General features: G+C 69.8%; 34 protein-coding genes. 18 read left to right on the forward strand and 16 right to left on the reverse strand.

Annotated elements, in window-relative coordinates:
• Positions 1 to 957, forward strand: a 957-nt coding sequence (gene pip / locus ADL03_RS36840; RefSeq protein WP_369809059.1) for a prolyl aminopeptidase, incomplete at its 5' end; no start/stop codon positions are given.
• Positions 954 to 1,880 (forward strand): prolyl aminopeptidase, encoded by a 927-nt coding sequence (gene pip, locus ADL03_RS36845; protein WP_053738255.1) that lies wholly within the window; start codon positions 954 to 956, stop codon positions 1,878 to 1,880. The genes pip (ADL03_RS36840) and pip (ADL03_RS36845), both read left to right, overlap by 4 nt.
• On the opposite strand, the gene ADL03_RS36850 is transcribed toward pip (ADL03_RS36845), so the two are convergent.
• Genes ADL03_RS36850 through ADL03_RS36860 form a run of 3 tightly spaced genes read right to left on the reverse strand, consistent with a single transcriptional unit; the run spans position 1,877 to position 7,609 of the window.
• Positions 1,877 to 3,430 (reverse strand): tannase/feruloyl esterase family alpha/beta hydrolase, encoded by a 1,554-nt coding sequence (locus tag ADL03_RS36850; protein ID WP_053738256.1) that lies wholly within the window; start codon positions 3,428 to 3,430, stop codon positions 1,877 to 1,879. The two genes, pip (ADL03_RS36845) and ADL03_RS36850, sit on opposite strands and share 4 nt — an antisense overlap.
• 49 nt (positions 3,431 to 3,479) lie before the next feature.
• Entirely contained in the window at positions 3,480 to 5,453 is a 1,974-nt protein-coding gene (locus tag ADL03_RS36855; RefSeq protein WP_053738257.1) for a hypothetical protein, read from the reverse strand.
• A gap of 26 nt (positions 5,454 to 5,479) precedes the next feature.
• Positions 5,480 to 7,609, reverse strand: coding sequence for a diguanylate cyclase (locus ADL03_RS36860; protein WP_197288970.1), 2,130 nt, complete (start codon positions 7,607 to 7,609; stop codon positions 5,480 to 5,482).
• A 938-nt stretch (positions 7,610 to 8,547) separates the two neighbouring features.
• Between ADL03_RS36860 and ADL03_RS36865 the strand changes: the two genes are divergently transcribed.
• Entirely contained in the window at positions 8,548 to 11,208 is a 2,661-nt protein-coding gene (locus tag ADL03_RS36865) for a BTAD domain-containing putative transcriptional regulator (protein ID WP_053738259.1), read from the forward strand.
• A 40-nt stretch (positions 11,209 to 11,248) separates the two neighbouring features.
• Here the strand turns inward: ADL03_RS36865 and ADL03_RS36870 are convergent, their stop codons facing one another.
• A complete protein-coding gene (locus ADL03_RS36870; protein WP_197288971.1) occupies positions 11,249 to 12,121 on the reverse strand; it encodes a M23 family metallopeptidase in 873 nt (290 codons plus the stop codon).
• Positions 12,122 to 12,212: 91 nt separating this feature from the next.
• On the reverse strand, positions 12,213 to 12,632 hold the full coding sequence (locus ADL03_RS36875) for a DUF2690 domain-containing protein (RefSeq protein ID WP_197288972.1): 420 nt from the start codon (positions 12,630 to 12,632) through the stop codon (positions 12,213 to 12,215).
• Positions 12,633 to 12,751: 119 nt separating this feature from the next.
• On the opposite strand from ADL03_RS36875, the gene ADL03_RS36880 reads away from it, so the two are divergent.
• The 3 genes from ADL03_RS36880 to cobF are packed head-to-tail and all read left to right on the forward strand — an operon-like array spanning position 12,752 to position 14,858.
• Positions 12,752 to 13,408 (forward strand): DUF2306 domain-containing protein, encoded by a 657-nt coding sequence (locus ADL03_RS36880; protein WP_053738262.1) that lies wholly within the window; start codon positions 12,752 to 12,754, stop codon positions 13,406 to 13,408.
• A gap of 39 nt (positions 13,409 to 13,447) precedes the next feature.
• Positions 13,448 to 14,083 (forward strand): peptidylprolyl isomerase, encoded by a 636-nt coding sequence (locus ADL03_RS36885; RefSeq protein WP_053738263.1) that lies wholly within the window; start codon positions 13,448 to 13,450, stop codon positions 14,081 to 14,083.
• Positions 14,084 to 14,114: 31 nt separating this feature from the next.
• Positions 14,115 to 14,858: a precorrin-6A synthase (deacetylating) gene (gene cobF / locus ADL03_RS36890; protein WP_053738264.1), complete on the forward strand. Its 744-nt coding sequence runs from the start codon at positions 14,115 to 14,117 to the stop codon at positions 14,856 to 14,858.
• On the opposite strand, the gene ADL03_RS46140 is transcribed toward cobF, so the two are convergent.
• Both ADL03_RS46140 and ADL03_RS36895 read right to left on the reverse strand, forming a co-directional pair.
• Entirely contained in the window at positions 14,837 to 15,019 is a 183-nt protein-coding gene (locus tag ADL03_RS46140; protein WP_157529622.1) for a DUF397 domain-containing protein, read from the reverse strand. The two genes, cobF and ADL03_RS46140, sit on opposite strands and share 22 nt — an antisense overlap.
• A 123-nt stretch (positions 15,020 to 15,142) precedes the next feature.
• Entirely contained in the window at positions 15,143 to 16,000 is an 858-nt protein-coding gene (locus ADL03_RS36895; protein ID WP_053738265.1) for a helix-turn-helix transcriptional regulator, read from the reverse strand.
• A gap of 467 nt (positions 16,001 to 16,467) precedes the next feature.
• Between ADL03_RS36895 and ADL03_RS36900 the strand changes: the two genes are divergently transcribed.
• Positions 16,468 to 17,868, forward strand: coding sequence for a hypothetical protein (locus ADL03_RS36900; RefSeq protein WP_157529623.1), 1,401 nt, complete (start codon positions 16,468 to 16,470; stop codon positions 17,866 to 17,868).
• Between the two features lies 1 nt (position 17,869).
• Here ADL03_RS36900 and ADL03_RS36905 read toward each other — a convergent pair whose 3' ends face one another.
• Positions 17,870 to 19,975, reverse strand: a complete 2,106-nt coding sequence (locus tag ADL03_RS36905; protein ID WP_157529624.1) for a hypothetical protein — start codon at positions 19,973 to 19,975, stop codon at positions 17,870 to 17,872.
• 264 nt (positions 19,976 to 20,239) lie between these two features.
• Positions 20,240 to 20,767, reverse strand: coding sequence for a TetR/AcrR family transcriptional regulator (locus ADL03_RS36910; RefSeq protein WP_053738268.1), 528 nt, complete (start codon positions 20,765 to 20,767; stop codon positions 20,240 to 20,242).
• Between the two features lie 91 nt (positions 20,768 to 20,858).
• Between ADL03_RS36910 and ADL03_RS36915 the strand changes: the two genes are divergently transcribed.
• The 3 genes from ADL03_RS36915 to ADL03_RS36925 all read left to right on the forward strand — a co-directional run bounded on the left by ADL03_RS36915 (position 20,859) and on the right by ADL03_RS36925 (position 24,544).
• The gene (locus tag ADL03_RS36915) at positions 20,859 to 21,674 is read left to right on the forward strand and encodes an oxidoreductase (protein WP_053738269.1); all 816 of its coding nucleotides are present in this window, start codon (positions 20,859 to 20,861) and stop codon (positions 21,672 to 21,674) included.
• A 42-nt stretch (positions 21,675 to 21,716) separates the two neighbouring features.
• Positions 21,717 to 22,607, forward strand: a complete 891-nt coding sequence (locus ADL03_RS36920; protein ID WP_053738270.1) for a helix-turn-helix transcriptional regulator — start codon at positions 21,717 to 21,719, stop codon at positions 22,605 to 22,607.
• A gap of 176 nt (positions 22,608 to 22,783) precedes the next feature.
• Complete coding sequence (locus tag ADL03_RS36925; protein WP_082373787.1) at positions 22,784 to 24,544, forward strand: alpha/beta hydrolase; 1,761 nt, start codon at positions 22,784 to 22,786, stop codon at positions 24,542 to 24,544.
• A gap of 118 nt (positions 24,545 to 24,662) precedes the next feature.
• Here ADL03_RS36925 and ADL03_RS36930 read toward each other — a convergent pair whose 3' ends face one another.
• Positions 24,663 to 25,358, reverse strand: coding sequence for a PP2C family serine/threonine-protein phosphatase (locus ADL03_RS36930; protein WP_053738272.1), 696 nt, complete (start codon positions 25,356 to 25,358; stop codon positions 24,663 to 24,665).
• A 52-nt stretch (positions 25,359 to 25,410) separates the two neighbouring features.
• Between ADL03_RS36930 and ADL03_RS36935 the strand changes: the two genes are divergently transcribed.
• A complete protein-coding gene (locus ADL03_RS36935; protein WP_197288975.1) occupies positions 25,411 to 26,823 on the forward strand; it encodes a class I SAM-dependent DNA methyltransferase in 1,413 nt (470 codons plus the stop codon).
• 165 nt (positions 26,824 to 26,988) lie between these two features.
• Complete coding sequence (locus ADL03_RS36940; protein WP_053738274.1) at positions 26,989 to 27,852, forward strand: serine/threonine-protein kinase; 864 nt, start codon at positions 26,989 to 26,991, stop codon at positions 27,850 to 27,852.
• A gap of 602 nt (positions 27,853 to 28,454) precedes the next feature.
• On the opposite strand, the gene ADL03_RS36945 is transcribed toward ADL03_RS36940, so the two are convergent.
• The gene (locus tag ADL03_RS36945) at positions 28,455 to 29,552 is read right to left on the reverse strand and encodes a DNA-3-methyladenine glycosylase 2 (protein WP_053738275.1); all 1,098 of its coding nucleotides are present in this window, start codon (positions 29,550 to 29,552) and stop codon (positions 28,455 to 28,457) included.
• A gap of 139 nt (positions 29,553 to 29,691) precedes the next feature.
• On the reverse strand, positions 29,692 to 30,405 hold the full coding sequence (locus ADL03_RS36950; RefSeq protein ID WP_197288976.1) for a response regulator transcription factor: 714 nt from the start codon (positions 30,403 to 30,405) through the stop codon (positions 29,692 to 29,694).
• A 210-nt stretch (positions 30,406 to 30,615) separates the two neighbouring features.
• Between ADL03_RS36950 and ADL03_RS36955 the strand changes: the two genes are divergently transcribed.
• Both ADL03_RS36955 and ADL03_RS36960 read left to right on the forward strand, forming a co-directional pair.
• The gene (locus ADL03_RS36955; RefSeq protein ID WP_053738276.1) at positions 30,616 to 33,021 is read left to right on the forward strand and encodes a LuxR C-terminal-related transcriptional regulator; all 2,406 of its coding nucleotides are present in this window, start codon (positions 30,616 to 30,618) and stop codon (positions 33,019 to 33,021) included.
• A gap of 178 nt (positions 33,022 to 33,199) precedes the next feature.
• A complete protein-coding gene (locus ADL03_RS36960; RefSeq protein WP_053738277.1) occupies positions 33,200 to 34,825 on the forward strand; it encodes a glycosyl hydrolase family 18 protein in 1,626 nt (541 codons plus the stop codon).
• 77 nt (positions 34,826 to 34,902) lie between these two features.
• Here ADL03_RS36960 and ADL03_RS36965 read toward each other — a convergent pair whose 3' ends face one another.
• The 3 genes from ADL03_RS36965 to ADL03_RS36975 all read right to left on the reverse strand — a co-directional run bounded on the left by ADL03_RS36965 (position 34,903) and on the right by ADL03_RS36975 (position 38,525).
• On the reverse strand, positions 34,903 to 36,000 hold the full coding sequence (locus tag ADL03_RS36965; RefSeq protein ID WP_053738278.1) for a serine hydrolase: 1,098 nt from the start codon (positions 35,998 to 36,000) through the stop codon (positions 34,903 to 34,905).
• A 75-nt stretch (positions 36,001 to 36,075) separates the two neighbouring features.
• Positions 36,076 to 37,164: a serine hydrolase gene (locus ADL03_RS36970; RefSeq protein ID WP_053738279.1), complete on the reverse strand. Its 1,089-nt coding sequence runs from the start codon at positions 37,162 to 37,164 to the stop codon at positions 36,076 to 36,078.
• Between the two features lie 83 nt (positions 37,165 to 37,247).
• Entirely contained in the window at positions 37,248 to 38,525 is a 1,278-nt protein-coding gene (locus ADL03_RS36975) for a M14 family zinc carboxypeptidase (RefSeq protein ID WP_053738284.1), read from the reverse strand.
• A 225-nt stretch (positions 38,526 to 38,750) separates the two neighbouring features.
• On the opposite strand from ADL03_RS36975, the gene ADL03_RS47675 reads away from it, so the two are divergent.
• A complete protein-coding gene (locus ADL03_RS47675) occupies positions 38,751 to 38,891 on the forward strand; it encodes a hypothetical protein (RefSeq protein ID WP_157529625.1) in 141 nt (46 codons plus the stop codon).
• Positions 38,892 to 38,901: 10 nt separating this feature from the next.
• Positions 38,902 to 39,672, forward strand: coding sequence for an alpha/beta fold hydrolase (locus ADL03_RS36980; RefSeq protein WP_053738280.1), 771 nt, complete (start codon positions 38,902 to 38,904; stop codon positions 39,670 to 39,672).
• A 79-nt stretch (positions 39,673 to 39,751) separates the two neighbouring features.
• Here ADL03_RS36980 and ADL03_RS36985 read toward each other — a convergent pair whose 3' ends face one another.
• Positions 39,752 to 41,914: an ATP-dependent RecD-like DNA helicase gene (locus ADL03_RS36985; protein WP_053738281.1), complete on the reverse strand. Its 2,163-nt coding sequence runs from the start codon at positions 41,912 to 41,914 to the stop codon at positions 39,752 to 39,754.
• A gap of 93 nt (positions 41,915 to 42,007) precedes the next feature.
• Between ADL03_RS36985 and ADL03_RS36990 the strand changes: the two genes are divergently transcribed.
• Entirely contained in the window at positions 42,008 to 42,697 is a 690-nt protein-coding gene (locus ADL03_RS36990; protein WP_053738282.1) for a response regulator transcription factor, read from the forward strand.
• A complete protein-coding gene (locus ADL03_RS36995; protein ID WP_231642766.1) occupies positions 42,694 to 43,692 on the forward strand; it encodes a HAMP domain-containing sensor histidine kinase in 999 nt (332 codons plus the stop codon). Before ADL03_RS36990 ends, ADL03_RS36995 begins: the two co-directional genes overlap by 4 nt.
• The last annotated feature ends 366 nt before the right edge of the window (positions 43,693 to 44,058 follow it).

Here is a 44,058-nt window from a genome sequence, read left to right on the forward strand (position 1 = left end):
CCCCCCATGCACCCCACCTCCACCCCCTACGCCGAAGGCCTCCTCCCCGTAGGCGACAACAACCACATCCACTGGGAGGTGAGCGGCAACCCATCCGGCAAACCCGCCGTCCTCTTCCACGGCGGCCCCGGCGCCCCCTCGAACGCCACCCGCTGGCGCCGCGACTTCGACCCGGCCCACTGGAAACTCGTGGTCTGGCACCAACGCGGCTGCGGCAAGAGCACCCCGCACGCCGGCGACCCGGCCACGAGCATGGAGCACAACACGACCCGGCACCTCATCGACGACGCCGAGAAGCTGCGCGAGCACCTCGGCATCGAGAAGTGGCTGCTGATCGGCGGTTCCTGGGGGTCGACGCTGGTCCTCGCCTACGCCGAGCAGCACCCGCACCGGGTCAGCGAGATCATCATCGCCGCCGTCACCACGTCACGGCCGCGGGAGCACACGTGGATCACGCGTGGGCTCGCGCTGTTCTTCCCCGACCACTTCGAGAAGTTCCAGGAAGGGGTTCCGGAGGAGGACCGCGACGGAAACCTCGCTCTCGCCTACAACCGGCTGCTCAACTCGCCGGACCCGGCGGTCCGCGAGAAGGCGGCCGTCGACTGGAACAGGTGGGACCTCGCCACGATCACCGGTGGCGACAACGACTTCACCGGCACCCCGTACGAGGACCCGCACTTCCGGTACACGATCGCGCGGATCGTCACGCACTACTGGGGCAACGAGGCGTTCCTCGAACCGGACGAGATCATCGGTAACCTCCACCGGCTGCACGGCATCCCCGGTGTGCTGATCCACGGGCGGCACGACTTCGGCGGGCCGTTGCAGACCGCGTGGGAGGTCGCCAAGGGGTGGCCGGACGCGGAGCTGGTGATCTTGGACGACGCGGGGCACCAGGCCAAGGACGGCAACAGCATGGACCTGGCGATCGCCGGCGCCATCGCGAGGTTCCGGTGAGCCACGAGGAGGGGTGGCTCGACGTCGGTGACGGGCAGCGCATCCACTACGAGGTCAGCGGAGACCCCGGCGGCAAGCCGGCGGTCGTGTTCCACGGCGGGCCGGGCAGCGGGCTGAACCCGCGGTGGCGCGAGGACTTCGACCCCGGTCACTGGCGGCTCGTGCTGTGGGACCAGCGCGGGTGCGGCAAGAGCACGCCGCACGCGGGTGATCCGGCCACCAGCATGGAGCACAACACGACCCAGCACCTCATCGACGACGCCGAGAAGCTGCGCGAGCACCTCGGCATCGAGAAGTGGCTGATCGCCGGGGCCTCGTGGGGGTCGACGCTCATGCTCGCCTACGCGGTGCGGCACCCGCACCGGGTCAGCGAGCTGATCATCAGCGCTGTCACCACGTCACGGCCGGAGGAGCACGCGTGGCTCACGCGGGGCGCGCGGTTGTTCTTTCCCGACCTGTTCGCGGAGTTCCAGCGGGGTGTGCCCGAGGAGGACCGCGACGGCAACCTGGCCGTGGCGTACAACAAGCTGCTCAACTCCAGCGATCCTCAGACACGGGCGAAAGCCGCGCACGACTGGAACAAGTGGGACCTGGCGCTCATGTCCGGCGGTGACAACGACTTCACCGGCACGAGGTACGCGGACCCGCTCACCTCGTACACGATCGCACGGATCGTCACGCACTACTGGGGCAACGAGGCTTTCCTGCCACCGAACCACGTCCTGGACAACCTCCACCGGCTGCACGGCATCCCGGGCGTGCTGATCCACGGGCGGCTCGACTTCGGCGGGCCGCCGGAGAACGCGTGGGCGGTCGCCCAGGGGTGGCCCGACGCCGAGCTCGTGTTCGTGAGCGACGCGGGCCACCAGGCGACCGTCAGCACGGACAGCGCGTTGCGGGCAGCGATCAAAAAATTCCGTTAAGGCGCAACGGGTCCGGACCGGTAGAGGCCCTCACCGGCCCACCGGATCCGGTCCTGGAAGCGGAACCCCGGCGCGGCGACGAAGTTCGCGGCGTCGTCGATGCTGCCGGTGCCGTCGTACTTGGCACGCAACGGGTACGGGAACACCGGACGGGTGCGGGTGACGGTGCCGTCGGGCGCACGGCCCGTGGCGATCACCTTGTCCGGTGCCCTGCCACCCTCCACCCAGGACACCAGCTCGCGCAACGGCTCGAACTCCGTCAGCGTGTCGCCGCCCTGGCAGTGCCACATCGACGGCACCACGAACAGCCTTGCCCAGTCCTGGGAACGCCCGCCGGTGAGGCGCTGCCAGTAGTCCAGCGTGCCCTCGAACGGGATGCCCTGGTCTCCGGCGCCGTGCCAGATGACCAGTTTGCCGCCGGAGCGCCGGAACTCGCGCAGGTCCAGCGACATCGCGTTGGCCTTCACCGTCTCCCGCGCGACGCGGTGGAACTCGCGGACGGTGAACTCGAACGCCGCCAGCGACGAGTGCGGCTGCCCGATCGGGTAGACGAGGTGCTTCAGCCCGTTGTCCGCCAGGCCGGCCGCGATCCCGGCGCCGAGCTCCGGCGTGGGGTTGAGCCAGAACGTCCACGAGAGCTCCGACCCGTAGGCCTGCCCGCCGGGGTAGAGCCGGATGCCCCGGTCGGCCGGACCGGCGTAGAGGCGTTTCACCCGCGCGATCTCGTCGTCGGTCAGCTGTCCCGCCAGCGTGGCCGGGTCGAACGCGCACAGCCGCGGGTCGTCGATCTGGCCGTCCGCCAAGCCGTCGAGGCCGTCGCACGCGGCCATCACGGCGGCGTGCAGGACGAGGATCTTGTCGTTCGGGATGGTGTTGCGCGCGATCCAGGCCTGGTAGCCGATCAGCGCGCCGTAGTACTGGGCCGGCGCCGCCGCGACGATGCCGTCGAAGTCGTGCGGGTACCGCTGCGCCAGCAGCAGGGCTTCGCGGCCGCCGTTGGAGCAGCCGGTGAAGTAGGAGGTTTTCGGTGCCTTGCCGTAGAACGCGGCGATGATCGTCTTCGACACCTCGCCCAGCACGTGCGGTGCGCGGAAGAAGTAGTCGTCACGCGCCTGCTGGTCGGCACGGGCCCAGGTCGTGTCGAAGGGGTTGTCCGGCGCGACCTGGTGCCCGTCGTCGGTGGCGGCGACCGCCGCGTCACCGAAGGCCGGCCCACAGCCCTGCGGGAAGGCCGGATCCGCCACCACACCGCAGAAACCGCCACACCCGTACTGGACGTACCGGCCGCGGTAGGTCGTGGTCGGCAGCTTCAGCCGGAAGCCGATGTCCGGTTCGATCGTGCCGCGCACGTCGCAGAACTCCGGTGCGCCCGCCACGACGGCGGCGGACGTGACCTCGGTCCGTGCGTGGGGCACGGCGAACTCGCGCCGCAGGTCGGCGCAGGAGCGCACGGGGCGCAGCTCGGCGGGTTCACGTGCCGCCGCGGGAACGGTTGCCGCGGCGACCGTGACGAGTGCGCAGAAAGCGAGGAACAGCTTGCGGAACCACATGTGAGCGTCCTCCCCCTGAACGTCGGACGTGCAGGGACGAGTCTGCCAGCTACCCGACGTGGATGCGGGGCCGTCGAGCCGGATCCGACTCGGCCGACCGGATGATCTCGCGCACGACCGGAGGGGTGTCCCCGCGCCCGAGGATCAGGTACCGGAACAGGTGGCCGAGCGGGTTGCCCTCCGACCACTCGAAGTGCGCGTGCGGGATCACCCCGGTCGAGTCGCGCAACGCCAGCAGGATCGCGGCGATGGCGTTCGGCGCGGCCGGGGCGGAGGCCCGCAGCACCCGGTGCCCCTCCACCTCGACACCGCGCACGCACAGCACGTTCGTGAACGCCGACGGGTCCACGATGTCGATCTCCAGGAAGATCACGTCCGCGGAGCCGGGCACCGGGTTGATGCCGCGCTGCTCGGTCTCCTTCTCGTCGTACTCCGCCTTGTCACCGGCCTGGCGGCGGTTGGCGATCAACGTGATCTGGCCGTCGTTCGCGATCGTGTCGGTGATGAAGCGACGCGCGTTCTCGTCGAACTTGATCTGCTCGACGCGCAGCTCCGTCGTGCGCGACACCCGCGACACCAGCGAGATCACCACGATGCCGAGGATGAACCCGGCCGAGATCGCGATGCCGTCCGGCTTCTCGATCACGTTCTCCACCAGCGCGTAGAGCAGCACCAGCGTCAGCACGGTGAACCCGATGGCCGCGCCGCGCTGCTTCTTGCGCCACGCCGAGACCGTCACCGCGAACGACCCGGACACCATCATCGCGAGGATGCCGGTGGCGTAGGCGCCGGCCTGGGCGTTGACGTCGGCGTTGAAGATGATCGTGATGATGACGCAGATGACCGTGTAGACGATCACCACCGGCCGCACCGCGCGGCCCCACTCCGGCGCCATGCCGTAGGACGGCAGGTAGCGCGGCACGATGTTGATCAGGCCCGCCATCGCCGACGCGCCCGCGAACCACAGGATCAGGATGCTGCTGATGTCGTAGACCGTCCCGAACCCCTCACCGAGCAGCTCGTGCGCGAGGTAGGCCAGCGCACGGCCGTTGGCGGGGCCGCCCGGCGCGAACTTGTCCTGCGGCACCAGCACGGTCGTGATGAACGACGTCGCGACCAGGTACACGGACATGATCAGCGCGGCGGTCGTGAGCAGCTTGCGGGTGTTGCGCACCCGGCTGTCCAGCTGCTCCCGCGGCGTCTTCCCGGACGCGGCGACCAGCGGCATCATCGAGACACCGGTCTCGAAACCGGACAGGCCGAGCACGAGCAGCGGGAACGCGAGGACCGCCGGCCCGATCACGCCGAACACGCCGTTGCCGCCCGCCCCGAGCGCGTCGACCCACCGCTGCAGCGCGTCCGGCGTCGCGAACACGTCCACCAGGCCCACCACGGCCACGACGGCGTTCAGGGCGAGGAACACCGCCACCAGCGGGATCGCGACGCCCACGGCCTCGCTGAAGCCCAGCAGGAACACCCCGCCGAGGACCAGCAGCAGCACGATCGTGAGCGCGAGCTGGTGGCCGTGCAGCGCCTCCGGCACGTACGGGTTCTCCAGCGCGTGCACCGAGGCGTCGGCGGCGGACAGCGTGATCGTGATGATCCACGACGTCGCCACGAAACCGAGCAGCACCAGCACGAAGATCTTGCCCCGCCAGAACGGCAGCAGGTCCTCCAGCATCGCGACCGAGCCCTGCCCGTACGGGCTCTCCCTGGCCACCCGCCGGTACATCGGCAGCATGCCGAGCAACGTCAGCGCGACGATCAGCAGCGTGGCCAGCGGCGACAGCGCGCCCGCCGCGAGCGCCGCGATGCCGGGCAGGTACGACAGCGTGGAGAAGTAGTCGACGCCGGTCAGCGTCATGACCTTCCACCACGGGTGCGGCTTCGCGTGGGCCGAGGGCGTCGCCGGTCCGCTGGGCGCCACCCGGTCGGCGAGCAGCCAGCGCGCCACCGGACCACCCGGTGGTTCCGGCCGTTGGGGGCTCGGGACCTCTGCGGGGATGGCGTACTCCGTGCTCATGCGCGCAGCATGCCATCACCGGGTGATCAAGGTCTGAACTCGGCCGGAAAACCAGCCTCCTGAACGGACAAACCAGACGGACGCAACATTCCGATGCTCCCCTGCGCGTGCAGGTCGAGGAACATGTCCACTACATCCGGATCGAACTGTTCGCCGCGTCCGGACCAAAGTTCGCGCCGTGCCCGGTTCTCGTCCATCGCGGTCTGATGTGGACGGTTCGACCGCATGGCGGCCCAAGCGACGCACACGGACAGGATCCGCGCCTCCGCCCTGATGTCCGCGCCCTTCAGCCCGTCGGGGTAACCGCTGCCGTCGTAGCGCTCGTGCTGCTGCCTGATCACGTGCGCCACACCGGCGAACCCCGGCACCATCCGCGCGAGCCGGTAGCCGAAGTCCGGGTGCTGGCGCAGCAGCCGCCACTCCTCCTCGGACAGCGCGCCCGGCTTGGTCAGCACGACCTCCGGAATGATGATCTTGCCGATGTCGTGCAGCCGGCCGGCCAGCTGCGCCACCCTGGTCGTGGGCGCGTCGAGACCGAACTCACCGGCGGCCACCCCGGCCCAGCGGGAGACCGACCGGCTGTGGTCGTAGCGGTGCAGCCACCCGTCCACCCGGTCGGCCACCTGGCAGAGGAACTCCGCCATCGCGCCGTCGGTGTCCGGGTCGACCGCGGGCAGCGGTTCCGGTCCGACCGCGATCCGGTTGCGCCCGGCCGCCTTCGCCGCGTACAGCGCGCGGTCCGCGATCACCACGATGTCGTCGGGGCCGTCGCCGTGCGTCGGGAAGCTGGCCGAGCCGACCGACACCGTGACCGACAGCGGGATGTCGTCGTTGCCCGCGTTGACCGGGATCGGTTTCTCCGCAACGCGTTCCCGCAGCCGGTTGGCGATCACCGACAGCCTGCCGGGGCCCGCCTCCGGCACGAGCAGGGCGAACTCCTCGCCGCCGTAGCGCGCGAGCACCTCACCGGACCGCGACGCGGCGCGCAGCCGGGCGGCGACCTCCATCAGCACGTCGTCACCGGCCGGGTGGCCGTAGTTGTCGTTGATCGACTTGAACCGGTCGACGTCGATGATGAACACCGCGACCGAGCCGTCGTTGCGCCGGGCCCGCGAGATCTCCAGCGGCAGCTGCGCCTCGAAGAACCGGCGGGTGTGCAGGCCGGTGAGGCTGTCGGTGATCGCGAGCTTGCGCTGGTCGGCGACCAGGCCGGCCAGGCGGGCGATGATCAGCAGCGACAGCAGCGCGCTGCCCGCCGCGATCACCACGACGTCCTGCGACGACTGGCCGACGTCGTGCACGAGCATCAGCACCGGCGCGGCCAGCGCGGCCGACGACAGCGCGACGATCCGGCCGCGGCTCAGGCCGACGTCCTTCATGTGCGCGCGGTCGACGAGCCTGGCCATCGTCGGGTGCAGCGCGGCAGCCCCCATGCAGAGGTTCGCCGACAGCCAGATGGCGTCGAGGAAGTTGCCCGCCTGGTAGGTGCCGTCCAGGCGCTGCAGGACGTAGATGGTGTCCGCGGTGAGGATGCCCAGCAGGTTCGCCGTCAGCAGCACGAACGCGCGCGGCCGCGGCCCGGCGCCGAAGATCAGCCGCAGCGCCACGACGAACAGCGCGAGGTCCATCATCGGGTAGCCGAGCGCGGCGATCTTGACCAGCGCCGGTGACGTGAGCCGGGCCTGCGGGCCGATGACGTAGAGCCAGGACGCCATGCCCGCCACCACCGCGAGCACCGCGGCGTCGAGCAGGCTCGGCAGGTCCAGCCCCGGCGTGCGGCGGCGGATCAGCAGGATCACGCCCGCGACCATCAGCGGGTAGTGGCCCAGGTAGAGGACGTCGGCGTACGAGGGGTAGACCGTGTAGCCGAACATGTAGTGCGACGCGTAGAACGTCAGGTCCGCCATCGCGTACACGACCTGGCTCAGCGCGAGGAACAGCCACGGCCGTCTCCACTGCGGACGGTTGCGCCGCACACCGGCGAACGTCGCGAGCGCGGCCGAGGCGGAGATCGTGCAGTAGAGCGCCACCCGCACCGTCTGTCCCGTTGTGCCCGCGGGACTCACCGGAATCAGGTAGTAGACGCCCAGCAGCAGGTGACCTGCCACCAGGTACATCCACCACGCTCCGGTCCGGCCGGCACGGAAGATGGTCACACGAGACCCCTCGTTCTGCGACATGGTCGAGCCAGTGATGATGCCCGACTCGCCATCATCGCGGCACCGTCGTTACTCCAATGAGGTGACCTGCTAATACGGAACCGACGTTACCGCAAATCCGTGTTCTGTTTCCCGTGAAAGAAATCCGGCCACCGCTGCGGCAGCCGGGTGGTGCACCTCACCCAATCCGCCCACGAGCTCCACCGGCGACACCACCACCACGGTGATACCCGGGTGTGCCGCCGATCCTCGCCCACGGGTGCTCCGCGAACGATTTTCGCACGACTTTTCCCCGCCCGGCCGTGATTCGGGCACCTTTCCGCAACGGGATCGTGACCGTGATCGCGTCCTGCACCTGATGGCGGACACCCGAGAGGCGCAACGCGACCCCGGAGCGCCACCCCGCCACATTCCTGATCAGCGGGTCAGTCGGCAATCCGCGTCGACGGGTCCAGGTTGTTCGTGGGAGCACGGGAGTGGGACTCCCGATGTCCGCCGAGTGTTCCCCGCGGACCGGTAAACCTCCGTCGTTGACCGTTGCTCGAATGCGGTGCGCGGACAGCGGCCGGTGCACGTCGTTCTCGAACTTCTGCCCGAACGCACGCCGCCGCGAACACTTCAACGGTTTCGAAATCCTGTGTGGTCGCCGGTGCGGCCCGCCACGGCCGCCGGACGGCCACTTCCCGGCTTCCCCCCGATTTCCTCACCGTGGTGCGGCTTCGCGTTCTTCGTCCGCGTGCCACCGTCCACCACCGACACCGCGATGTCGTTATCACCCGCGCGTTGTCCAGCGGACAATCGGACCTGTCCACCTGGCACCGTCCGGATGTGCCGGGTGCCCGCGATGCGACCGCGGGACTGGTGCCGTGAGTCCATCCCGGCCGTCTCGCAACAGTGTTATGAACCGGTTCGGGGCAGCGGATATCGTGAGTGCCGTGGACGGTGTCCGGTTCGGGGTGCTGGGACCGCTACTCGTCACGCACGGGCAGCGGGACGTCCGCGTTCCGGCCGGCCAGCCCCGCCAGGTCCTCGCGCTGCTGCTCCTGCACGCCGGGCAGACCGTGAGCGTCGACCACCTCATGTCGGTGCTGTGGGACGGCGACCCGCCCGCGAGCGCGCGCAAGGCCGTGCAGGTGCACGTGTCGCAGCTGCGGCGGGCGTTGAAGGACCTGCCGGGCGTCGAGCTGCGGTGGTCGCGCCAGGGCTACCGGCTCGACATCCCGGCCGGCAGCCTCGACCTGCACCGGTTCCGCACGGCGGCGGACCCCGACGAGGCGCTGGGCCACTGGCGCGGGCCGGCGCTCGCGGAGCTCACGACCGACACCCAGCTCGCCGCCCAACTGGAGGAGGAACGGCTCGCCGCGGTCGAGCGCAGTGTCGAGCAGAAGGTCGCCGACGGCCGGCACCTGGAGGTGATCGGCGAGCTGACCGGGTACGTCGCCCGCCACCCGACCAGGGAACGCCTGCGCGGCGCGCTGATGGTCGCCCTGCACCGCGGTGGCCGCCAGGCGGACGCGCTGCGGGTCTACGAGGAGGGCCGCCGCCACCTGGCGGACGAGCTCGGCCTCGACCCCGGCCAGGAGCTCAAGGACCTGCACACGGCGATCCTGCGCGGCGACCTGCCCGCGGTTCCCCGTGAGCTGCCCAAGGCGCCGGAGCACTTCGTCGGCCGCGGCGCGGAGATCGCGCTCATCACCGGTGCCACCGAGTCCGTGATCGCCGTGCACGGCCCCGGCGGGCAGGGCAAGAGCGCGCTGGTCCTGCGGGCGGCGCACGAGCTGGCCGGGCGGTTCCCCGACGGCCAGCTGTACGCGGACCTGCACGGCGCGACGCCCGGCCGTTCGCCGCAGTCGCCGGCCGAGGTGGTCCGCCGGTTCCTGCGCGCGCTGGGCACGCCGCCGCTCGCCGTGCCGACCGACCCGTCGGAGGCCGCCGCGCTCTACCGGTCGGCGCTGGCGCGGCGCAAGGTGCTGGTGGTGCTGGACAACGCGGTCGACGCCGCCCAGGTCGGCCCGCTGCTGCCCGGTGACGCGGGCAGCACGGTGCTGATCACCAGCCGCCGCATGCTCGCGACGCTCGGCGCGCGGCACGTGCGGCTGGACCCGTTGCCGGAGGCCGACGCGCTGCGGCTGCTGGGCGACGACGGCGAGGCGGCGAGGCAGGTCGCCCGTGCCTGCGACCACCTGCCGCTGGCGTTGACGATCGCCGCGGCGCGGTTGCGCAGCCGGCCGGACTGGACCACGCGGACGCTGGCGCGGCGGCTCGCCGACCAGCGGCACCGCCTGGACGAGCTGCACTTCGACGACCTCGGGGTGCGGTCGAGCTTCCAGCTGAGCTTCGAGGGCCTCGCGGACAGCGCGACCCGCGCGTTCACGTTGCTGTGCTGCCTGAACGTGCCGACGGTCAGCGAGGACGTGGCACGGGCGCTGCTCGGCCGGTCCGATGTGGACCGCGTGCTGGACGCGCTGGTGGACGCCAAGCTCGTCGAACCGTGCGGTGCCGAGCGCTACCGGGTGCACGACCTGTTGCGGCTCTTCGGCGCCGAGCAGGCGGACGGCGAGCGGCAGGAGGCCGTGGAACGGGCGCTGGTCCACTACCGCGAGACGCTGACCGCGGCGTTGCGCAAGCTGCGGCCGCACGCGTTCGGCGCGCTCACCGACGCTTCCGCCGCGGACATCGACGAACCGCTGCGGTGGCTGACGGACGAGGCGGAGAACCTGCTGGCGGCCGCGCGGTCGGTGGCCGGCGACCCGCTGGCCGGGCACGCGCTCGCCATCGCGCACATGCTGTACCCGCACCTGGTCAAGCAGGACCGGGTCGCGGACCTGGTGGAGCTCGGGCAGATCGCGCGGCAGGCGGCGGACACCGTCGGCACCGGCCAGGCGCGGCAGACCGCGTTGCTCGTGCTCTCGGCGGTCAACCGGCGGACCGGGGCGTTCGAGACGGCCCTCGCGCAGCTCGAAGAGGTGCTCGACGCCCGCGGCGACGACCCGTTCGGGCAGGGCAGGGCGCTCACGGGGATCGGCACCCTCCAGCGGGAGCTGGGTGAGCTGAAGCTGGCCGAGGAGACGCTGCTTGCCGCCGTCGAGCTGACCGCCGCGCACGGACCGGTTGGCGCGCAACGGGTTCCGTTGCACGCCCTGGCCCAGGTGCACCTGGTGGCCGGTGACCACGCCAGGGCGCTGGAAGCGGCGACCGAAAGCCTGGCGCACGCCACGCAGGACGCGGCCGGCACCGCCTACGCGCTGGCATCGCTGGGACAGGCGCACTTCAAGCTGGGCGATCTGGACGCGGCGAAGGCCGCGCTGGACGAGTGCGTCGAGCTGTGCCGGCAGACCGGTGAGCACAACGACGAGTGGCAGGCGCTGCTGTGCCGCGCGGAAGTGCTGCTGGCGCAGGGAAATCCGGTCGCGGCGGTGCGGGACGCGCAGGCCTGCCTGAAGATCACCGGCGCGACCGGTGACCGGTACGGCATGGGCGCCGCGCACCGCACGCTGGCGAAGGTGGACCCGGAAACGCACGCGGACCGGGCGGCCGAACTGCTCGGCACACCCGGTCTGCGCAGGGACGACCTGCTGGAGAGCGTGATCGGCTAGCGGTGCGTCACCGGATCGCGTTCCCCATCACACCGCGGACTCAGCCGCAGTGCTCGAAAGCGCTGGTGTAGCTGGACGAACCGACCATGCCGCCCCACTTCACGCACTTGCCGGCCGCCTTCTTCTTGACCGGACCGGCGTAGTAGCCGTAGTCGTCGCGGTCGGTCGTGCGGGCCGAACCCTGCACCTCCAGGAACGCGCCGACGTCGGACGCCGTGCCGATCTTCGTGGTCTTGATGGCGACCACGCAGTTGTAGCCGTTGGAGGCGTTGTACAGCAGGGAGACGCGGGCACCGGTGACGTTCGCGCCGTCGATCACCTTGTAGCCGTCACCGCACGCCTCTTCCGGGGTGTACGGGTTGGTGGTGCCACCGCCGCCACACTTGTTCTTCGACTTGTAGCTCTGTGTCCCGTAGTACAGGATCGTCGACCCGCTCCACTTGACGCGCTGCGGCGAGCCGTTCAGCAGCTGCTCGTAGTGCAGGTGCGCACCGGTCGAGCCACCGGTGTTGCCGACGTTGCCGATGGTCTGGCCCTGCGAGACGCTCTGGCCGACCGACACCCGCTGTGCGGAGAGGTGGGCGTAGCGCGTGGTCCAGCCGCTGCCGTGGTCGATCTCGATCCACCGGCCGTAGCTGGTGCTGCCCTCGTTGCGGACCTTGGAGACCGTGCCGGACGCGGACGCGACGACGGCGTCACCCTCGTCGGCGCTGCGGTTCAGGTCGACCGCGAGCTGCGGGCTGTGGTCGGTCCTGGTCTGGCCCGACCACGTCTGTCCACATGGGAACGGCATCTCGAAGTTGGTGGCGGCGGAGGCCTGCGGCCCGCCGATCACCAGCAGGCCCAGCCCGATCGCGAGCCCGGCGGCTCCTGAGATCATCCTCTTGACGTGCATGAACTTCCCCTCACTCATCCGAAGATCCCGCGGACCTCGAAGTGGTTGTGCGCGGCCCCGTACCCCGATGTCCGTCAGTCGGTGATGTAGCCGGTCATGGCGCGCCCCCTCAGCAGTCGCTGGACGCGAGCCGGGCGGTGTGGTGGCCGCCGTCGGAGTCGACGTAGAGGACCTCGCCGCGGGCGCATCCCGGCGCGTGGACCATGTTTCCCCAGTGCGTGCCCGGAGTTCCCGGTGCCGGGAAGCCGACGCGGTCGTCGCCCGTCCACACGGTGATGCGCAGGGCGCTCTGCCCGCCCGCGTAGTTCACGACCCGCACCCAGTTGGTCTTGCAGGTCGGCGACCAGCGCAGCTCGGCGGTGCCCGAGGTGAACATCGGCGCGGTGTCGGCGACCGTGGAACCGGCGCTGCACCCGGCCTGGACGGGGTCCTTGCCGTTGCACCCCCGCCCGCTGCACGACGCCGCCTGCGCGTCCGGTGCCAGGAGGAGCACGAGCGCCGCCGCGGCGACCAGGCTTGTCGACTTCATGGCACCGACCATGCCGACCGGCGCTCACAGCACCCTGACAGGGCGTGTCAGCGAGGTGTCAGCGGGTCACGTCAGCGAGCGGTGCGCGATCGGTCAGCGGCGCTTGGGACGGTGTCGGCATGGTGAGAAAACCTTGGGTGGGACCGTTGGCGTTCATCGTGCTGGCGTTCGTGGCGTTCTCGCTGCCGCCGTACCTGACAGGGGACCGGGCGGCCGCGCGCGTGCAGTCGGACTGGGGCCCGCACTACCCGTTCCTGGTGGTGCACGTCGTCTTCGCGTCCGTGGCCATCCTGACCTGCGTGCCGCAGATCTGGCCGTGGTTCCGCGGCCGTTTCCCGGTGTGGCACCGCAGGTTGGGCCGCGTCTACGTGTGGGGCGGCGTGCTGCCGGCCGGTGTGTCCGCGTTCGTCCTCGGCGTCATGACCCCGTTCGGGCCGGTCGCCTGGAGCAGCAACGTGCTGATGGCCGCGCTGTGGCTGTCGTTCACCTGGCTCGGCTGGCGCACGGCCCGCCGGCGTGAGTTCCGCGACCACCGCAAGTGGATGATCCGCAGCTTCACCCTGACCGTGTCGATCATCTCGAACCGGATCTGGGGCGTGGTGGCGGTGCTCGCCCTGGACGGCCGCGTCCCGGAGGAGCACCTGCCGCAGACGATCGCCGGCATCAGCACGTGGGTGGGCTGGGTCGTGCCGCTGCTGATCTCGCAGTGGTGGCTGGAACGCAAGCCCCGCCGCCGCACCGCACCGGAGCAGCACCGCGACACCATCGGCGTCTGATGCTGACAAGGGGTTTTGCCGCGACTACGGTCGGCCCTCATGAGGCTACTGCTCGCGGTCCTGATGATGGTCGTCCTCGCACCCGCCACCGCCCACGCCGCACCGCCGACCACGCGGTGCGAGTTCATCCCGACGCCGGAGAACCCGGCCGCCCGCCCGGTCCAGCCACCGTCGGCGACCGTGCGCGCCAAGGGCACCGTGAAGGTCACCATCGTCACGAACTACGGCGTGGTGGTCGCGAAGCTGGACCGCGCCAACGCCCCGTGCGGCGTGGAGAACTTCGCCCACCTGGCGCGGAACTGGTTCTACACGATGACGCAGTGCTGGCGGCTCACGGACACGGCGCGGCTGGGCGTGCTGCAGTGCGGTGACATCTACCGCGCCGAGGAGGGCGGCCCCGGCTACCGCTTCGCGGACGAGGTGACCGGCCAGGAGACCTACCCGCGCGGCACCATCGCGTACGGCAACCAGGGACCGGGCACGAACGGCAGCGAGTTCTTCATCGTGCACTCGTTCGCGAACATCAAGCCGGTCTACACGGTGCTGGGCCACGTGACGTCCGGCATGGAGACGCTGGACCGCATCGTGCGGGCCGGCATCGTGCCGCAGCCCGACGGAACCCTCGACGGCGCACCGAAGAAGCCCGTGCGCATCCTGCACGTGCTGGCCGACTAGGCCTCGTACACGCCTGGTCTAGGGTGTCGCCGTGCGAAAGATCCTGGTCATCGGCATCGGCGCGGGCAACCCCGACCACCTCACCCTGCAGGCGGTCAAGGCGCTGCGGACGGTCGACGTCTTCTTCGTGCTCGACAAGGGCGCCGTCAAACAGGAGCTCGTCGACCTCCGCCAGTCGATCCTGGCCGACCACGCGACCGGTCCGTACCGCGTCCTCGAAGGCCGCGACCCCGACCGCGACCGCACCCCCGACAACTACGTGCAGACGATCGAGGCCTGGCGCCGCGACCGCGCCGACGTGTGCGCCGGCCTCCTGGCCCAGCTCGGCCCCGACGAGGTCGGCGCCTTCCTGGTGTGGGGCGACCCCTCGCTCTACGACTCGACCCTCGCGATCCTGGACGACCTGCTCGCCCGCGGCCTGGAGTTCGACGTCGAGGTCATCCCCGGCGTCACCTCCGTGGCAGCGCTGACCGCGGGCCACCGCGTGGCGCTGAACCAGGTCAGCCGCCCGGTGCAGATCACCACCGGGCGCCGTCTCTCCGAGGGCTGGCCCGCGGACGTGGACGACGTGGCCGTGATGCTGGACGCCAAGTACTCCTTCGAGGGCGTCGACCCCGACACGTGGATCTACTGGGGGGCGTACCTCGGGATGCCCGACGAGATCCTCGTGTCCGGGCGGGTCGGGGACGTCGCGCCGCGGATCCGGGAGCTGCGCGAAGAGGCCCGTGCGCGCAAGGGGTGGATCATGGACACCTACCTGCTGCGCAGGACCTGATCGAGAAAACGTGTCCAGTTTCCGACCGGGATGGCGAGCTTTTGTCCATTCCCGTCGAAGCTGTCGCGTATCCAGACGGATTCGTCAGCAAACGCCACTTCGACGCAGTTGCCGGAGTTGCTGTAGGAGCTCGTCCTCCACACCAGTTCGTCGTCCGCCATCGAGCCCCCTCGACCGAAGCGACCACACCGCATTCAGCGTATCGGGATTTCCGCGCCGCGATCAGCCTCCGTCAGAGGGATCATGACTGCTCCGTCCACCTGCACTGAGTGACGATCTGGAATTCAGCCGAGCTCACTGATCACACGGTCGATCACCACCTCCAGTTCCTCGAACGGGACGGAAATTTCCTCCAGCTGGACGAATGCTTCGACAAACTGACTCACCTCTTCGACGTTGTCCTGCAGAATCAGGCCGATGCCGGCGCGATCCAGCGCCGCCACGTGGTCCTGATCATCGCCGGGGAACTCCAGGACGGCGAAGGAGCTGGTACGCAGCCCTGCGTGCGCGCCTACGGAAAACGGCAACAGGTTGATGGTGACGTTGGGCTGCCGACCGATCTCACGCACCCGCTCCAGCTGCGCCTTCATCACCTCCGGTCCACCGAATGGCCGACGGAGCACAGCCTCCTCAAGAATGAAGACGAACTTCATCCCGGCCACAGGGTCAAGAACCGATTGCCGTTTGATCCGCACCTCCATCTTCTGCTCGGCCATCTCGGCGTCGGTGTTGAAGACGTCCAGGATGGCGCGTGCGTAATCGGCAGTCTGCAACTGGCCGGGTAGCACGTCGTCCTGGAATTGACGGATGAAAGAAGCCGACGACTCAAGGCCGATGTATTTGATCATCCCCTCCCCCAGGACCTCGCGGTAGTCGTCCCACCAGGCCCGCTTGCGGCTGGCCTTGCCCATCTCCACCAGCTCGGCGATGGAATCTCGATCTTCGACGCCGTACAGCTGCAGCAGTCCTCTGAGGTCGGTTATGGACAGTCGAACGGCGCCCGTTTCGATCCGGATGACCTTCGAGATCGACCAGTCCATCTCATCGGACACCTGCGCTTGCGTGAGCCCCGCGCTCTCCCTCGCCTTCCGCAGCTCCGCTCGCAGTCGTCGCTGCTGCACGACCGGATTGAGCTCCGGCATAGTCACTGTTCGCCTCCAAAAGGTTGCTACATCGCCAAGTGCCACGTAGCTTTCTGACATGTCTGAGAGAGAATGGTAGCTGACTGCGGCCTGGCAAAGATCGAGAACGGGTCGATGCCGGGTCGCCCAGGAGTGAGTGAGGCACCGTGGCCACACCCGGACCTGCCGAGAGGGATCCGGCCCGCCGCCGTTGGGCGACGCGGCTCCTCCTCGTCGTTCGAATGGCCGTGTCCGTCCTGACCAGCACGTTCACCTTCAACCAGGTCAACAGGGACATGGAGAAGGAGACCCGCGAGGTCACGAAGCACCTGCTGATCGTGGTGCGCACATACACCTCACTCGACCGCGTTAGAGAACTGCTGCACGTCCTCAGGGCCGAGTCGGGCATCGCGATCAAGTTCGTCGTAGAGCCGGGCTCCAAGTTCTCCAGGGCACTGGCGAGGTACCTGGAGGCGGAGGGCGCGCATGTGCTCACGTGGCAGGAAGCCCGCCAACACACATGGGACGCGGTACTCGCCGCGTACATCACGAAGCGGCTCGCGAAAATTCGCGGGCCGCTTTTCGTTATTCCGCACGGAGTGGGTTACAACCGGCGGAGGTTCGCATCCACGAGAGACGACTCGTCCGTCGGACTGTCCCGGTACGAGCACACCTACCAAGGCCGAGCTTTCGCGACGAGGATCGGGCTGTCCCACGAGGAACAGCGCTCGCGCCTCTTCGAGGGCGCGAGGGATCGGGCAGTCGTCATCGGCGACCCGGTTCTGGACAAGCTGGTCGCCAGCGTGGTGCTGGCACCGCAGATCCGCCAGTCGCTGAAGGCCGGTTCACGCCGACTGATCGTGTTCAGCTCCACCTGGGGTCGGTGCTCAGCGCTCCGCAGCGCACAGCGGGACCTGATCAGACACCTGCTCGCGCAACTGCCCGCCGACGAGTACGTGGTCGCGATGTTGCTTCACCCGAACGTGTGGCACGGAGAGAGCGAGGTGGAGATCCGTTCCCAACTCGCCGACGAGATCGACAGCGGTCTCCTGCTGATTGACCACAACACCTGGCAGGCACCGCTCGTCGCCGCTCACCTGGTCATCGGTGACCACGGGTCGGTGACCGCGTACGCGGTGGCGCTCGGCCTCCCCGTGCTGCTCGCCGCCGATGGTGCAACCGAGCTCGACCCCGGCTCCCCCGTGCACGACCTGCACACCGCCCTGCCGCACCTCTGCACCCGATCGGAGCTGCGCTCGCAGATCGAGCAAGCTATCGACAACCACGACCCGACGCTTTGGAAGCCCTATACGACAGAGATCTTCGGGCTTCCTGGCGAGGGGCTCAAGGCAACCCTCGCTGTGCTGTTCGAGCTGATGAAGCTGCCGATGCCGGCCAGGCCTCCTCGTCCCAAACCGGTCAGACTCCCGGAGGTCAAGAAGGGGCAGGAGATCACCTCCTACCGGGTCTCGGTGCAACTCGACCAGGACTGCGCCAACGGAACGGTCGAGCGATATCCGGAGCTCGTTTCCACCGCCGACGACGTGCCGGGGTCAGTGATCGTCTCCTGTCACCGCGAGGTCGACCAGACGGTCAAGGACAACGCCGAAATCTTCGTCCGGGACGACCCGATACCGGTCGAGGAGGCTGAGCACTGGATCCGTGCCTGCCTCGCCGACTGCCCTGGCACAGCTCTCTCCGCCGCCGCCCTCACGGGCGGCGGTTGTGTGCTGATGTTTCGCGAGGACACCTGCTTCATCACGGCGCGCGGTGACCCGTTCGTCGTAGCGGCTGTGGTGTACCAACGTCGGATCAGCGGCTGTCCCGACACTCCGGTGGAGGTGGTGGTCACCATGGGAGGCTGGCCGCACACCGTCGTGGTGACGTGACTCAGTCGTCGCTCTCGACGCGGCGACCGGCTTCGAGCCACTGCCAGACCTCGGCACTTCGCGGATTCCCCGCAGCCACGTACAGGCGGTAGAGACGTTCCGCTGTCGACTTGAAAAGGCCGCGGTCGTTCTCCGCCTGTGCCACGCTGAGAAGTTCCTCGAGGGCCTGCGCCTCTTTCACGGGCTGCTTGCGCTCGTGCGTGACCCGCGCCGCCGACTGGAGCTCACTGCGGGCGTCACGGAACTTGCGCAACCTCGAATAAGCCGTCCCCAACGCGATGCGCACCCTGGCCTCAGTGAGGTCTTCGTTCCGCATGCCTGCCACAGTTCGCAGCGCCTCGGTCAGCACGGGCACTGCTTCATCGGCATGTTGGGCACGCACGAGCACGTCACCGAGTTGGTAAGACTGCATGACGAACGCACGATCGTCGCCCGCGGCAAGCTGATCGTCCACCAGTCGGCGAAAGACGTCCACTGCTTCCGGGTAAAGCTGTTGCTCCCGGTAGAGGAGACCACGCGACTCCATCAGGACTGCTTTGACACGGTCGTCTACCGCTGCGATCGCGGCAGCCTGGTCCAGCTGTTGGGCAGCCAAAGCGAAATCACGCATCTCGATGTGGGCACGGGCCAGCCTGTTCCGCATGTGTGCTTCGACGACAGAATTTCCGGTTGATTGCGCCGCAGCGAGGCCAAGGCGATGGACTTCGATCCAGTCTGAATAGTGCTTTCTGCTGTGGTAAAAGGACCACAGCGAATCACACATCCGCCACACGGTCTCATACCACCGCATGGTTGCCGCCGTGCGCATTGCCGCAAGCAGGTTCGGCCGTTCGGCGTCCAGCCAGCGCATGGCGTCTGCCGCGTCGAATTGCATCGTCCACTCGTCGATGTCCGGTTCCGCGAGGCGCCAGCGGTTGCCCATCATGGTCACATCAGCGGCAGCCGCACCGAGCGCGAACCACGTGACGATGCGCCGCTCGACCTCGTCCCGCTGATCCCGATCCAGTTCGGCGTCGAACCGCCTTCTGGCGTGCAGAGCGATCAGCTCGTGGAACTGGAACCGGTCGTCACCGATGTCGGTGAGGAGGTTCGCCGCGCACAGGGACTCCAGGCGCGGCTCGACGGTGTCGCGATCCAGCCCGGCGGCGACGGCGGCTGCGTCGAGCGAGAAGTGCGGACCCGGATAGCCACCCATGACGAGGTAAAGCCGACGTGCTTCGTGAGGGAGCTCCTCGTACGCCAGGTCGAACATCTGTCCCACCGAACTGCCCTCCCCTTCGAGCGCCAACCGATCCAGCCGTTTCGCGCCGTCGGAGAGGTGCCTCACCAACCGGGCGACCGGCCATCGTCGGTGCTGGGCCAGCCCAGCGCCGGCTACTCGCAGCGCGAGCGGCAGCCCCGCGCACAGCTCCACGAGCTGGTGAAAGGCCGGACGGTCGTCCTCGATCCGCGCCGACGGGACGATCCCGGTCATCAGGTTCGCGCTGTCGGCCTCGTCGAGCGGGTTCAGATCGATGAACTCCGCTCCATCGAGGGACAACCCGGCAAGGCGGTGCCTGCTGGTCGCGATCACGACACTGCCGGACGCCGCCGGGACGACCGAGCGCACCTGCGCGGGCTCGTCCGCTCCATCCAAGAGCACGAGGACAGGTTCTTGCGCGGTGCGGCTGCGGAACAGCGCGATCCGCTCCGCTCGGGTGGCCGGGATGTACGGTTCGAGGACGCCGAGCGCTCGCAGGAACACCGAGACCACGTCACTGACGCCGACACCGCGGCGACCGCGGTACTCCGCCAGGTCCGCGTAGAGCAGACCTGCAGGGAATCGAGCCCGGTTGGCATGTGCCCACCGGACGGCGGCGGCACTCTTACCCACTCCGGCCATGCCGCTCAACACGAACAATATCGGCCCATGCTCGTGTTTGCCCATTGCGTGATCCATCGCCCGCAACGCGTCGACGCGATCAACGAAGTTGTTGATGACCGGCGGAAGCTGCATCGGTCGATGTTCCCGGTCGACACCCGGCGAAACCAGTGTTACGCAGCCGATTTGCCCAGCCTGGACAACTTGCCCGTGGACAGCTCCGGCGATGTCATTGCGCACGGTCATGCGTGCCCCCCGGCCACCTGAGCGTTGCCGTCCAGTGTCACCCCTGAGCCCTCCCAGGTGCGTTTTCGCCGGCCTGGCGATTACCGCCGGGTTCACCCGATCAGCGGTTTCTGGCTCCTTGGAACAGATCCACCAATCAGCCGCTTACATCCGGGATCGTGCTTAGGGCAATCATCGTTACACCCCGAACGCAATTACCCAAGGGTACGGTTGCACAGTCACCCCCTTGGTGGCTCTCGCGAATGTGAAAGATCGTGAGCGAATCTATCCGGCGATCAGCTTCGCGACAGCGCGAACGACCAGGTCACGACTGGCGACCGGCGTCGAGAACGCCAGGATCGACATGTGCACCACCACCCCGAGCAGCTCCTCGGCGGTGAACTCGCGCGGCAGCTCCCCGCGTTCCTGCGCCGCGGCGACCGCGGCCACCTTCGCCACGTGCGCCTCCCCCTCCGCCTTGCTGACCGCCTCGAACCCGTTCTCCAGCCGGTGGTACCCGGCGAGACTGAGCAGCTCGGGCTGCCGCTCATAGGTGTCGAAGAGCCGTCCCGCGTATCCGGGCAGGTCGTCGGGCGTGATGGGGACGGCCTCGACCACCCGCGTGATCTGGATCTTCAGGACCTCGTCGAACAGGTCCTCCTTGCTGCCGAAGTAGGCGTAGATCATCGCCTTGTTGCAGCCGGCCTTCGCCGCGATCCGGTCGACGCGCGCGCCTGCGATGCCGTGCGCCGCGAACTCGGCGAGTGCCGCTTCCAGCAGCTTCGCCTTGGTTGCTTCCCTGTCCCTCACCACGGGACCATTCTAACCAACTAGTTGGTTGACAGTCGACCAGTCGCGTGGTTGCCTGGATTTAGCAACCAACCGGTTAGTTAGGAGCGTGGACATGAAGGTCGCACTGGTCACGGGCGCGTCGTCGGGGATCGGCGAGGCGACGGCACTGGCGTTGCACGAGGCCGGGTACACGGTCTACGCGGCGGCGCGGCGGACGCAACGGATGGAGGGCCTGGCTCAGCGCGGCATCAGGGTGCTCGCCATGGACGTCACCGAGGACGGGTCGATGGTCGCCGGCGTCGAGCGGGTGATCGCGGAGGCCGGGCGGGTCGACCTGCTCGTGAACAACGCCGGCTACGGGTCGTACGGGGCGTTCGAGGACGTGCCGCTGGCGGAGGGCAGGTACCAGTTCGAGGTCAACGTCTTCGGGCTGGCGCGGCTGGTGCAGCTCGTCGTGCCGCACATGCGCGCGGCGGGTAGCGGGCGGATCGTCAACGTGTCGTCGGTCGGCGGGCGGATCTACGAGCCGCTGGGCGGGTGGTACCACTCGACGAAGTTCGCGGTGGAGGGGTTGAGCGACTCGCTGCGGCTGGAGCTGAAGCCGTTCGGGATCGACGTCGTGGTGATCCAGCCGGGTGCGATCAAGACCGAGTGGGGCGGCATCGCGGTGGAGAACCTGAGGAAGACGTCCGGGCAGGGCGCCTACCGCGACCAGGTCAAGGCGCTGGCGGCGTTGTTCTCGCAGACCGAGCGCGGGTCGGAGCCGCGGGTGATCGCGGACGTGATCGTCACGGCGGCACGGGCGCGGCGGCCGCGGACGAGGTACGCGGCGGGGTTCGGTGCGCGGCCGATCCTGTTCGCGCGCAGGGTGCTGCCGGACCGGGCGTTCGACGCGCTCTTCCTCGGGGCGATGCGGCGGTTCGCCTGATCGTGGCAGGTACCTTCGGTTCAGAAGACCGGAGGGGGCGGGGTGCGCGGGGGATTGTCGGCGGAGGCCGAGCAGCTGTACCTGGCGCTGTTGCGCGGCGAGCGGGCGGGTGCTGGTGCGGCGCTGGAGGAGCTCGAACGGGTCGGGCTCACCCGCGGTGGTCACGTGCGGCCGCCGCGGTCGGCGTTGGCGGCGATCGCGTCCGAGCACGAGGTGGCCGCGTTGCGGGCGCGGGAGACCGCCGAGGTGCTGGCGCGGGCCTACGCCGGGCGGGGCGGGGTGGACTCCGACTTCGTCGAGGTGCTCGGGGACGCGGGCGAGGTGATCGCCGCGTTCGAGGAGATGCAGGGCCAGGCCAAGACCGAGGTGCGGGCGCTGGACCCCGGTTCGTATCTGAGCCCGCAGCCCGAGGCCAGTCCCGCGCAGCCACCCGCGCTGGCCCGTGGGGTCGCGTACCGGGTGGTGTACGAGTCGTCGTTGCTGCAGGACCCGCAGGGGTTCGCGTCGGTGCGGCAGAGCATCGCGGTCGGTGAGCAGGCGCGGGCGTTTCCCGGGGTGCCGTTGAAGCTGGTCGTGGCGGACTCCGACCGGGCGTTGATCGCGGTGCCGACGGTGGCGGGCGGGAACGTCGTCGCGCTGCTCATCCACCCGTCCGTGTTGCTCAGTGCGTTGATCGAGCTGTTCGAGGCGTTCTGGCGGATGGGCGTGCCGATCACCGCCGGTGGTCAGGACAACGTCGAGGCGGAACCGACGTTGGCGACGCACCGGCTGTTGTCCCTGCTCAGCGCAGGCCTGACGGATGAGTCGATCGCGCGGGAGCTCGGGGTCAGCGACCGGACCGTGCATCGGCGGGTGAGCCGGCTGCAGCAGTTGCTGGGTGCGCAGACGCGGTTCCAGCTCGGGGTGCAGGCGTCACGGCGTGGCTGGCTTTGATCACCCTGGGTCAGTTTCACCAGCTTGTTCATCACTCTGGGGAACCAATTGGTGACGGAATCCAGACATGGCGACTTTCTGCCATCACCCAGACGTGTTAAACGGCGTTGAAAACCCTTCTCCTGCTCTGAAGGCACGGGCTCATCAGGCCGTGCGGGGGCAGGAAGGGATCCACAGTGACGAAGACTCTCAGAGTCGCGCTGGTCGGGGCGCTCGCCGTCTCGGCCATCGCACTCGCACCGGGTGCGCAGGCCGCGCCGAAGGCGGACCCGGACACGGCGGCGCTCGCGGGCGCGCTGACCACCCAGGCGATCGCGTGGGAGGAGTGCACCTTCCCCGGCGTCGCGGAGGAGACGGTCAAGCAGTTCAAGACCGTCAAGGGCCTCGCGTGCGCCACGGTCAAGGTGCCGCGCGACTGGCACAACCCGCAGGACGGCAACACGATCGACCTGCGCGTCTCGAAGACCGCGACCGCCTACAAGGGCACGGCCCGCCAGGGCATCGCGCTGGTCAACCCCGGTGGCCCCGGCGGCTCCGGCCTGCCGTGGGGTGCGGCGATGGCCCTGCGCGCGCCGGTGCTCGCGAGCCAGTACGACTTCATCGGGTTCGACCCGCGTGGCGTCGGCCTGTCCACGCCGCTGCAGTGCAGCTACACGGTCCCGAGCTCGACCGACGAGGACGTGCTGAACCGCGCGAAGGTCCAGGGCTGCCTGGCGAACCCGCTCACGCAGTTCATCACCACCGAGCAGACCGCGTACGACATGGACTTCATCCGGGTGCTGCTCGGCGAGAAGAAGACCTCGTACATCGGCTACTCCTACGGCACGTGGCTCGGCACCTGGTACGCCACGGTGTTCCCGGGCAAGGTGCACCGCTTCCTGCTCGACTCGGCCGTCGACGCGTCGCAGACCACGCTCGAGAAGACGTGGGACCTGCAGCCGCGCAGCCGTGACCGGCAGTTCCAGGAGGCGCTGCTGCCCTACGTCGCGCGCAACAACGCGATCTACGAGGCGGGCACCGACCCGTTCGAGATCCGCAAGAAGTGGGAGCAGGCGGGCGGCACGCGCGACTTCCTGGGCCAGCTGTTCACCGCGTGGTTCATCATCCCGGCGATGTACGACACCACCCAGTACGAGGTCGCGGCGTCCGCCGTGGCGACCGTCGCCGGCACCGTGACCGAGGGCACCGACGCCCAGCGCGTCGAGGCGCTCGTCGCGAAGATGCTGTCCCGGCCGGGTCTGTCGCCGCAGAACGCGGAGTTCATCACGAAGGCCAAGGCCAACGCGCTGGCCGCCATCGCGAAGAAGGAGCGCGTCGCGGTCAAGTCCACCACGGCGGCGGCCGAGGTGGAGACCTGGGACGCGACGTTCGAGGCGATCCGCTGCCAGGACGGCCAGTGGAACCAGAACCTGCAGTACTGGCACTACTGGAAGGCCGACCTGACCGTGAACGCGCCGTTCATCGCGCCGTTCATGAGCACGCCGCTGTGCGCGTACTGGCCGACCAAGAACTCGAAGCCCGCGCCGGACAAGAAGACCTTCCCGCGGCTGCTGATGGCGCAGAGCGAGCTCGACGCGGCGACGCCGTACGAGGCCGGCCTGGCCACGGCGAAGGCGCTGCCGGGCGCGAAGCTGATCAGCGTCGACAACGAGGGCTCGCACGGCCTGTTCCCGTACAACACGGACTGCGTCGACGACCCGATCACGTTCTACTTCCAGACCGGTGCGACGCCGCGCAAGCAGTTCACCGGCTGCCAGGCGCTGCCGTTGCCGGCGGAGACCGAGACGTTCCAGGTGGGCGGCACGCTCTCCACCGGCAAGGTGAAGATCAAGATGATCACGCCGGCCGTGAAGAAGGCCAACAAGATCGTGAAGGACCTGTTGAGCTCGTCGTCCACCGCGCAGGCGGACGAGTCGGGCATGCCTTCGAACATCTGATGTGCTGATCGACGTCGTGGCCCTCGGGAGACATCCCGGGGGCCACGGCCTTTTCCGGCGCTGTCGGCACTTCTAGCGCCGCCAACGGCTCCGATGCTGTCGGCACTTCCGTGCGCTTCTAGCGCTGCCACCACTTCTTGCGGACCACGTCCGTGATCACGCAGGTGATGTTGTCGGGGCCGCCGTTGCCGTTGGCCAGCGCCACAAGCTGCCAGGCGGCCTCCGTGCCGTCCGGTGTGGACATCAGGACCTCGTGGACGTCGGCGAGGTCCGCGTAGTCGGTGAGGCCGTCGCTGCACAGCAGGTAGCGGTCGTCCAGGTGCGCCTGGTGCCAGGAGAGGTCCGGGTCGTGCGAGTTGCCGGACTGCAGGGCCCGCAGCACGTATGCGCGACGCGGGTGGCCGGCGGCCTGTTCCGGTGTCAGCCGGCCGGCGTCGACGAGAGCCTGCACCATGGTGTGGTCGTGGGAGAGCTGGCGCAGCTCGCCCTCCCTCAGCACATACGCGCGGGAGTCGCCGATGTGGGCCAGCTGGAAGGCGAGACCCTCCCAGCGCATCGCCGTGAGCGTGGTGCCGGTGCCCTGCGGGGCCTCCTCATCAAGCCTGCGCGCGATCTCCGCCACGGCCGGGCCGAGGTCGCCCTGCCAGTGCGCGAGGACGTCCACCGCGATCGCGCTCGCGAGCTCGCCGTGCTCGTGGCCGCCCATCCCGTCGGCCACGGCCTGCAGGTCGGCGCGGACGTACACCGAGTCCTCGTTCTGCTCACGGACCAGCCCGGGATCGGTGGCCACGGCGATGCGCAGCTCGTGTGTCATGACACCAGTAGATCACTTGTGAAGTCACTTCACAAGCAATACGGTTGTGAACATGGATGAGACGGTGAACGCCGGTGACATAGCGCGCCTGGCAGACGTCGGCCGTGCGGCCGTGTCGAACTGGCGCCGGCGCTTCGAGGACTTCCCGGTTCCCGTCGGCGGCACGGCCTCCAGTCCGTTGTACCTGCTGCGCGACGTGGAGGCATGGCTGCGTCGCAACGGCAAGCCGTTCCGCGTCTCCCCCGCCGACCGCATCTGGACCCAGCTCCGCACCGTCGACGACCTCAAGCTCGGTCCCGCGCTGCTGGCGGTGGAGGCCGACGCGGCGACGTTCGAGTTCCTCCACGAGCGGTACGCGGCCGCCCACTCCCGCCTGCTGAACCCGACCCCGCCGGAGATCGCGCGGTTGATGATCTCCCTGACCGAGGCCCACGACGGCACGGTCACCGATCCCGCGTGCGGCACCGGCTCGTTGCTGAAGCTGGCCGGCGCGCGCCGCAAGGTCGGCCAGGAGCTCGACCCCGTGCTGGCCGCGATCGCTCGCCGCCGCATGCCCGACGCCTTCGTGGTGGACGGTGACTCGTTGCGCCACAACGGCATCATCGAGAAAGCCGACGCCGTGCTGTGCGACCCGCCGTGGCACGACCGCGGGTGGGGCCACGAGGAGCTGATCGGCGACCCGCGCTGGACCCACGGCCAGCCCCCGCGCGGCGAACCCGAGCTGGCCTGGGCCCAGCACTGCCTGTCGCTGGCCAAGCCCGGCGCGTCCGTCGCGATCCTGATGCCTTCCGCCGCGGCCTCCCGCCGGGCAGGCAAACGCGTGCGCGGCAACCTCCTGCGCGCCGGCGCCGTGACCGCGGTGATCACCGTGCAACCCGGCCGCGACCTGTGGCTGCTGCGCCACCCGCACCCGAGCGACCGCGCGCCGGAACACGTGACGCTGCTCGACTCCCCCGACTCGGTCGACCTGCCGGAGTCGCTCGAACCGAACACCCGCGTGCTCGACCTGCTCGACGACGACGTCGACCTGAGCCCCGGCCGCCTGCGCGGCCAGCACGGCCGCGCCTACGTCGAAAGCCGCGCGAAGTACGCGATGCCCGATCCCCCGGAACTCCACGACCGCGCCCTCCCCCCGATGACCACCATCGGCGACCTGCTCCGCGCGGCCCCCGGCTCGCACGTGGTCACCTCCCCGACCGGCGCGACCTACGAGATCGATCCCACCCGCCTCGACCCCGACTACCTGGCGGGCCTGCTACGCGCCGCGCTCGCCCGCACCCCCACCGGCTCGACCCGCCTGGACGTCCGCCGCACCCAGGTCCCCTCACTCCCACTCGACGAACAACGCCGGTACGGCCGCGCCTTCTCCCAGCTCAGGGCCCTGGAGTCCAGCCTGGAGGGTGCCGCCGAACTGGTCCGTCTGGGCTACAATGGCCTACTGGGTGGTCAGATCGGCCCGGCGTAGGAACCCACCACAAATGAACACGCACCGTGACCAAGCTTCACCCGATCAGGACGTCCGGATCCGCCGCCTCGTCCGCCTCGCTAATGAGGAAACGCGCGGACCCAGCGCCCCGGTCCCCCACGCGGACCAGCTCAGCCCGTCGCCGCCGCCGGTTAGGCTGCGCCGGTGCTGATCGCCGACCGCTACGAGATCGACGACCTGCCGCTGGGCCGGGGAGGCATGGGCGCCGTGCACCGCGGCCGCGACCTGCGCCTGGATCGCCGCGTGGCGGTGAAACTGCTGCAACTCCCCGGCAGCGACGACGAGGTCCAGCAACGCTTCACCCGCGAGGCCCGCATCGTGGCGAAGCTCGAACACCCCGGCGTCCCGGTGCTCTACGACTTCGGCACCCACGACCAACGCCTGTTCCAGGTGATGCAGTTCGTGGACGGCGTCACCATCGCCGACCTGGTCGACGAGTTCGGCCCGCTGCCCGAGCCGTGGGCCGCCAACATCGCCGCCCAGACCGCGGCCGTGCTCGCCGCGGCCCACGACCACGGCATCTGCCACCGCGACCTCAAGCCCACGAACCTGATGCTCAGCCCCGACGGCGCCGTGAAGGTGCTCGACTTCGGCCTGGCCCTGCTGCGGGAGAGCGACGTGGCCCCGTTCAGCCGAGCCGGCCAGATCCTCGGGACCCCGTCGTACATGGCACCCGAGCAGATCCAGCGCGGCGTCGCCGAGCCGCGCAGCGACCTGTACGCGCTGGGGTGCGTGCTGCACGAGATGCTGACCGGCGAGCAGCTGTTCACCGGGCCGACGGCGTACGCGGTGTTCGAGCGGCACGTGCGGGAGGTGCCGCGGGCCGTTGCGGGTGGGCTCAACGGGGTGGTGCAGCGGTTGCTGGCCAAGGAGCCGGAGGGGCGGCCGGGGTCGGCTCGGGAGGTTTTTGAGGCGTTGCAAGGGGTTTCGGGGGACTTGAGGCCGTTGCCGGGGTTTGTGGCCGAGGGGTCGACGGCGACGATGTATGCGAACGTGCAGCGGCGGTAGAGGGGCCGGGCCGTGAGTGACCTGTTGCCTGGCGGAACTGTTGCAGAGCGCGGGTGAGCCACAGGTGGCGGGGCCGGCGCTGAGGGCGGTTGCGCCACAGGTGAGGCGGCTGCTGAGGGCGGGTGCGCCACTGGTGGCGGGGGCGTGGCACAGGTGGCCGGGCGTGGCACAGGTGGAGCGACGCGAATAGCTGGGCGCGGGAAACTCCTGGCAGCGCGGAGACGGTTGAGCGGCACGAAACGCTCGCATGGCGCCAAAACGGATACCGCGACCCCAGCTCAAGCGGTGTGAGGCATGCGATGCGGGGCAAGCGGTGCGGGGCGAGTCCACGCAGCGCGAGCCCACCCGGCGCAACGACAAGCGCGGCCCGAGCCCCACGCATACGAACATGCGCCAGCGCCGAACACAGAGCGGCATCGACCACAGGACGGCATCAAGCACCAGCACCGCACCAACCAGGCAGCACAGGCCCCAAGGCGGCAACAAGCACAGGGCGGCACCGGCCCCACGGAAGCACCGAGCACAGGACGCCCACCAATCACAGAACGACACCGAACACAAAACGCCACCAAGCCGAGAACAGCACCAAGCGCCGGGCGGCGTCACAACGGGATGCGGTTCACCTCGTGATCCCCGGTCGCCCACAGGTGCTGCACGGCGTAGGACCGCCAAGGCCGCCAAGCATCGGCACGGCGGGTCAGTGCGGCCGGAGTCGTCGGCAGGCCGAGTGACGCGGCGGCCAGTTTGATGCCGAGGTCGGTGGGCAGGAAGGCGTCGGGGTCGCCGAGGGCGCGCATTGCGATGGATTCCACGGTCCACGGGCCGAAGCCGGGGAGGGCGTGGAGGGTGGCGCGGACGGTTGTGGGGTCGGCGGTGGGGGTGAGGTCCACTTCGGACTCCAGGGCTTCGAGCAGGGCGGTCATGGTGGTGCGGCGGGAGGTGGGGACGGCCAGGGCTGCCGGGTCGAAGGACAGGGGGAAGAGGTGCAGGTCGGCCACCGGGGTGCCGAAGCGTTGCACCAGGCGGGCGGCGTGGGTGCGGGCGGCCGCGGTGGAGACCTGTTGGCCCAGGACGGCTCGGATCGCGAACTCCGGGCCGTTGACGGTGCGGGGGACGCGGCGGCCGGGGGCCTTGAGCACCAACGGTTTCAGCAACGGGTCCTGGGCGAGGTCCGTGTCGATGGTGTCGGGGTCTGCGTCGAGGTCGAGGAGGAAGCGGCACTGGGCCACGGCGGTGGCCAGGTCGCGGGGGTCGGAGAGGGAGAAGAGGGCCGCTATGTGGTCGGGGCGCGGGGTGAGGGCCGCTATCGCCGGGCCGTGGGGGAGGCGGAGGGTGCGGCGGGAGGGGTTGTCGCGCCATTCCTCCACTCCGGGGACGGCGGTGGCGATCAGGTGGCCGAAGAGGTTGTCGGGGTGCAGCGGCGGGCGGAACGGCAGGCGCAGCGGGACCTGGTGGGTGAGCGGGCCGAGTGGGGGTAGGGCGCGGCCGGCGGTGAAGGCTCGGGAGAGGGTGCGGGCGTCGGCGCCCAGTGCGGTTGTGAGGTGGTGTCGCAAGTGGCTGGTGGTGCAGCCCAGGTGCGCCGCCAGTGCGGTGGTGCCGACGTGGTCGAGGAAGCCGTCGGCGAGCAGAAGTGTTGCGCGCGCAACGAGATCGTCGGGGCTGTGAACCGCGGGAGGGCGCGCCGACGTGAAGTGGTGCATGCCGTCAACACTGCACCACGGCGGCGCCGAACGCTGGCGGGAAAGGGACATCCTTCTGACGGGGCCAACCGGGTGACCTGCTTCGCGATGCGAACGGGCCTGGATACGCTGGCTGCTACGCCGTTGCAGCAGGACCAGATCAGCAGGGAAGGGCGGCGTCGCGTGCGATGAGGGCGGCTTGGACGCGGTTGTCGCAGCGCAGTTTGGTCAGCAGGCGGCTGACGTGGGCCTTGATCGCCCCCTCCGACAGGTACATGAGGCGTGCGATGCGGGCGTTCGCCATGCCCTGCGCGAGGTACACCAGCACCTCCTGCTCCCGCCGGGTGAGCAGGCTGATGCGGTTGCGCGCGGCGTCGCGGCGTTCCGAGTCGGCGCCGGTGAAGTGGTCGACGAGGGCGCGGGTCGCGGACGGGGAGAGGACCGCCTCGCCGGCCGCGACGGCGCGGACGGCGTTCACCAGCGCGTCGGGCTCGCCGTTCTTGAACAGGAAACCGGCGGCTCCCGCGCGCAACGCGGGAAACAGCAGTTCTTCCGTGTGCGGAGTACACAGCATGATCACCTGTGTACCGGGTACATGCCTGCGGACCATGCGCACCGCGGCCAGGCCCTCCATGCCGGGCATCGCGGCGTCCATCAGCAGGACCTGCGGGCGGTGCCGGCGGGCGAGCTCCAGTGCGCCGCTGGCGTCGCAGGCCTCGCCGGCCACCGTGATGGTGCCGGTGCGCTCCAGCACGCCGCGGACGCCGGTGCGGATCAGCACCTCGTCGTCGGCGATGCCGACGGTGATCGTGCGCGGTTTGTTCACCAGCTGCAGACCGCCGTTCGCCCACGAGGACGCAGTGCTCGTCGCCACCGTCATACGCACTCCCTGTCAGACCGGACCAGTCACCAGTTTGTCCCCGAACGAGGACCTCGGGAAGGCAGGCATAACAAGCGCCGGGCGAACCGTCTCGCGCACCGCGAGGTGTAACGGGTTGCACGCGGCAACGCCCTGCCCTCCACCTGCGGTAACACCGGTCCGAGACGGTGACGGCCTGCCGTTACGGCTGGAGGAGACACGCCCATGACCAGCACCGGACGTTGTGCCCTGTGCACCGGCGCGCTGCCTCCCGCGACCTCGGACCAGCGCAGGTCCTACTGCTCCAACGCCTGCCGCCAGAGGGCGTACCGGCGGCGGGCGAGCGCGGCCGCCCCCACGCCCGCGACCAGGCAGAACCTGCGGGTGCTGGCGAACCTGCCCGCGGCGCGGGACGCGTTCGTCGGGCGTCAGCAGGAGCTCGCGAAGCTCGACCAGCTGATGCGCCGGCACCGTCTCGTCACACTCGTGGGCAGCGCGGGTGCGGGCAAGACGCGGCTCGCGCTGGAGGCGACTGGCCGGTTGCGGCGCGGCCGGACGGACCGGGTGCTGCTCGTCGAGCTCGGCGGGGTCACCGACTGCGCCGACGTCATGCCGGCCGTCGCCCACGCCCTCGGTGTCGAGCGGTCGGACGAGCCGTTGCGCGACACGGTGCTCGAAACGCTCGTGAACATGAAGGTCGTCGTGGTCCTTGACAACTGCGAGCACCTCCTCGACACGTGTGCCGAGTTCGTGGACCTGCTGCTGAACCGCTGCCCCGGCGTCCGGGTGCTCGCGACGAGCCGGGAGGTGCTGTGGATCAGCGGTGAGGTGAGCTTCCACGTCGAGGGCCTGCAGGTGCCGTCGACGGACCGCGACCTGGTCACGATGGCCGCGCCGCGCTCCGAGGCCGTGAAGCTGTTCGTGGAACGCGCGCGGGAGCGCAAGCCCGACTTCCGGCTCACGGCGGAGAACACCACCGCGGTCGCCCTGCTGTGCGCACGGCTCGAAGGCATGCCGCTGGCGATCGAGCTGGCCGCGCGCTGGGTGCAGCTGCTGCCCGTGACGGACATCTGCGACCGGATGGACGAGCCGCTGGAGCTGCTCACGCTGGGCTGCCGCAAGTCCCCGGCGCGGCAGCGGTCGCTGCGCGAGGCGATCGACTGGAGCTACCGGCTGCTGGAGCCGGACGAGCGGTTCGTGCTGCGCAGGCTCAGCGTGTTCGACGGCGGTTTCGACCTGGCCGCGGCCACGGAGGTCTGCTCGACGGAACGGTCGGCGGAACCGGTGCTGGACGTGCTGTCGCGGCTGCAGGCCAAGTCGCTGCTGACGGCGGTGCCGGGCACCACGCGGTTCCGGCAGCTGGAGCCGGTTCGCCTGCACGCCAGGGAGAAGCTGGTGGTGGCGGGTGAGCTGGACGTGGCGTTCGAGGCGCTGGCGCGCTGGTTCACCGACCTGTCGGACGTGCTGATCACCGCGCCGCTGTCGATGCCGGCCGACGTGCAGGACAAGCTCGACAACCACGTCGACAGCCTGCTCGGCACGGTCGAGTGGGCGGCGGACCGCGGCGACGAACGGCTGCTGCTGCTCACCTCGGCGCTGGCCGCCTGCGCCGCGCGCAGCGGCCGGCTCGGGCAGGCCAGGATCATGCTGCGCGACGCGTTGCGCCGTCCGTCCACAAGGGACGACTACCGGTGCGTGGCGCTCAACCACGCGGCCAGGTTCGCCGCCGAGCAGGGTGATCACGACGAGGCCGTCGAGCTGTCCGGTGAGGCGTCGCGGCTGGTGCGCGGCATCGGGAACCCGGCGCTGGTGCTGAGCTGCCGCAGCACGCTCGCGGCCGTGCAGCAGTCGAGCGGGCAGTGGGAGGCGTCGGCGGTGAACAACACCGAGTGCCTGCGCGTGGCCGAGCTGCTCGGTGAACCCCTTGCGCGCGCGACCTGTCTGGTCGACCTGGCGCGCACGGCGTTGTCGCTGGGCAAGCACGAACGCGCCGAGAAGGCGGTCATGAAGGCGTTGCCGATCTCGCGCACCTCGGGGGTGCCCGCGCGCATCGCCGGCGCTCTCAACACCCGCGGCGCCATCGCGTTGATGCAGGGCGACCTGGAGGAGGCGACGCACGCGTTCCAGGAAGCGCTGCGGATGGACGGGATGAACCCGTTGAGCGCGCCGGACGCCTTGGAAGGCCTCGCGATGGCGGCGTTGCTGCGCGGTCAGGCCGAGCGCGCGCTGCGGCTCGAAGCGACCGGACGGGCCATGCGCCGGTCAGTCGGCGTGGTGCCGAACCCTTTTTGGGCGGAAAAGGTCGCCGGAGCCATGCGCACCGCACGGCTGATGCTGCCCGTGCCGCGCGCGGAGGCGGCCGCGACACCGTTGACGGCCACGGAGATCGAGGCGTTCATCCAGGACGAGGTGTGGCTGGACCGCACCGAGGCCGCGCACGACGAGCTGGACGACCACGAACGACGGGTGATCGCGCTCCTCGCCACCGGCCTGACGAACCAGCAGATCGCGAACCGGCTGAACGTGTCGGTGCGCACGGTGGCGTCGAGGCTGCAACGGCTGCGCGACAAGCTCGGGCTGCGGAGCCGGGAGGACATCGCCGCGTGGGGTGCCGAGCGCGCGATCGGCTGACGACCGGCCCGCGCTGTAAAGGTTTGCGCGCTGTTGACCGTGCGTAGACGACACCCTGAAATCGGACATCTGAACCGCATCAGCTCTACTCCATTCGAGTGAGGGCAGAGGTCTAGACCTTGACCTTTAAGTGGTCTAAACCACATCGTTCTGGCACCCCCTGCGACTGAGGAGACCGATGTCCAAGTTCCGATGGCATCTAGCTGCTCTCTTCGCGGCCGTCGCCGCGATGGTCCTCGGAATCGTCGTCGTGCCCGCCGCGAGCGGTGCCGGTGGCGTTTCCGCCACGTTCTCCAAGGGTTCGGACTGGGGAACGGGCTTCGAGGGCAAGTACACGATCAAGAACAACGGCACGACGGCCCTGACGTCGTGGACCGTCGAGTTCACACTCCCGGCCAACCACCGGGTCACCTCGGTCTGGGACGGCTCGTACACGACGAGCGGCCAGACGGTCACGGTGAAGAACACCTGGAACGGCAACGTCGGTGTCGGCGCCTCCGTGAGCTTCGGCTTCAACGGCGCGTACACCGGCACGTTCGGTGCGCCGACCAACTGCAAGCTCAACGGCGCTTCGTGCGAGGCGGGCGGGACGAACCCGACCACCACGACCACGACCAGCACCACCACGAGCACGACGACCACCACTACCACCACGACGACGACCACGACCGGTCCGCCGCCGCCTCCCGGGAAGGTCAACCTGGGCTACTTCGCGGAGTGGGGTGTCTACCCGGCGCGCAACTACCAGGTGAAGAACATCGACACCTCGGGTTCGGCGGCCAAGCTGACGCACATCAACTACGCGTTCGGCAACGTGGCGAACGGCCAGTGCACCATCGGTGAGTCCTACCCCGCCCTCGAGAAGGCCATGACGGCGGCGGAGAGCGTGGACGGCGTCGCCGACACGTGGGACCAGCCGGTGCGCGGCAACTTCAACCAGCTGCTGAAGCTGAAGAAGAAGTACCCGCACATCAAGGTGCTGTACTCCTTCGGTGGCTGGACCTGGTCCGGCGGCTTCGGCCAGGCCGCGCAGAACCCGGCGGCGTTCGCCGAGTCCTGCTACAAGCTGCTCGAGGACCCGCGCTGGGCGAACCTGTTCGACGGCATCGACATCGACTGGGAGTACCCGAACGCCTGTGGTCTGACCTGCGACACGAGTGGTCCGGCCGCGTTCAAGAACCTGGCGCAGGCCCTGCGGGCCCGCTTCGGCTCGAGCTACCTCGTCACCGCGGCGATCACCGCCGACGGCTCGGCCGGCGGCAAGATCGACGCGGCCGACTACGGTCCCGCCTCGCAGTACCTCGACTGGTACAACGTCATGACCTACGACTACTTCGGTGCGTGGGCGGCGAAGGGCCCGACGGCTCCGCACTCCCCGCTGACCTCGTACGCCGGCATCCCGACCGCCGGCTTCAACTCCGAGGCCGCGATCTCGAAGCTGCGCTCCAAGGGCGTTCCGGCCAGCAAGCTCCTGCTCGGCATCGGCTTCTACGGCCGCGGCTGGACGGGTGTGACGCAGGCGGCGCCCGGCGGCACGGCGACGGGTCCCGCACCCGGCACGTTCGAGGCGGGCATCGAGGACTACAAGATCCTCAAGACCAAGTGCCCCGCCACCGGCACCATCGCCGGTACGGCCTACGCGTTCTGCAACGGCGAGTGGTGGAGCTACGACACCCCGCAGACGATCACCAGCAAGATCCAGTGGGCTCGCAGCCAGGGTCTGGGCGGCGCGTTCTTCTGGGAGCTCAACGGTGACACCCCGAACGGAGAGCTGATCACCGCGATGAAGAACGCCCTGGGCTAGTCGCCGCGGGTCGTCCTTCAGCAACGCCGGGAGGGGAGCTGGTCAGCCCAGCTCCCCTTTCGTGTGCCCGGAAAACGTCAGCAGAAGACCTCGGTGAGCAGCTTGGTGTACGCGTCGCCGGGGTCGCCGCCGGCCGGTGCGCTGGTCGCCGACAGCTCCAGGCGCTTCTTCGTGTCCGGCGTCGTCAGCAGCTGCGACGAGTAACCGGGGATGCCGCCGCCGTGGCCCCACACCTTGGTGCCGCACGGCAGGGTCTCCACCGCCAGGCCCAGGCCGTAGCCGGGGCTGACCTCGGTGGTCCTGCTCAGCTCCTGCTGCTGCGCGGGCTTGAGCAGCTTGCCGCTCACCAGCGCGACGCCGAACGTGTCCAGGTCCTTCGTCGTGGAGATCATCTCACCGGCCGCCCACGCGACCGACGGGTTGATGCGGGTGATGTCGGACGGCTTGCCCGCCACGGTCACGTAGCCGTGGGCGTGCGGACCGGTGATGTCGGCCTTGTCGCCGGGCACCTCGGTGCCGCTGAGGCGCAACGGCTTCAGGATGCGCTGTTCGACGGCCTTCTCGTACGGGCGGCCGGTGAGCTGTTCCACCAGCAGGCCGGCGACGACGTAGTTGGTGTTCGAGTAGCTCCAGCGGGTGCCGGGCTCGAAGTCGAGCGGCCGGTCGGTGGAGAGCTTGACCAGCTCCTGCGGCGCCCAGTGCTTGTACCGGATCTGCTCGAACTCGTCCGGGTTGAGGGGCAGTGCGTCGGTGTAGTTGTAGAGGCCGCTGGTGTGCTGCATGACCTGGCGCACGGTGATGCGGCCGTCGACCAGGCCGGGCAGGTAGCGCACGACGGGTGCGTCCAGGTCGAGCTCGCCCTCGCCCGCGAGCTGCAGCAGGACCGTGGACACGAACGTCTTGGTGATGCTGCCGATGCGGAACCGGCCGTTCTCCGGCACCGGCCGGGAGCGGTCCAGCTCGGCCTTGCCGGACCGCGCGGTGAAGCGCTGCCTGCCGTCGGTCACCCTGGCCTGCACGCCGAGCGCTCCCCCGCTCGCCAGCTGGTCCAACGCCTCCTGCACGACCTTGCGGTCAGCGGTGGCGTCCGCGGCGAGCGCGGTGCCGGTGGTGGCCACCAGGCCCGCCGCGGTGAGCGCTGCCACGAGTCGAATCTTCTTGCTTGGAATCCCCATGCCTCACACCTTGGCGAGGCACGGGCAGCGCCGCATCCACCTTCAGTCGTACACCGGGCCCTAGGGGAAATCCGATCAGCAGAAGATCTCGGTGGTGAGCTTGTCGTAGGCGGCGGTGGGATCGGCCAGGTCCGGCGCGGTCGTGGCGTTCAGCACGACGCGCTTGCCGGTGTCGGCGGTGGTGTACATGGCCGAGATGAAGCCGGGGATGCCGCCGCTGTGGCCGAGGACGGTGGTGCCGCAGCTCAGGTGGTCGATCTCGATGCCGAGGCCGTAGCGCGGGCTGACCGCGGTGGTCCTGAGCAGTTCGGCCTGCTGGGCGGGCTTGAGCAGCCTGCCGTCGAGCAACGCGTCGACGAACGTGTCCAGGTCGGCCGTCGTCGAGATGATGTTGCCGGCCACCCTGGCGAACGACGGGTTGATGTGGGTGATGTCGGACGGCTTGCCCTGGTAGGTCCAGTAGGCGCGGGCGTGCGGGCCGGGGATGGCGGTCTGGTCGACCGGGAGCGAGGTGTCGTCGAGGCGCAACGGCTTCAGCACGCGGCGCTGGACCTCCTGCTCGAACGTCCTGCCGGTGACGTGCTCGATCAGCAGGCCGACGACCGTGTAGTTGGTGTTGGAGTAGGCCCATTTCGTGCCGGGCTCGAAGTCGAGCGGGCGGCTGGTGGCGATCCGCAGCACCTCCTCGGGTTCCCAGTGCTGGTAGCGGATGGGTTCGAACACGTCGGGGTCGAGCTGGACGGTCTCGGTGAAGTTGTAGAGGCCGCTGGTGTGCTGCAGCAGGTCTCGGACGGTGATGCGGTGGTCGACCAGGCCGGGCAGGTAGCGCACGACCGGCGCGTCCAGGTCGAGGGTGTCCTCGCCGGCGAGCTGCAGGGCGACGGTGGCGGCGAACGTCTTGGTGATGCTGCCCGCGCGGAACCGGCCGTTCGGGGGAACGGGCCGGTGGCTGCCGAGGTCCGCCACGCCGGACCGGGCGGTGAACTGCCGCCGGTCGCCGGTGACGCGGACCTGCACGCCGAGCGCGCCCGCCTGGACGAACTCGTCCAGGCCCTCCTGGACGACTCGGCGGTCGATGCCCGCGGAGGTGGGGCCGGCCAGTGCCGTGCCGCCGGTGGTGACGACGAGCAGTGCGGTGAGTGCCGCTGTGGTTCTGATCCTCATGGGCCCACCGTGTCGGCGATCTCGCGCGGCGGCGTCGTGGATCGCCCCTAGGGGAACCCTGGCGCATGATCGCGCCGGGCTCGTCAATAGGGCTTGGCGGCGGCTTTCATGGCCGAAACGAGCATCGGCCGCACTTTCGGCCAATGCACGTCCTGCTGACAGGAGAACGGCGGCAGGAAACCACCGCAGGTTCCGGACGAGGCGCCGATCTCCCAGACGAAACTCGGCACGCCCAGGTCGTCGTACACCCAGTCGTCGGTCGCGCCCGCGGCGTTGTAGAGCACCTCACCAGGCTGGCCCGCGGTGAACCCGGACAGCGCCGCCATGTCGCCGGCCATCTTGCGCAACGCCGCGTCGTTGCCGGTCTTCTGCGTGCTCCAGCCCCACGGGAACAGCACGTAGTTGCCGTAGCTGTGCATGGAGATCACGGCACCGGTGGTGTCCGGAGTGGCCGCCGCGGTGTCGCCGGGTGCGCGGGTGTCGCGGTAGAGCTTGCGCCACAACGACTCCAGCGCCTGCGTTTCGACCTCGGAGTCGGCGCGCGGGCCGCGGTAGACCTCGCTGCACTTGTTCGGAGAGCTGCCGATCTCACCCCAGTGCGAGCCGGCGTTGCGGTTGAGGTCGACGCCGCGCGGGCCGCTGGAGCAGGTGCCCTGGGCGTTCTTGCGGTGCAGCACCGGGGTGTCGCCGCCGGACTCCACGATGTCGACGCCGTCGGGGTTGGCGATCGGCACGACCCACACCTCCAGGGTGTCCAGCATGGCGGTCAGCTCGGAGCCGACCAGGTCGTCGATGAAGCGCCACGCCAGGTCACCGGTGGTGATCTCCCTGGCGTGCAGCTGGCCCATGACGAACAGCCGCGGTTTCGGTGCGGTGGGCGACAACGCGCAGTCGCCGGGTGCCTTCCTGGTGATGCAGACGGCTTTCAGGTCGTGGCCGCCGTCGCCCTGCGTCTTGCGCCAGGAGTCGCCGTAGTCGACGACGGTCGCGAGCTCCGGGTGCTTCGCCGCCACGTCGTCCAGGTGCGCGAGATGCGCGGTGACCGTCCGATAGCCACCGTAGTAGGTCGCGTCGTCGAGAGAGCGCGGTGCCTGGTGAGACGGAGGCCGCGTGGTCTCGACAGTGGACTGGAAGCCGTCCGCGCGGAGCCTATCGGCGGTATGCGCGTCCCCGATGACGAAGAGGTCCGCGCCGTCGCGCTGTTCCACCACGTCGTAGCCGAGGGCCAGCAGCCGTTGGGCGGGCTCCCCCACCGGCGCGGGCACCCGCAGCACGTACGTCGCTTGTGGACCGTCCGCGGGCGCCGGCGCGGGGCTGAGCAGCAGGGTCAGGCAGGCGAGCAGGGCGAGGGCGGTCCGCATGATCACCGATCATCGGCGGTCGGCGTGGGCCACGCCAGTCTGTTCGACCGGACGGATGACTACCGTCCGGTTCATGGGACCGCCAAACTGCCGCTTGGCGAGCTGTGACGAAAATCAATAGGATTTGTACCGGCATCGCAGCGGTTATTGTGCTCACCGGCCGAAACCGACTCGACGACAGCGAGGTCCGCACACACGCCACGGGAACCAACGGGAGCGCCGGCCATGGATCATCTCCACCTCGACCACAACGTCGCCGAGATCTCCTACCTGGGGACGGGGGACCACCTGTACTTCCCTTGGCGCGGTTCCGTCACCGATGACGACGAGGGCCTGGAACCGACCATCGTCCGCAGTCTGGACTGACCCACGGGGGTTGCACTTGCCCGGCCTGTCCACATTAGTCCGGGGCACCGGCCCCGCCCTGCTGCTCGTGCACGGCGCGGGCGGCAGCGTCCAGGCCAACTACGGGCCGGTGCTGGGGACGCTGACCCGGCACTTCACCGTCGTCGCACCGGACCTGCCGGGGTCGGGCCGCTCGCCGCTGGCCGCGGGTCCGCTCGACCTGGAACGGCTCGCCGACGACGTCGTGGCCGCGGCGGTGAGCGCCGGGCACGACTCGTTCCACCTGGCCGGGTACTCGATGGGCTGTGCCGTGGCGGCGACGATCGCGGTGCGGCACCCGGAGCGCGTGGGCGCGATGGTGCTGAGCGCGCCGTTCACGCGGGTCGACGCCGAGACGCGGGCGCGAATCGCCGAGTGGCGGTCGCTGCTCGACGGGCCCCGCGGGGTGCTGGGGCGGTTCGTCCTGTCGGTGATGTGCAGCGAGGGGTACCTGGCCCGGCTCACGCCCGAGCAGGCCGACGGCTTCGCCGAGCTGGTCGCGGCGACCGTGCCCGCCGGGACGACCGGCCACATCGACCTCATCCTGGAGATCGACCTGGCCGGGCTGCTGCCGAGGGTCACCCGGCCGACGCTGGTGATCGGCGCGACCCGCGACCGGCTGCTGTCGCCGCACCTGGCCAGGGAGGTCGCCGACCTCGTTCCCGGCTCGAAGTACGCCGACCTCGCGTGCGGTCACGCGATCTCCCTGGAGGCCGCGGCACCGTGGGCCGACCTGATCACCGGCTACCTCACCTCGGTCTGAACCCCGGTCTGACCCTCGGTCCGATGCCACGCGGGGAGCTTTCGTCCGATGCTGGCGGACGGGAGGGCCCCGCGTGGGGTCAGCCGGTGCGCAGGCGGTGGGCGAGGGCGGTGTGGCGGCGGCCGGCGCCGACCGTGCGCACGGCCTGGCCGATGGCGCGTTTCGAGCCGACGAGGACGACTAGCTTCTTCGCGCGCGTGACGGCGGTGTAGAGCAGGTTGCGCTGCAGCATCATCCACGCGCTGGTCGTGATCGGGATGACCACGCACGGGTACTCGCTGCCCTGCGAGCGGTGGATGGTCATGGCGTAGGCGTGGCTGAGCTCGTCCAGCTCGGAGAACTCGTAGTCGACGTCCTCGTCCTCGTCGGTGCGGATGGTGAGCTTCTGCTCGACCGGGTCCAGCGCCGTGACGACGCCGAGGGTGCCGTTGAAGACGCCGTTGCGGCCCTTGTCGTAGTTGTTGCGGATCTGGGTGACCTTGTCCCCCACCCTGAACACCCGGCCGCCGAACCGCTTCTCCGGCAGGTTCTCCCGCGACGGCGTCAACGCCTCCTGCAGCACGGTGTTCAACGAGCCCGCGCCGGCCGGGCCGCGGTGCATGGGCGCGAGGACCTGGACGTCCTTGCGCGGGTCGAGGCCGAACCTGCGCGGGATGCGGTTCGCCACGACGTCGACGGTCGTGGTCGCGGCCTCCTCGGCCTCGTCGGTGGCGAACAGGAAGAAGTCGGGCAGCCCCTGCACCACCGGGTAGTCGCCGCTGTTGATGCGGTGGGCGTTGGTGACGACGCCGGACTCCTGGGCCTGCCGGAAGATGTGCGTGAGCCGCACGTTCGGCACCGGGCTGCCCTGCGCCAGCACGTCCCTGAGCACCTCGCCGGCGCCGACGGACGGCAGCTGGTCGACGTCGCCGACGAGCAGCAGGTGTGCCCCCGGCGGCACGGCCTTCACGAGCTTGTTGGCCAGCAACAGGTCCAGCATCGACGCCTCGTCGACCACGACCAGGTCCGCGTCGAGCGGGTGGTCGCGGTCGTAGGCGGCGTCACCACCGGGCTTGAGCTCCAGCAGGCGGTGCACGGTGCGGGCCTCGTGGCCGGTCAGCTCGCTCAGGCGCTTGGCGGCGCGGCCGGTCGGGGCGGCGAGGACGATCTTGGCGCGTTTGGCCAGTGCCAGCCGCACGATCGAGCGCACGGTGAAGCTCTTGCCGCAGCCGGGGCCGCCGGTGAGCACGGCGACCTTCTGGGTGAGCGCGAGCTTCACCGCCTCGGCCTGGTGCTGTTCGAGCTCGGTGCCCAGCCACGCGAACGCCTTGTCCCAGTCGACGTCCCGGAAGCTCGGCATGCGGTCGGTGTCGGTGTGCAGCAGGCGTTTGAGCTGCGCGGCCATCGAGATCTCCGCGCGGTGGAACGGGACGAGGTAGATCGCGATCTCGTCGTCGGGCAGCTCCTCGCGGACCACGCCCTCCTCCTCGACGAGCTCGGCGAGGCAGTCGATGACCAGGCCCGTGTCGACCTGGAGGATCTTGATGGCCTCCGCGATGAGCGCCTGTTCCGGCAGGTAGCAGTTGCCGTCGGTGGTGGCCTCGGACAGCGTGAACTGCAGGCCGGCCTTGACCCGCTGCGGGCTGTCGTGCGGGATGCCGACGGCCTTCGCGATGACGTCGGCGGTCTTGAACCCGATGCCCCACACGTCGCTCGCCAGCCGGTAGGGCTCCTCCCTGACCACGTCGATGGCCTTGTCCGCGTACTGCTTGTAGATGCGGACGGCCAGCGACGTGGAGACGCCGACGCCCTGCAGGAAGACCATGACCTCCTTGATGGCCTTCTGCTCCTCCCAGGCGTCCGCGATGAGCTTGGTGCGCTTGGGGCCGAGCTTCGGGACCTCGACGAGGCGTTCCGGGGTGTGCTCGATGACGTCGAGCGCGTCGGTGCCGAAGTGCGTGACGATCTTGTCCGCGAGCACCGGGCCGATGCCCTTGATCAGGCCGGAGCCCAGGTAGCGGCGGATGCCCTGGATCGTGGCGGGCAGGACGGTCGTGTAGTCGTCGACGTGGAACTGCTTGCCGTACTGCGGGTGGGAGCCCCAGTGGCCGCGCATCCTGATCGACTCGCCGGGCTGGGCGCCGAGCAGCGCGCCGACGACCGTGACCAGGTCGCCGCGGCCGGTGTCGACCTTCGCGACGGTGTAGCCGTTGTCCTCGTTGGCGTACGTGATCCTCTCCAGGACCGCTTCGAGGACGTTCATGGACCGAACCTACAGCGGCCACCGCCGGTGTCTGCACACGATCTTCACAACTTGTCCCGGCGTCCTCCACGAGATCCCCATACAGTCGCCGTCATGACAGGTCAGCGCCGGGTGCTCGTGGTGGAGGACGACATCACGATCGCCGAGTCCGTGGCCGCGCGGCTGCGGGCGGAGGGCTTCGAGGTGTCGGTGGTCCACGACGGTCCGTCGGGGGTGGCCGCGGCAGGCGCGTTCGTACCGGACCTGGTGGTCCTGGACGTGATGCTGCCGGGGTTCGACGGGCTGGAGGTGTGCCGCCGCATCCAGGCGGCGCGCCCGGTGCCGGTGCTGATGCTGACCGCTCGCGGGGACGAGACGGATCTGCTGGTCGGGCTCGCCGTGGGGGCGGACGACTACCTGACCAAGCCGTTCTCGATGCGCGAGCTGGCCGCTCGGGTGCACGTGCTGCTGCGGCGGGTCTCGCGAGCCGCTGTCTCGCGGTCGCTGGAGCTGGGGGATCTGTCGATCGACCTCGCGGCGCGGCGCGTGCACCGGGGTGGCGTCGAGGCGCACCTGACGCCCACCGAGTACGACCTGCTGGTGTTCCTGGCCGAGCGGCCGTCGGCCGTGCAGGGCCGTGACCGGTTGCTCTCGGAGGCGTGCGGGTGGCACGACGGTGCCTCGTCGCGGACGGTGGACAGCCACGTGAAGGCGCTGCGGCGCAAGCTCGGGGCGGACCTCATCCGCACCGTGCACGGCATCGGGTACGCCCTGGAGGTACCCCGCGGGGAGGCCTCGCCGTGAGGAGGGTCCTGGCGCTGCTGGACCTGTTGCCGCGTCCGCTGGACTCGGTGCGGTCCATCAAGCTGAAGCTCGGGATCGTCATCGTGGTGTCCGGGTGCGTGTCGTTCGCGTACTTCCGGTACGCCACCGGGTGGCTGCCGCCGCGGACGACGTTGATGGCGCTGGTGCTGGGCCTGCTCACGTCGCAGCTGCTGGCGCACGGCATGACCTCGCCGCTGCGGGAGATGACCTCGGCGGCCCGGTCGATGGCCTCCGGCGACTACTCGCTGCGCGTCCGCGCGACCTCGGTGGACGAGGTCGGGCAGCTCGCGGAGGCGTTCTCGGTGATGGCCTCCGACCTCGCCGCGGCCGACCAGCAGCGGCGAGAGCTGATCGCGAACGTGTCGCACGAGCTGCGAACACCGATCTCGGCGCTGCAGGCCGTGCTGGAGAACGTGGTCGACGGCGTCGCCCAGCCCGACGCGGCGACGATGAGGACGGCGCTGGCGCAGACGGAACGGCTCGGCCGGCTGGTCACCGAGCTGCTGGACCTGTCGAAGATCGACGCCGGCGTGCTGTCGCTCAACCGGGAACCGCTGCCGGTGGCCTCGCTGGTGGCGGACGTGGTGGCGGAGGCCTCGGTGTCCGCGCCCACCGCGTCGTTCGAGGTGTCGGTGCCGGACGGGCTCACGGTCCTCGCCGACGGGGAACGGCTGCACCAGGTGCTGGTGAACCTGGTCGACAACGCCGCCCGGCACGGTCCCACCGGGGGGTTGGTGACCGTGTCGGCGTCCACCTCGGCTGGGTCGGTCGTGCTGGAGGTGCGCGACGAGGGGCCGGGCATCGCACCGGCCGACCGGTCGCGGATCTTCGAGCGGTTCACCCGAGGGGAACGCGCCGGTGGCGGGGGCACCGGGCTCGGCCTCGCCATCGCGCGGTGGGTGGTGGACCTGCACGGCGGAACCATCGCCGTGGTCGATCCCGGGTCGTGCATCCGGGTGACTCTGCCGGGCTGACTTCTTCGCTTTTCGCTTTTTGCTTTTTGTTGCGTCGCACCGGGGTGGTGTGGCGGTGGAGCGCGCCCGTTTTCGGGCTTGGACCTGGGGTTTGGGAGAGGGAAATGACTGACTCGACGGAATCGTCCGGCTCGCCGGAGCCGTCTGGGCCGTCCGGCTCGGCCGGTTCGGCCGGCTCGTCGGGGTCGGCCGGTTCGGCCGGGGCTGCTGGTGGACGGCGGCGGTATCGGAACCTGCGGAAGGTGGGGTACCGGCCTCGGGCGGTGGGGGCGGAAGGGGAACCGGCTGGCGAGCCTGCTGCTGGGGCGGCTGGCGCGGCTGGCGAGCGGGCTGCCGGAGCGCGCGGTGAAGCGGCTGGCGCTGGGG

Source organism: Nocardia sp. NRRL S-836, from assembly GCF_001279525.1.
Lineage (GTDB): Bacteria > Actinomycetota > Actinomycetes > Mycobacteriales > Pseudonocardiaceae > Lentzea.

Coding starts and splice junctions, on each gene's coding strand:
- ADL03_RS36850 (WP_053738256.1), bottom strand. CDS start 3,430: ATGTGGTTCCGCAAGCTGTTCCTCGCTTTCTGCGCACTCGTCACGGTC.
- ADL03_RS36855 (WP_053738257.1), bottom strand. CDS start 5,453: ATGAGCACGGAGTACGCCATCCCCGCAGAGGTCCCGAGCCCCCAACGG.
- ADL03_RS36870 (WP_197288971.1), bottom strand. CDS start 12,121: ATGAGTGAGGGGAAGTTCATGCACGTCAAGAGGATGATCTCAGGAGCC.
- ADL03_RS36875 (WP_197288972.1), bottom strand. CDS start 12,632: ATGAAGTCGACAAGCCTGGTCGCCGCGGCGGCGCTCGTGCTCCTCCTG.
- ADL03_RS36880 (WP_053738262.1), top strand. CDS start 12,752: ATGGTGAGAAAACCTTGGGTGGGACCGTTGGCGTTCATCGTGCTGGCG.
- ADL03_RS36885 (WP_053738263.1), top strand. CDS start 13,448: ATGAGGCTACTGCTCGCGGTCCTGATGATGGTCGTCCTCGCACCCGCC.
- ADL03_RS46140 (WP_157529622.1), bottom strand. CDS start 15,019: ATGGCGGACGACGAACTGGTGTGGAGGACGAGCTCCTACAGCAACTCC.
- ADL03_RS36895 (WP_053738265.1), bottom strand. CDS start 16,000: ATGCCGGAGCTCAATCCGGTCGTGCAGCAGCGACGACTGCGAGCGGAG.
- ADL03_RS36905 (WP_157529624.1), bottom strand. CDS start 19,975: ATGACCGTGCGCAATGACATCGCCGGAGCTGTCCACGGGCAAGTTGTC.
- ADL03_RS36915 (WP_053738269.1), top strand. CDS start 20,859: ATGAAGGTCGCACTGGTCACGGGCGCGTCGTCGGGGATCGGCGAGGCG.
- ADL03_RS36930 (WP_053738272.1), bottom strand. CDS start 25,358: ATGACACACGAGCTGCGCATCGCCGTGGCCACCGATCCCGGGCTGGTC.
- ADL03_RS36935 (WP_197288975.1), top strand. CDS start 25,411: ATGGATGAGACGGTGAACGCCGGTGACATAGCGCGCCTGGCAGACGTC.
- ADL03_RS36945 (WP_053738275.1), bottom strand. CDS start 29,552: ATGCACCACTTCACGTCGGCGCGCCCTCCCGCGGTTCACAGCCCCGAC.
- ADL03_RS36955 (WP_053738276.1), top strand. CDS start 30,616: ATGACCAGCACCGGACGTTGTGCCCTGTGCACCGGCGCGCTGCCTCCC.
- ADL03_RS36960 (WP_053738277.1), top strand. CDS start 33,200: ATGTCCAAGTTCCGATGGCATCTAGCTGCTCTCTTCGCGGCCGTCGCC.
- ADL03_RS36965 (WP_053738278.1), bottom strand. CDS start 36,000: ATGGGGATTCCAAGCAAGAAGATTCGACTCGTGGCAGCGCTCACCGCG.
- ADL03_RS36970 (WP_053738279.1), bottom strand. CDS start 37,164: ATGAGGATCAGAACCACAGCGGCACTCACCGCACTGCTCGTCGTCACC.
- ADL03_RS36975 (WP_053738284.1), bottom strand. CDS start 38,525: ATGCGGACCGCCCTCGCCCTGCTCGCCTGCCTGACCCTGCTGCTCAGC.
- ADL03_RS47675 (WP_157529625.1), top strand. CDS start 38,751: ATGGATCATCTCCACCTCGACCACAACGTCGCCGAGATCTCCTACCTG.
- ADL03_RS36985 (WP_053738281.1), bottom strand. CDS start 41,914: ATGAACGTCCTCGAAGCGGTCCTGGAGAGGATCACGTACGCCAACGAG.
- ADL03_RS36990 (WP_053738282.1), top strand. CDS start 42,008: ATGACAGGTCAGCGCCGGGTGCTCGTGGTGGAGGACGACATCACGATC.